The organism is Streptomyces sp. NPDC060031 (genome assembly GCF_042736805.1).
Lineage (GTDB): Bacteria > Actinomycetota > Actinomycetes > Streptomycetales > Streptomycetaceae > Streptomyces.
This window is the reverse complement of record NZ_JBHWVM010000004.1, coordinates 1-55,383: the sequence shown is the minus strand read 5'-3', so window position 1 is coordinate 55,383 and position 55,383 is coordinate 1. Positions and strand designations below refer to the sequence as shown.

57 protein-coding genes and 1 pseudogene (1 of these 58 only partly in view) are annotated in these 55,383 nt (G+C 71.3%); 39 read left to right on the top strand and 19 right to left on the bottom strand.

Annotation, left to right across the window (positions count from 1 at the left end):
* Nucleotides 1–296, bottom strand: partial view of a TetR/AcrR family transcriptional regulator gene (locus ACFWB8_RS02725; protein ID WP_385221456.1) — the beginning only. The gene continues 298 nt to the left of window position 1, outside the view; 296 of the gene's 594 nt are visible here — the first part of the coding sequence; its start codon is at nt 294–296; its stop codon lies beyond the left edge, outside the window.
* Between ACFWB8_RS02725 and ACFWB8_RS02720 the strand changes: the two genes are divergently transcribed.
* The gene (locus tag ACFWB8_RS02720; RefSeq protein ID WP_385221453.1) at nt 282–815 is read left to right on the top strand and encodes an oligopeptide/dipeptide ABC transporter ATP-binding protein; all 534 of its coding nucleotides are present in this window, start codon (nt 282–284) and stop codon (nt 813–815) included. The two genes, ACFWB8_RS02725 and ACFWB8_RS02720, sit on opposite strands and share 15 nt — an antisense overlap.
* A 60-nt stretch (nt 816–875) precedes the next feature.
* Complete coding sequence (locus ACFWB8_RS02715) at nt 876–1,091, top strand: ATP-binding cassette domain-containing protein (RefSeq protein ID WP_385221450.1); 216 nt, start codon at nt 876–878, stop codon at nt 1,089–1,091.
* A 454-nt stretch (nt 1,092–1,545) separates the two neighbouring features.
* On the opposite strand, the gene ACFWB8_RS02710 is transcribed toward ACFWB8_RS02715, so the two are convergent.
* From ACFWB8_RS02710 to ACFWB8_RS02700, 3 genes are all read right to left on the bottom strand, one after another.
* Nucleotides 1,546–3,003 carry a catalase gene (locus tag ACFWB8_RS02710; RefSeq protein ID WP_385221648.1) on the bottom strand — a complete coding sequence of 486 codons (1,458 nt, stop codon included), beginning with the start codon at nt 3,001–3,003 and terminating at the stop codon, nt 1,546–1,548.
* Nucleotides 3,004–3,245: 242 nt separating this feature from the next.
* Complete coding sequence (locus ACFWB8_RS02705) at nt 3,246–4,145, bottom strand: 2-hydroxy-3-oxopropionate reductase (protein WP_385221447.1); 900 nt, start codon at nt 4,143–4,145, stop codon at nt 3,246–3,248.
* A gap of 75 nt (nt 4,146–4,220) precedes the next feature.
* A complete protein-coding gene (locus ACFWB8_RS02700; protein WP_385221444.1) occupies nt 4,221–5,054 on the bottom strand; it encodes a TIM barrel protein in 834 nt (277 codons plus the stop codon).
* 126 nt (nt 5,055–5,180) lie between these two features.
* Between ACFWB8_RS02700 and ACFWB8_RS02695 the strand changes: the two genes are divergently transcribed.
* The 7 genes from ACFWB8_RS02695 to ACFWB8_RS02665 all read left to right on the top strand — a co-directional run bounded on the left by ACFWB8_RS02695 (nt 5,181) and on the right by ACFWB8_RS02665 (nt 11,082).
* Entirely contained in the window at nt 5,181–5,447 is a 267-nt protein-coding gene (locus ACFWB8_RS02695) for a thiamine-binding protein (protein ID WP_385221442.1), read from the top strand.
* Nucleotides 5,444–5,827 carry a helix-turn-helix domain-containing protein gene (locus tag ACFWB8_RS02690; protein WP_385221439.1) on the top strand — a complete coding sequence of 128 codons (384 nt, stop codon included), beginning with the start codon at nt 5,444–5,446 and terminating at the stop codon, nt 5,825–5,827. Before ACFWB8_RS02695 ends, ACFWB8_RS02690 begins: the two co-directional genes overlap by 4 nt.
* Before the next feature lie 153 nt (nt 5,828–5,980).
* Nucleotides 5,981–6,502, top strand: a complete 522-nt coding sequence (gene uraD / locus ACFWB8_RS02685) for a 2-oxo-4-hydroxy-4-carboxy-5-ureidoimidazoline decarboxylase (protein ID WP_385221437.1) — start codon at nt 5,981–5,983, stop codon at nt 6,500–6,502.
* A 2-nt stretch (nt 6,503–6,504) separates the two neighbouring features.
* Complete coding sequence (gene uraH, locus ACFWB8_RS02680) at nt 6,505–6,894, top strand: hydroxyisourate hydrolase (protein ID WP_385221434.1); 390 nt, start codon at nt 6,505–6,507, stop codon at nt 6,892–6,894.
* Nucleotide 6,895: 1 nt separating this feature from the next.
* Nucleotides 6,896–7,819 (top strand): factor-independent urate hydroxylase, encoded by a 924-nt coding sequence (pucL, locus tag ACFWB8_RS02675; protein WP_385221431.1) that lies wholly within the window; start codon nt 6,896–6,898, stop codon nt 7,817–7,819.
* Nucleotides 7,820–8,009: 190 nt separating this feature from the next.
* Nucleotides 8,010–9,413 (top strand): 8-oxoguanine deaminase, encoded by a 1,404-nt coding sequence (locus ACFWB8_RS02670; protein WP_385221429.1) that lies wholly within the window; start codon nt 8,010–8,012, stop codon nt 9,411–9,413.
* A gap of 268 nt (nt 9,414–9,681) precedes the next feature.
* On the top strand, nt 9,682–11,082 hold the full coding sequence (locus ACFWB8_RS02665) for a nucleobase:cation symporter-2 family protein (RefSeq protein WP_385221426.1): 1,401 nt from the start codon (nt 9,682–9,684) through the stop codon (nt 11,080–11,082).
* 108 nt (nt 11,083–11,190) lie between these two features.
* Here ACFWB8_RS02665 and ACFWB8_RS02660 read toward each other — a convergent pair whose 3' ends face one another.
* The 5 genes from ACFWB8_RS02660 to ACFWB8_RS02640 all read right to left on the bottom strand — a co-directional run bounded on the left by ACFWB8_RS02660 (nt 11,191) and on the right by ACFWB8_RS02640 (nt 16,696).
* Entirely contained in the window at nt 11,191–11,796 is a 606-nt protein-coding gene (locus tag ACFWB8_RS02660) for a 3'-5' exoribonuclease domain-containing protein (RefSeq protein ID WP_385221423.1), read from the bottom strand.
* 109 nt (nt 11,797–11,905) lie between these two features.
* A complete protein-coding gene (locus tag ACFWB8_RS02655) occupies nt 11,906–12,454 on the bottom strand; it encodes a GNAT family N-acetyltransferase (RefSeq protein WP_385221420.1) in 549 nt (182 codons plus the stop codon).
* 190 nt (nt 12,455–12,644) lie between these two features.
* The gene (locus ACFWB8_RS02650; RefSeq protein WP_385221417.1) at nt 12,645–13,835 is read right to left on the bottom strand and encodes a GDSL-type esterase/lipase family protein; all 1,191 of its coding nucleotides are present in this window, start codon (nt 13,833–13,835) and stop codon (nt 12,645–12,647) included.
* A 325-nt stretch (nt 13,836–14,160) separates the two neighbouring features.
* Nucleotides 14,161–15,780, bottom strand: a complete 1,620-nt coding sequence (gene aceB, locus ACFWB8_RS02645; RefSeq protein WP_385221414.1) for a malate synthase A — start codon at nt 15,778–15,780, stop codon at nt 14,161–14,163.
* A 274-nt stretch (nt 15,781–16,054) separates the two neighbouring features.
* Entirely contained in the window at nt 16,055–16,696 is a 642-nt protein-coding gene (locus tag ACFWB8_RS02640) for an NTP transferase domain-containing protein (RefSeq protein ID WP_385221411.1), read from the bottom strand.
* Nucleotides 16,697–16,933: 237 nt separating this feature from the next.
* Between ACFWB8_RS02640 and ACFWB8_RS02635 the strand changes: the two genes are divergently transcribed.
* Nucleotides 16,934–18,421, top strand: coding sequence for a PLP-dependent aminotransferase family protein (locus ACFWB8_RS02635; RefSeq protein ID WP_385221409.1), 1,488 nt, complete (start codon nt 16,934–16,936; stop codon nt 18,419–18,421).
* 41 nt (nt 18,422–18,462) lie between these two features.
* Here ACFWB8_RS02635 and ACFWB8_RS02630 read toward each other — a convergent pair whose 3' ends face one another.
* From ACFWB8_RS02630 to ACFWB8_RS02620, 3 genes are all read right to left on the bottom strand, one after another.
* Complete coding sequence (locus ACFWB8_RS02630; protein ID WP_385221406.1) at nt 18,463–18,597, bottom strand: peptidoglycan-binding protein; 135 nt, start codon at nt 18,595–18,597, stop codon at nt 18,463–18,465.
* A gap of 65 nt (nt 18,598–18,662) precedes the next feature.
* Entirely contained in the window at nt 18,663–19,292 is a 630-nt protein-coding gene (locus ACFWB8_RS02625; protein ID WP_385221403.1) for a response regulator, read from the bottom strand.
* Nucleotides 19,292–20,434: a sensor histidine kinase gene (locus ACFWB8_RS02620; protein ID WP_385221645.1), complete on the bottom strand. Its 1,143-nt coding sequence runs from the start codon at nt 20,432–20,434 to the stop codon at nt 19,292–19,294. The genes ACFWB8_RS02625 and ACFWB8_RS02620 overlap by 1 nt, the downstream gene beginning before the upstream one ends.
* Before the next feature lie 248 nt (nt 20,435–20,682).
* Between ACFWB8_RS02620 and ACFWB8_RS02615 the strand changes: the two genes are divergently transcribed.
* Complete coding sequence (locus tag ACFWB8_RS02615; protein ID WP_385221400.1) at nt 20,683–21,777, top strand: ABC transporter permease; 1,095 nt, start codon at nt 20,683–20,685, stop codon at nt 21,775–21,777.
* Nucleotides 21,774–22,457 (top strand): ABC transporter ATP-binding protein, encoded by a 684-nt coding sequence (locus tag ACFWB8_RS02610; protein ID WP_385221398.1) that lies wholly within the window; start codon nt 21,774–21,776, stop codon nt 22,455–22,457. Before ACFWB8_RS02615 ends, ACFWB8_RS02610 begins: the two co-directional genes overlap by 4 nt.
* A gap of 70 nt (nt 22,458–22,527) precedes the next feature.
* Here ACFWB8_RS02610 and ACFWB8_RS02605 read toward each other — a convergent pair whose 3' ends face one another.
* Nucleotides 22,528–23,331, bottom strand: a complete 804-nt coding sequence (locus ACFWB8_RS02605) for an IclR family transcriptional regulator (protein ID WP_385221396.1) — start codon at nt 23,329–23,331, stop codon at nt 22,528–22,530.
* A gap of 335 nt (nt 23,332–23,666) precedes the next feature.
* Here ACFWB8_RS02605 and allB point away from each other — a divergent pair, with 335 nt between their 5' ends.
* Nucleotides 23,667–25,001, top strand: coding sequence for an allantoinase AllB (gene allB / locus ACFWB8_RS02600; protein WP_385221643.1), 1,335 nt, complete (start codon nt 23,667–23,669; stop codon nt 24,999–25,001).
* Nucleotides 25,002–25,003: 2 nt separating this feature from the next.
* On the top strand, nt 25,004–26,116 hold the full coding sequence (alc, locus tag ACFWB8_RS02595) for an allantoicase (protein WP_385221393.1): 1,113 nt from the start codon (nt 25,004–25,006) through the stop codon (nt 26,114–26,116).
* A gap of 79 nt (nt 26,117–26,195) precedes the next feature.
* Here alc and ACFWB8_RS02590 read toward each other — a convergent pair whose 3' ends face one another.
* Nucleotides 26,196–26,927, bottom strand: coding sequence for an SDR family oxidoreductase (locus ACFWB8_RS02590; RefSeq protein WP_385221390.1), 732 nt, complete (start codon nt 26,925–26,927; stop codon nt 26,196–26,198).
* A gap of 164 nt (nt 26,928–27,091) precedes the next feature.
* Between ACFWB8_RS02590 and ACFWB8_RS02585 the strand changes: the two genes are divergently transcribed.
* Together ACFWB8_RS02585 and ACFWB8_RS02580 are read left to right on the top strand one after the other, a co-directional pair.
* Nucleotides 27,092–27,706 (top strand): dihydrofolate reductase family protein, encoded by a 615-nt coding sequence (locus ACFWB8_RS02585; protein ID WP_385221387.1) that lies wholly within the window; start codon nt 27,092–27,094, stop codon nt 27,704–27,706.
* A gap of 127 nt (nt 27,707–27,833) precedes the next feature.
* Entirely contained in the window at nt 27,834–28,754 is a 921-nt protein-coding gene (locus tag ACFWB8_RS02580) for a DMT family transporter (RefSeq protein ID WP_385221384.1), read from the top strand.
* Nucleotides 28,755–28,844: 90 nt separating this feature from the next.
* Here the strand turns inward: ACFWB8_RS02580 and ACFWB8_RS02575 are convergent, their stop codons facing one another.
* Nucleotides 28,845–29,873 (bottom strand): Gfo/Idh/MocA family oxidoreductase, encoded by a 1,029-nt coding sequence (locus ACFWB8_RS02575; RefSeq protein WP_385221381.1) that lies wholly within the window; start codon nt 29,871–29,873, stop codon nt 28,845–28,847.
* 236 nt (nt 29,874–30,109) lie between these two features.
* Here ACFWB8_RS02575 and ACFWB8_RS02570 point away from each other — a divergent pair, with 236 nt between their 5' ends.
* From ACFWB8_RS02570 to ACFWB8_RS02515, 12 genes are all read left to right on the top strand, one after another.
* The gene (locus ACFWB8_RS02570; protein WP_385221378.1) at nt 30,110–31,090 is read left to right on the top strand and encodes a sugar ABC transporter substrate-binding protein; all 981 of its coding nucleotides are present in this window, start codon (nt 30,110–30,112) and stop codon (nt 31,088–31,090) included.
* Nucleotides 31,087–32,118 carry an ABC transporter permease gene (locus ACFWB8_RS02565; protein WP_385221375.1) on the top strand — a complete coding sequence of 344 codons (1,032 nt, stop codon included), beginning with the start codon at nt 31,087–31,089 and terminating at the stop codon, nt 32,116–32,118. Before ACFWB8_RS02570 ends, ACFWB8_RS02565 begins: the two co-directional genes overlap by 4 nt.
* Nucleotides 32,088–32,960 carry an ATP-binding cassette domain-containing protein gene (locus tag ACFWB8_RS02560; RefSeq protein ID WP_385221372.1) on the top strand — a complete coding sequence of 291 codons (873 nt, stop codon included), beginning with the start codon at nt 32,088–32,090 and terminating at the stop codon, nt 32,958–32,960. Before ACFWB8_RS02565 ends, ACFWB8_RS02560 begins: the two co-directional genes overlap by 31 nt.
* A 16-nt stretch (nt 32,961–32,976) precedes the next feature.
* On the top strand, nt 32,977–34,143 hold the full coding sequence (locus ACFWB8_RS02555) for an ROK family glucokinase (RefSeq protein WP_385221370.1): 1,167 nt from the start codon (nt 32,977–32,979) through the stop codon (nt 34,141–34,143).
* The gene (locus tag ACFWB8_RS02550; protein WP_385221368.1) at nt 34,140–34,733 is read left to right on the top strand and encodes a hypothetical protein; all 594 of its coding nucleotides are present in this window, start codon (nt 34,140–34,142) and stop codon (nt 34,731–34,733) included. The genes ACFWB8_RS02555 and ACFWB8_RS02550 overlap by 4 nt, the downstream gene beginning before the upstream one ends.
* A gap of 52 nt (nt 34,734–34,785) precedes the next feature.
* Nucleotides 34,786–35,418 (top strand): MBL fold metallo-hydrolase, encoded by a 633-nt coding sequence (locus ACFWB8_RS02545; RefSeq protein WP_385221365.1) that lies wholly within the window; start codon nt 34,786–34,788, stop codon nt 35,416–35,418.
* A gap of 30 nt (nt 35,419–35,448) precedes the next feature.
* Entirely contained in the window at nt 35,449–36,237 is a 789-nt protein-coding gene (locus ACFWB8_RS02540; RefSeq protein ID WP_385221362.1) for an exodeoxyribonuclease III, read from the top strand.
* Nucleotides 36,238–36,312: 75 nt separating this feature from the next.
* Nucleotides 36,313–36,753: a DUF6278 family protein gene (locus tag ACFWB8_RS02535; RefSeq protein ID WP_385221359.1), complete on the top strand. Its 441-nt coding sequence runs from the start codon at nt 36,313–36,315 to the stop codon at nt 36,751–36,753.
* Nucleotides 36,754–36,876: 123 nt separating this feature from the next.
* Nucleotides 36,877–37,620, top strand: coding sequence for an amino acid ABC transporter ATP-binding protein (locus ACFWB8_RS02530; RefSeq protein WP_385221356.1), 744 nt, complete (start codon nt 36,877–36,879; stop codon nt 37,618–37,620).
* Nucleotides 37,621–37,633: 13 nt separating this feature from the next.
* A complete protein-coding gene (locus ACFWB8_RS02525) occupies nt 37,634–38,554 on the top strand; it encodes a glutamate ABC transporter substrate-binding protein (protein ID WP_385221353.1) in 921 nt (306 codons plus the stop codon).
* A gap of 17 nt (nt 38,555–38,571) precedes the next feature.
* Nucleotides 38,572–39,216: an amino acid ABC transporter permease gene (locus ACFWB8_RS02520; RefSeq protein WP_385221351.1), complete on the top strand. Its 645-nt coding sequence runs from the start codon at nt 38,572–38,574 to the stop codon at nt 39,214–39,216.
* Nucleotides 39,213–40,097: an amino acid ABC transporter permease gene (locus ACFWB8_RS02515; protein ID WP_385221348.1), complete on the top strand. Its 885-nt coding sequence runs from the start codon at nt 39,213–39,215 to the stop codon at nt 40,095–40,097. The genes ACFWB8_RS02520 and ACFWB8_RS02515 overlap by 4 nt, the downstream gene beginning before the upstream one ends.
* A gap of 45 nt (nt 40,098–40,142) precedes the next feature.
* Here ACFWB8_RS02515 and ACFWB8_RS02510 read toward each other — a convergent pair whose 3' ends face one another.
* Both ACFWB8_RS02510 and ACFWB8_RS02505 read right to left on the bottom strand, forming a co-directional pair.
* On the bottom strand, nt 40,143–41,732 hold the full coding sequence (locus ACFWB8_RS02510; RefSeq protein WP_385221345.1) for a CocE/NonD family hydrolase: 1,590 nt from the start codon (nt 41,730–41,732) through the stop codon (nt 40,143–40,145).
* A gap of 153 nt (nt 41,733–41,885) precedes the next feature.
* Nucleotides 41,886–43,121 (bottom strand): Ig-like domain-containing protein, encoded by a 1,236-nt coding sequence (locus ACFWB8_RS02505; RefSeq protein ID WP_385221343.1) that lies wholly within the window; start codon nt 43,119–43,121, stop codon nt 41,886–41,888.
* A gap of 214 nt (nt 43,122–43,335) precedes the next feature.
* Here ACFWB8_RS02505 and ACFWB8_RS02500 point away from each other — a divergent pair, with 214 nt between their 5' ends.
* The 6 genes from ACFWB8_RS02500 to ACFWB8_RS02475 all read left to right on the top strand — a co-directional run bounded on the left by ACFWB8_RS02500 (nt 43,336) and on the right by ACFWB8_RS02475 (nt 50,252).
* Nucleotides 43,336–44,499 (top strand): lipid II:glycine glycyltransferase FemX, encoded by a 1,164-nt coding sequence (locus tag ACFWB8_RS02500; protein ID WP_385221340.1) that lies wholly within the window; start codon nt 43,336–43,338, stop codon nt 44,497–44,499.
* Nucleotides 44,500–44,591: 92 nt separating this feature from the next.
* Nucleotides 44,592–46,232, top strand: a complete 1,641-nt coding sequence (gene murJ, locus ACFWB8_RS02495; RefSeq protein ID WP_385221337.1) for a murein biosynthesis integral membrane protein MurJ — start codon at nt 44,592–44,594, stop codon at nt 46,230–46,232.
* 22 nt (nt 46,233–46,254) lie between these two features.
* Entirely contained in the window at nt 46,255–46,938 is a 684-nt protein-coding gene (locus tag ACFWB8_RS02490; protein WP_385221335.1) for a response regulator, read from the top strand.
* 20 nt (nt 46,939–46,958) lie between these two features.
* The gene (locus ACFWB8_RS02485; protein ID WP_385221641.1) at nt 46,959–48,413 is read left to right on the top strand and encodes an ATP-binding protein; all 1,455 of its coding nucleotides are present in this window, start codon (nt 46,959–46,961) and stop codon (nt 48,411–48,413) included.
* Complete coding sequence (locus ACFWB8_RS02480; RefSeq protein ID WP_385221332.1) at nt 48,410–48,919, top strand: GerMN domain-containing protein; 510 nt, start codon at nt 48,410–48,412, stop codon at nt 48,917–48,919. Before ACFWB8_RS02485 ends, ACFWB8_RS02480 begins: the two co-directional genes overlap by 4 nt.
* Nucleotides 48,920–48,962: 43 nt before the next feature.
* Nucleotides 48,963–50,252, top strand: a complete 1,290-nt coding sequence (locus tag ACFWB8_RS02475; protein ID WP_385221329.1) for a cytochrome P450 — start codon at nt 48,963–48,965, stop codon at nt 50,250–50,252.
* On the opposite strand, the gene ACFWB8_RS02470 is transcribed toward ACFWB8_RS02475, so the two are convergent.
* Nucleotides 50,212–50,937: a hypothetical protein gene (locus ACFWB8_RS02470; RefSeq protein WP_385221325.1), complete on the bottom strand. Its 726-nt coding sequence runs from the start codon at nt 50,935–50,937 to the stop codon at nt 50,212–50,214. The two genes, ACFWB8_RS02475 and ACFWB8_RS02470, sit on opposite strands and share 41 nt — an antisense overlap.
* A gap of 101 nt (nt 50,938–51,038) precedes the next feature.
* Between ACFWB8_RS02470 and ggt the strand changes: the two genes are divergently transcribed.
* Complete coding sequence (ggt, locus tag ACFWB8_RS02465; protein WP_385221322.1) at nt 51,039–52,838, top strand: gamma-glutamyltransferase; 1,800 nt, start codon at nt 51,039–51,041, stop codon at nt 52,836–52,838.
* 12 nt (nt 52,839–52,850) lie between these two features.
* Here ggt and map read toward each other — a convergent pair whose 3' ends face one another.
* Nucleotides 52,851–53,618: a type I methionyl aminopeptidase gene (gene map, locus ACFWB8_RS02460; RefSeq protein ID WP_385221319.1), complete on the bottom strand. Its 768-nt coding sequence runs from the start codon at nt 53,616–53,618 to the stop codon at nt 52,851–52,853.
* Between the two features lie 65 nt (nt 53,619–53,683).
* On the opposite strand from map, the gene ACFWB8_RS02455 reads away from it, so the two are divergent.
* The 4 genes and pseudogenes from ACFWB8_RS02455 to ACFWB8_RS02440 form a co-directional block, all read left to right on the top strand.
* A complete protein-coding gene (locus ACFWB8_RS02455; RefSeq protein WP_385221316.1) occupies nt 53,684–53,935 on the top strand; it encodes a helix-turn-helix domain-containing protein in 252 nt (83 codons plus the stop codon).
* 113 nt (nt 53,936–54,048) lie between these two features.
* Nucleotides 54,049–54,228, top strand: coding sequence for a hypothetical protein (locus ACFWB8_RS02450; protein ID WP_385221313.1), 180 nt, complete (start codon nt 54,049–54,051; stop codon nt 54,226–54,228).
* Nucleotides 54,229–54,325: 97 nt separating this feature from the next.
* Complete coding sequence (locus tag ACFWB8_RS02445) at nt 54,326–54,718, top strand: PPOX class F420-dependent oxidoreductase (RefSeq protein WP_385221310.1); 393 nt, start codon at nt 54,326–54,328, stop codon at nt 54,716–54,718.
* 99 nt (nt 54,719–54,817) lie between these two features.
* Nucleotides 54,818–55,383: pseudogene (locus tag ACFWB8_RS02440) on the top strand (hypothetical protein); the annotation flags it as partial.

Here is a 55,383-nt window from a genome sequence, read left to right as displayed (position 1 = left end):
ATGCTGTTCTCGCGGACCCGGTCGGTGTCCTGGAGTTCGCTCAGCAGCAGCTGGAGCAGGACGTCGCGGGCGTCCTCGGTGCCGGAGACGGCCTCGTCGGTGTAGCCGGTGGCGCGGTCGCTGATGAAGGCGAGGGTGCGCCGGATCAGGCCGGCGCGGTCCTTGAAGTGGTAGTAGAGCAGGGCGGTGGAGACCTCGGCTTCGGCGGCCACCACCTCGACCCGAAGCCCTCTGACGCCGTTGCGCGCGATGACGCGTACCGCTGCTTCCAAGATCAACGTTTGACGATCGGCCACGCCGGCTCGCACCTTTCGGTCGGACACTCCTTGACTGATCTTTCGGTCAGGTCGCACGATAGCTCCCACCCGCCACCTGACTGGATTTTCAGTCGATCGGGGGCTCCACCTCACCCTCCCGGGCCTGCCCCGCCCGGTCCCCGACGGGGTCGGCGTCGGCGCCGGCGAGACGGTCGCCCTCGTGGGGGAGTCGGGCTCCGCCACCTCCCGCGCCGCCCTCGGCCTGCTGCCGCCCGGCGCGCCGGCCCGCGGAACCCCGCCGCGCCGCTGCCCGGCCCCCCGGCTGCTGCTCGCCGACGAGCCCACCCCGGCACCCGCGCCCTCCTGGCCGCGACCCCGCGCCCGCAGGCCCCGCCCGGCCCCCTGCCCGCCATGCCGGGACGTCCTGCGGACCTGCGCGCGGTCCTCGCCGGATGCGCCTTCACCCCGCGCTGCGCCCGGGCCACCGAGCTGTGCGGCGCCGAGGTCCCGGCCCCGCACGCGGGCGTGGCCTGCCACCACCCGGAGGCCCTGCTGTGACCCCGGTACTGGAAGTACCGGGCCTGCGCCGTACCTGCGGCGCCACGCGCGGTGGACGACGTGTCCTACGCCGTCCCGGCGGGCGGATCGCTGGGCATCGTCGGCGAATCCGGCTCCGGCAAGACCACCACGGCCCGTGTCGTGACCGGCCTGGAGTGGGCGGACGCGGGCGAGGTCCGGGTACGGGTACGGGTACGGGTACGGGGAACCCTGCGCGAGCCCGCGGCAGGCGGCCGCGCGGCCGGGCTGCGCAGGGCGCGGGAGTACGGGCGGTGACCGACCCGCTGGTGGTCATGGGCTCCGGCCGGATCGTGGAACAGGGCCCGACGGCCCGGGTGCTGGCCGCTCCGGAGCACGAGTGCACGCGGCTGCTCCTGGACTCCGTACCGCGGCCCGGCCGGACACGCAAAGCGCCGAGTCACGGGACCGTCCGTGACTCGGCGCTCTGGTTTGTTACCGCCCGACGGAGCGAGGCTGGCGCGACAGGACGTTCGCACCGCCGGGCGGAGCCGGGAGTCGGCTGGGACCGTGGCGGGCGGCGACGAGAACTCCGGCTTCGTCTCCCTCAGGTCAAGAGACGGGCCTCGGAACCCATTACCACCGCACTGGCTCGCACGCTCGCCACGGTCCTCGTCCTGCCCTCACCGCATACCACCCCTCATCCGGGTAAGCAGCTCGGGCTGGTACCCGGAGCCTGACCTCCCGTCAGACCCCCGGTACGATGGTGGGCTCAGGCGTCGCGCAGGGCGCGGACGGCCTCCTCGACGCGCTTGCCGTAGTCGGCGTCGGCGGCGTGGAAGTGAGCCAGGTTCTTCTCGATGACGTCCTCGAGGGTGACCTGAGACAGGCCGCCGGCGATGTTCGCCACCAGACGCTGCTTCTCGGCCTCCGACATCAGGCGGTAGAGCTCACCGGCCTGGAAGAAGTCGTCGTCCTTGGTGTGGGCCGGGGCCTCGTGGGTGCCCGTGTAGCCGGAGACGGCCTTCGGGGCACCGAGCGCCAGACCGGTCTCGGCCGGACCCTGGTACGAGTTGGGCTCGTAGTTCTTGTCGTGGCGCGAGCCGTTGCGCAGCGCCATGACGCCGTCGCGGCCGTAGTTGTCGGCCTTGGCCGCCTTCGGGGCGTTGACCGGCAGCAGGGTGTGGTTCACACCGAGGCGGTAGCGCTGGGCGTCGGCGTACGCGAAGAGGCGGCCCTGGAGCATCTTGTCCGGCGAGGCGGTGATGCCCGGGACGAAGTTGTTCGGGGAGAAGGCGGACTGCTCGACCTCGGCGAAGACGTTGTCCGGGTTGCGGTCGAGGACCAGACGGCCCACGCGCTGCAGCGGGTAGTCGCTGTGGGGCCACACCTTGGTGAGGTCGAACGGGTTGAAGCGGTAGTCCGCGGCCTCGGCGGCGGGCATGATCTGGACGTAGAGGGTCCAGCTCGGGTTCACACCGCGTTCGATGGCCTGGAGCAGGTCGGTCTGGTGCGAGTTGGCGTCCTTGCCGACGAGCTCGGCGGCCTGCTCGCCGGACAGGCAGCGGATGCCCTGGTTCGTCTTGAAGTGGTACTTGACGAAGAAGGCCTCGCCCTGGGCGTTGGTCCACTGGTACGTGTGGGAGCCGTAACCGTTCATGTGACGGTACGACGCCGGGATGCCGCGGTCACCCATCAGCCAGGTGATCTGGTGCGTCGCCTCGGGGGTGTGCGCCCAGAAGTCCCAGACGTTGTCCGGCTCCTGCTTGCCCGTGAAGGGGTCGCGCTTCTGGGAGTGGATGAAGTCGGGGAACTTGATCGGGTCCTTGATGAAGAACACCGGGGTGTTGTTGCCGACGAGGTCGTAGTTGCCCTCTTCGGTGTAGAACTTCAGCGCGAAGCCGCGCGGGTCGCGGACCGCGTCCGCGCCACCCAGCGAGTCGGCCACGGTGGAGAACCGCAGGAAGGTCTCGGTCTTCTTGCCGACCGTGTTCAGGAACGCGGCGCTGGTGTACGCGGTGACGTCGTCGGTCACCTCGAAGTGGCCGTACGCGGCCGAACCGCGGGCGTGCACCACGCGCTCCGGGATGCGCTCACGGTTGAAGCGGGCAAGCTTCTCAAGGAGCTGCTGGTCCTGGACCAGCAGCGGGCCACCGACGCCGGCGGTGGCGGAGTTCTGGTTGTCGGCGACCGGGGCGCCGGACTCGGTCGTCAGCGTGCGCTTCGACATGGTGACCTTCCGTACGGGTAACTGCCGACGGAAAGTGCCTTCCGTCATGCGGAACAGCCTAATTTCGGCAGGAACTAAACGTCAACAGTTTGTTGAACACAGAATGTTGAACGAAGAATGGGGAGAGGTGATCCGGACGGTGCCGGCGCTTGGGCGCGACAGGACAGGTGTCAGCACCGGCACCATCCGGAAACTCGGGCCCCCGTGAGGGGGAGGTGCGGCCCGGCATGCGGGCCGCCGGCTCAGATCCGGGCGCCGGAGAGGCGCTCGACCGCGCGGAGCAGGGCGGAGTGGTCCAGGCCGCCGTCACCCTGGGCGCGCAGCGAGGCGACCAGCTGGGCGACGACCGCGCCGACCGGAAGGGCAGCACCGACGTTGCGGGCGGCGTCGGTGACGATGCCCATGTCCTTGTGGTGCAGGTCGATCCGGAAACCGGGCTTGAAGTCGCGGTTCAGGAAATTGTCCTTCTTGCGGGTCAGGACCGTGGAGCCGGCCAGACCGCCATTGAGGACGTCCAGCGCGGCCTGGAGGTTCACGCCCGACTTCTCGAGGAAGACGACGGCTTCGGCGCACGCCTGGATGTTGACCGCGACGATGAGCTGGTTGGCGGCCTTCACCGTCTGGCCCGAGCCGTGCGGACCGCACAGGACGATGGTCTTGCCGAGGGTCTCGAGCACCGGCAGGGCCTCGTCGAAGTCGGCCTGCTCGCCACCCACCATGATCGACAGGACGGCCTCGATGGCGCCGGCCTCGCCGCCGGACACCGGGGCGTCGATGACGCGGATGCCCTTGGCGGCAGCGTTCTTCGCGAGGTCGATCGAGGTCTGCGGGGTGATCGACGACATGTCGATGACCAGCGCGCCGGACTTCGCGTTCTCGAGGATGCCGTTCTCACCGTAGGAGATGGCCTCGACCTGCGGGGAGGCGGGCACCATCGTGATGACGATGTCGGCGTCCTTGACAGCCTCGGCGATCGAGCCGGCCGCGGTGCCGCCGGCGGCGGCCAGGCGCTCCAGCTTGTCCTGCTCCAGGGTGAAGCCGGTGACCGGGTAGCCGGCCTTCAGGAGGTTCTCGGCCATGGGGGAGCCCATGATGCCGAGCCCGATCCAGGCGATCGACGGGAGCGCAGTGGGGTTGCTCATGATGAGGGTCCTTCTCTTCATGCTTTGTAAGAAAAGTTTGTGAGGTGCCTGGCTGATCGCCTGGACTTTGTCCGCCTACTTCGTGGCGCGGGCCTCGGCCGGCAGCCACTCGAAGGAGGCGGCGGCGTCTGCGGCCTTGTACTCCAGGCCTACGTAGCCGGCGTACCCGGCCTTCTTCAGCTGGTCGAGCAGCTCTTCGAGGGGCAGCTCGCCGGTGCCGGGGGCACCTCGTCCGGGCTTGTCCGCGATCTGGACGTGACCGGTCTTGGCGGCATACTTTTCGATGACCTCGGAGAGGTCCTCATCGTTCATCGCCAGGTGGTACAGGTCGAGCAGGAACTTGGCGTTCCCGAGGCCGGTGGCCTCGTTGACCTTGTCCACGACCTCGATGCCGGCCGGGGCGCTCACCAGCGGGTAGAGCGGCGACTCGGGCTTGTTGAGGGTCTCGATCAGGAGGATCGCGCCGACGCGGTCCGCGGCCCGAGCCGCCACGACCAGGTTCTTCAGCGCGAGCTCGTCCTGGACGGCCGGGTCCACACCCTCGACGCGGTTGCCGTAGAGGGCGTTCAGCGCCTTGCAGCCGACAGAGGCCGCGAAGTCGGCGGCCACGTTGATGTTGGCGTTGAAGCGGTCCGACTCGTCGCCGGGGACCGATACCGCACCGCGGTCCGGGCCCGGCAGCTGCCCGGCGTAGAAGTTCAGTCCCACCAGCTGGGTGCCGGCGTCCTCAAGAGCCTTCTTGAGGGCGTCGAGCTCCGCCTGGGCGGGGGTGGGGGTCTCGATCCAGGGCCACCACAGCTCGACCGCGTCGAAGCCCGCCGCGGCGGCAGCCGCGGGACGCTCCAGAAGCGGGAGTTCCGTGAAGAGGATCGAAAGGTTCACATCGAAGCGCTGGTCCGTGTATCCCATGAGGGGTGTGCGCTCCTTCCGTATTGCGGAAGTTAGTTTCTGCTTGATGGAAGACTGCAAGCAGGGCGACGCACTTGTCAAGTGCCGACTCCCGAAAAATCGTGACTGCGCGGTAGCTTGACCAGCGTGCGATTGAGAGTGGAGTTCACGACCGAGCCCTTCGATCTCGAAGAGGCCCCCGCCCATGCAGTGGCCGCTCGCGAGGTCATTCAGAAGGCGCAACTGGACGCGGTGGACGTCGGCCCGTTCGGCAACACCGCCGAAGGTGAGACCGATGCGGTCCTCGGCGCGGTGTCCGCGCTGCTGCAGGGCGCCCTGGAGGCCGGCGCGACGCGCGTCTCGCTCCAGGTCAATGTGATCGGGGAGGACATGATCGGGGAGGACGCCTCGTGACCGAGCCCCGCGACCACCCCTTCGTCGCCGCGGTCAAGCCGCTGGTGGACGCGATGGGCGGCGAGCTGATGGACCCGGCCCTGGCGCAGCCCGACGACGTCGTGCTCGCCTGGGAGGGCCAGGACCTGCTGGCCGTGCGCCTGCCCCAGCTCTCGGACTCGTTGGACCACATCCTGGCCGCGCTGGAGCGGCGGCACGGCGTACCGCTGTCACAGCTCGACCGGAAGTCCAAGCAGGACGTGGTGCGGATACTCGAGGCGCGTGGCGCCTTCTCCGTGCGGCACGGTGTGGAAACGGTCGCGGGAGCCCTGGGTGTAAGCCGTTTCACGGTCTACAACTACTTGAACAGGGAAAACCCCAACAAACGCAACCAAGAGTGATATTTTCTGACCCACTGTGACGAGCCGCCGCCCAATTCATCCGGGCGGCGGCTTTTGTGTACGGGAAGTTTCAACAAAGTGTTGACGCCGTGTTGCCGAGGGCGTTAGCTATGCGCAGCCCGTCAAAGCAACAACAGGCCACGGAGGCCTACCGTGACTTCGAGTCCGACCCCGGGTCTCACCCGGTTCAACGCCTTGGACGACGGCGCGGCCGCGGCCGAGCTCCACGAGGTGTGCGCCAGCTCGGCATGGGGGAGCAAACTGCTCGCCCGGCGCCCCTTCGCCAGCGCCGAAGCCCTGTTCTCGGCCAACGAGACCGCCATGGCGGAGCTCACCGCCGAGGACCTGGGCGAGGCGATGGGAGGCCACGCGCCGATCGGCCGGCCGAAGCCGGGAGACCCGACCTCCGCCCGCGAGCAGCGCGGCATGGCCGGTGCCTCGCAGGAGCTCAAGAACGAGCTCCTCGAACTGAACCTGGCGTACCAGGAGAAGTTCGGCCACGTCTTCCTCATCTGCGCCACCGGTGCGACCGGCGCGTTCATGCGGGACGCGGTCAAGGTCCGGATCGACAACTCGCCGGAGCAGGAGCGGGAAACCGCCCGCGGCGAGCTCGTCAAGATCAACAAGATCCGCCTGACCCGCCTCGTGGAACTCGCAGAAGAAGAAGGAGCGTGAGCATGAGCACCGAGACCACCGCGTCGGTGTCCACGCACATCCTGGACACCAGCATCGGCAAGCCCGCCGAGGGCGTCGCCATCTCCCTGTCGGCCCGTACGGGTCTCGGCGGCGAGTGGGCGGCACTGGGCGGCTCCGCCACCGATGCGGACGGGCGCTGCAAGGACCTGCCGGCGCTGCCGGAGGGCACCACCCACGTACGTCTCGACTTCGAGACCGAGACGTACTTCGCCAAGAAGCAAGCCGAGGCGCAGCAGGACGCCCCCCGCGTAAGGGACAGCGGTGCGTTTTTCCCGGAGGTCACCATCACCTTTGCGGTGAACCCGGGCGAGCACTACCACGTACCGCTGCTGCTCAACCCGTTCGGCTACTCCGTTTACCGAGGGAGCTAGCATGGCCACGATTCTGGGCCAGAACCAGTACGGCAAAGCAGAGAACCGCGTCGTCAAGATCACGCGGGACGGCGACACCCACCACATCAAGGACCTGAACGTCTCGGTCGCCCTCTCCGGCGACATGGACGACGTCCACTACTCCGGCTCGAACGCCAACGTCCTGCCGACGGACACCACCAAGAACACGGTGTACGCCTTCGCCAAGGAACACGGCATCGAGTCCGCCGAGCAGTTCGGCATCCACCTGGCGCGCTGGTTCGTGAACAGCCAGGAGCCGATCCAGAAGGCGCGCATCCGGATCGAGGAGTACTCCTGGGACCGGATCGCCACCTCGGACGCCAACTCGAAGTTCATCGGCTCCGACGAGGTGAACCACTCCTTCGTCCGCCAGGGCATGGAGACCCGCGTCACCCAGATCACGTACGACGGCACGAACTGGGAGGTCATCTCCGGCCTCAAGGACCTGGTCGTCATGAACTCCACGAACTCCGAGTTCTGGGGTTACGTGAAGGACAAGTACACGACGCTGAAGGAGGCCTACGACCGCATCCTGGCCACCCAGGTGTCGGCTCGCTGGCGCTTCAACTGGTCGGACGACGAGCAGCGGATGCCCAACTGGGAGAAGTCCTACGCCGAGACCCGCAAGCACATGCTGCAGGCCTTCGCGGAAACCTACTCCCTGTCGCTGCAGCAGACCCTGTACCAGATGGGTTCGCGCATCATCAACCACCGTTCGGAGATCGACGAGGTCCGCTTCTCGCTCCCGAACAAGCACCACTTCCTCGTCGACCTCGAGCCCTTCGGCCTCAAGAACGACAACGAGGTCTACTTCGCCGCGGACCGCCCGTACGGTCTGATCGAGGCGACGGTCCTGCGCGACGGCGTCGACGCCCGTATCCCCGTGGACATGACCAACCTCTGATGCGGCACGTGCGTCCCGGGGCTCCGCAGTGGCCCCGGGGCGGCGCGACACCCTTCAACTTCCTGAATCGGCACCCGGACGCAACACACGGGGCGGCAGTACTGTCAGCTGTCAAGGCCCCCGGCTCCGGCACTCAAATCCCCAGGGCTCTGCCGTGCCCGCACCGCCACTGAAAGCACGAGGAAGTCCCATGGCAGCATCGGCAGCCCATGACAGCGCCGTAGAGCGCATCGTCATCGAGAACTGTGCGATTGCGACCGTCGACGCGAACGACACCGAGTACGCCTCGGGCTACGTGGTCGTCGCCGGCAACAAGATCGAGTCGATCGGTGCGGGCGGGGCCCCCGAGAAGCTCGACAATGTGGTCCGCCGCATCGACGGCACGGGTCACCTCGTCACCCCGGGCCTGGTCAACACCCACCACCACTTCTACCAGTGGATCACCCGTGGTCTGGCCACCGACCACAACCTCTTCAACTGGCTCGTCGCGCTGTACCCGACCTGGGCGCGCATCGACGAGCAGATGACGTACACGGCCGCCCAGGGTTCCCTGGCGATGATGGCCAAGGGCGGCGTCACCACCGCCATGGACCACCACTACGTCTTCCCCAAGGGCTCCGGCGACCTCTCCGGCTCGATCATCCGCGCCGCGTCCGAGATGGGCGTACGGTTCACCCTCGCCCGCGGCTCGATGGACCGCAGCGAGAAGGACGGCGGCCTGCCGCCGGACCACGCCGTCGAGACCCTCGAGGGTGCGCTCGCCGACACCGAGGCGACCGTCAAGAAGCACCACGACTACTCCTTCGACGCGATGACCCAGGTCGCCGTCGCGCCGTGCTCCCCCTTCTCGGTCTCCACCGAGCTGCTCAAGCAGGGTGCCGAGCTGGCCCGCCGCCTGGGTGTGCGCATGCACACCCACGGCTCCGAGACCGTCGAGGAAGAGCAGTTCTGCAAGGAACTGTTCGGCATGGGCCCGACCGACTACTTCGAGTCGACCGGCTGGCTCGGCGAGGACGTGTGGATGGCGCACAGCGTCCACATGAACGACTCCGACATCGCCGCGTTCGCCCGCACCAAGACCGGTGTCGCGCACTGCCCGTCCTCCAACGCCCGTCTGGCCGCCGGCATCGCCCGCGTCCCGGACATGCTCGCCGCCGGTGTGCCGGTCGGCCTCGGCGTGGACGGCACCGCCTCCAACGAGTCCGGTGAGCTGCACACCGAGCTGCGCAACGCGCTGCTGATCAACCGTCTGAACCCGGTCCACCGCGAGCGCGCCCTGAACGCGCGCCAGGCCCTGCGCCTGGGTACGTACGGTGGTGCCCAGGTCCTCGGCCGCGCCGACAACATCGGCTCGCTCGAGGTCGGCAAGTGCGCCGACCTGGTGATGTGGAACCTGAGCACGCTGGCTCACTCCTCCATCGCCGACCCGGTCACCGCGCTCGTCTTCGGTGCGGCCGCCCCGGTGACCCTGTCGCTGGTCAACGGCAAGCAGATCGTCGAGAACAACCGACTCCTCTTCGCCGACGAGGACGCCATCGCCGTGTCCACGCGGGAAGAGGCCCAGCGCCTCGCGCGGATCTCCGCGCAGGCCTGATCCCACGGAGTCCGGCCGGGGGGGACGGCCCCCGGCCGGAGGCCGCGGACCCGAGCGGGGTCCGCGGCAGCCGTTCCCGGGTAGCGCCTGAGGAAGACCGAGGGCGCCCCCGGGGGCGGTGACTCGTGCCACCGGCTTGACCAGCGCGGAACCGACTCGGGCGAATCGTTTCTGCCATAACTGAAAACAGGCTCGACTCGCACAGCTTTCGCACCACCTCCATGACACCCACGTCCCTGCCGACGTGTTTAACCGACCGGAGGAAGCCGTGGCAGCAACGCCCAGGTTTCGCAAAGACGCAGTCGCAGTACCGCAGGTCTCCGGGGAGAAACACCCTGTCGACGAGACCTTGCCGCCGCTGAAGATGGTCACCAGTGGACTTCAGCACGTGGCCGCCATGTACGCGGGTGTCGTGGCCCCGCCGATGATCGTCGGCCCCGCCGTCGGACTCTCCGCCACCGAGACGGCCTTCCTGATGGGGGCCTCGCTCTTCACCGCAGGGCTCGCCACCCTCCTCCAGACCCTCGGGTTCTGGAAGATCGGCGCCAAACTCCCCTTCGTCAACGGCGTTTCCTTCGCCGGTGTGACCCCGATGATCGCGATCGGCAAGGGGGAGGGGGCGGACGCCGTCCCCGTCATCTTCGGCGCGATCATCGTGGCCGGAGCGATCGGCTTCTTCGCCGCCCCCTACTTCGGCAAACTCGTCCGCTTCTTCCCGCCGGTCGTCACCGGCACGGTCATCACGCTGATCGGCGTATCCCTCCTGCCGGTGGCCTTCAACTGGTCGCAGGGCGGCAACCGTACCGCCACCGACTACGGCTCGATGAAGAACATCGGCATGGCCGCGCTCACCCTGGTGATCGTCCTGCTGATGCGCAAGTTCCTGACCGGCTTCCTGCAGCAGATCTCCATCCTGCTCGGCCTGGTCGCGGGCACGCTCATCGCGATACCCCTGGACATGGTCAGCTTCGACGCCGTGCGCGACGCCTCCGTGGTCGGCTTCCCGACCCCGTTCCACTTCGGCGCCCCGCAGTTCCAGGTCGCCGCCATCGTCTCGATGTGCATCGTCATGCTCGTCTGCATGACCGAGTCCACCGCCGACATCCTGGCACTGGGCAAGATCGTCGGCCGTCCGGCGGACGCGAAGACCATCGAGGGCGGCCTGCGCGCCGACACCCTCGGCAGTGCGCTCAGCCCGCTGTTCAACGGCTTCATGTGCAGCGCCTTCGCCCAGAACATCGGGCTCGTGGCGATGACCAAGGTCCGCAGCCGCTTCGTCGTCGCCGCCGGCGGAGGCATCCTGATCCTGCTGGGCCTGTGCCCCATGGCCGCCTCCGTCATCGGCGTGGTCCCGCTGCCGGTCCTCGGCGGCGCGGGCATCGTCCTCTTCGGCTCGGTCGCGGCCAGCGGTATCCAGACGCTGGCCGGAGCGGCCATGGAGAAGGGGGAGAACGCCCTGATCGTCGCCGCCTCCGTCGGCATCGGCCTGATCCCGATCGCGGCGCCGGGCTTCTACCACGCCTTCCCGAAGGACCTGCTGGTCGTCCTCGACTCCGGCATCAGCACCGGCTGCGTGGTGGCCATCGTGCTGAACCTGGCCTTCAACCACCTCGGCGCAGGCAAGAGCGGAGCCCCCGCCGTCGGCCCGGACCCGGTACCGGTGCACTGACCGCGCTCCCGGCCGCGGCCGCGGTCCCACGGCGGTGCGCACGCCACCCACTGCGGGTGTGGCGTGCGCACCGCCGCATCCGTGTCCTGCCGGGGGACCGTCAACGGGTCACTCCGCCGTGCCGCCCGGGGGAGTCCAGAGCATCAGGTTGCTCATCAGGTCGGCCTGCTCGATCGCGTCGTCCAGCGCGTGGTGGGTGTGCGGGCGGCGGGAGAGCAGTTCGCGGGGCATCCGGCCCTTGACGGCCGCGCGCAACGGGACGCCGGCCTTGGTCGCGTACAGGGTCTTCATGTCCAGACAGCCGGAGTGGCCGAACGGGCTGTCGCCGCCGAACCGCATCAAGTACCAGTACAGGAAGGTCCAGTCGAAGGACGCAGGGTATCCGCACATCACCGGCTGGGCCCCGGCGGACACCTCGCGCACCCACGCGCGGAACTCCGCCATCGCCGCCGCCGGTTCGGCGCCCTCGCTCGCCAGCCGGTCCCGGTCGAGCCCGCTCACGGCCAGCGCCGCGGGCACGTACTCCGCGCTGATCGGCCGCAACTCCCGGTAGAAGGTGTCCCGTTCGGGATCGGCGGCCGTATACGAAGCGCCGTCCTGCCGCCCGGCGACGGCGGCCCCGAAACTGATCATCGAGTACGGCCCGGGGATGGGCCCGTCGGCTTCGATGTCGACGGAGATGTAGAGGCTGGGACGTGCGGTACGGGCTGCCATGCGCCAGAGCATGACAGGCGGGTGCCGGGTCGTTCACCGGGATTTACGGACGGGCGCACACGGTAGCCGGGCTTCCACGGCCCGCGGGCACTGAAGGAAGCGGCCCGGCTCAACCGGACGGCGTGACCGGGGACCGCACGCCGAACCACTGCTCGGCTCCGTACTCCTCGAACCGCTCCACCTCGGTGAACCCCAGCTTTTGCGCGAGGCGTAGCGCGCGGTGGTTGGCGGTCTGGGTGCAGAGCACCACCGGCTCGCCGGGGAGTGCGTCGGCGAACCAGGCGAGTGCCGCTGCGCACGCCTCGGCGGCGTACCCGCGTCCCCACGCTTCCGGCAGGAACATGTAACCGAGTTCGGCCTCCCCGGCATCTGGAAGGACGTGACCCGGACGCTCGGCACCACGTCGGTCGAGCGAGACCGTGCCAATCATCGCTCCGTCGACATCGACGACGAAAACGCCAGGGCGGCGCCCGGGTACTTCCGGCACCGCGCGTTCGAGCTCCTCTCGCGGTCGAGGGCCGCCGAGGTGGGTGCGCACCTCCGACGATGCGAACAGCTCGATGAACGCCGCACGGTCTCGGGCTGCGGATGGGCGGAGCACGAGCCGCTCGGTCTCCATCGGGGCAGGTGGCCAGGCGACGGGCCCAAGCTCAGTCATGGCGGGCAACCTATCGCACGCCCGTGAAAGCGATCCGAAAGACAGGGCCCGGTGCCGTGGCCGCAGGGAGGCCAAGAACGACACCGGACGTGGGCGGCCGTGTCTTGCGGTGGCGAGGCGGCACCGGACCGCTTCCGGCATCCGGTGTCGCCTCGGCGGCACGACTCGGTCGCGCCGCCGAGGATCTCGGCTAGGTGGTGGGGGTCAGGAACATGCCCGTCTGGTCCCCGCCCGCGGTGTTCTTGCAGCTGAAGCCGGAGTTCGCCGGCTGGGCGACGACCAGGGAGAGGCAGCGTCCGGCGGCCAGCTGACCGAAGTGGTTCGGGTGCATGGACTCCTGGATCAGCCCCTGCGTCTCGCTGCTGTCGATCCAGCGCGCCCACTCGCTCGTCTTCGCCGACGCGGGCGCCGAGGTGGTCACCTGCTTGCTCGCCTTGGCGCACACCTCGCGGCCCTGGAGCATGTCCCGCAGGTCCAGGAACTGGACGCCCTTGTCCGCCGCAACCCCCTTGATGCGGTTGGCGAGTTGCGGCACCAGCGAGTCCCGCGCCCAGTCGGAGTCGCGGTTCCAGAAGGGGCACCCGCCGGTGTTCAGGCGGCTCCAGTCGCTCTGCGTGTAGCGGTTCTCCGCCCCGCGCGGGATCGGCGAGGGGTAGGACTGCAGCACGATCCGGTACGAGGAGTCGGTGTAGCCGGCGCCGCGCATGACGGCCCGTACCTCGTCCACGGACTTGCCGACCTGGCCCATCACGGCGTCGATCTTCTGGTCCACCGCCTCCTGCTGGTCGTCGTAGCAGTAGGAGTTCCAGATGATGAAGTCGTACGCGCAGTCCTTGATGATGTCGGCGAAGCCGAGGTCGTTGCCGCCGATGGACAGTGCGATGACCTTGACGTTGTTGCTCGCGGCCACGGCGGCGAGCTGGTCGGCCTGCGGGGCTTCGCCCTTGTAGGCCACGCCGCCGTTGGAGGCGCGGAAGACGTTCTGCGAAGTCGCCCCGGAGCAGGCCAGGTTGACGGCGACGTCCGCGATGGCCCCGGCGCTCTTGACCTCGGCGGAGTCCGAGCGGTGGCACCCGCCGGCGGTGGTCCCGTACACCTTGCCGGGATCGTAGGTGCTGCCGCTCACCCACGCCCGGTCGGTGCCGGTCCGGTTGCCGGTGTTGGTGAGGCTGTTGCCCTTCCAGCGTCCGGCCTCGCCGGAGATGTAGCTGTCTCCCATGGACACCACGGCCGTGGGCCCGGTCCCGGGACTGGCGCCGGCCGTGCCGGCCCCGCCGGCCAGCAGCGCGCCGACGGCGAGAGGCAAGACCATCCCGGCCCCGGCCAGTCGTCGCACTCGACTGCGGGTCCGGCTGGTGCTGTCGTTGCGGAATCCGATCACTGCGGAACTCCTGCGGTTGGCCATGCCGAAGCCAGGAACAACTCCGCTGCATGGCTGGGGAAGTGGGGGTACCTCCGGCCGGTGGCAACCGGAAAGGTGACATGCCGCCGCTTGTTACCGCTAGGTACAGGCAAGTTACGAACAAGTAACAACCGACTGGTCGTTCGGTCCACCGGTCCGCGAGGCGCGAGTGATCTTGGCGGCCGCGACCATGACGGGGCTATCGCGCCGCGGGACAAAACAGCTCCGCCCCCGGGGCCCTTGGGGCCGCGGGGGCGGAGCTGGTGGGATTCGGCTGCTGTGCGATTCAGCCGAAGGCGGGCTGTCAGCCGGTGAGCTGGTCGTACGCGGGCAGGGTGAGGAAGTCCGCGTAGTCCGCGTCCAGGGAGACCTGGAGGAGGAGGTCGTGGGCCTGCTGCCACTTCCCGGCCGCGAAGGCCTCCTCGCCGATCTCCTCGCGGATGGACACCAGTTCCTCGGCGGCGACCTTGCGGGCCAGGTCCGCGGTGGCCGTCAGGCCGTTCTCGAAGACGACTCCGGCGTTGATCCACTGCCAGATCTGCGAGCGCGAGATCTCCGCGGTGGCCGCGTCCTCCATCAGGCCGAAGATGGCGACGGCGCCGAGGCCCCGCAGCCAGGCCTCGATGTAGCGGGTGCCGACCTGGACGGCGTTGCGCAGGCCCTCGTAGGTGGGCTTGGCGTCCAGGGAGTCGATCGCGATCAGGTCGCCGGGGGCCACGGCGACGTCCTCGCGCAGGCGGTCCTTCTGGTTCGGCTTGTCGCCGAGGACCGCGTCGAAGGAGGCCATCGCGATCGGCACCAGGTCGGGGTGTGCGACCCAGGAGCCGTCGAAGCCGTCGCCCGCCTCGCGGTCCTTGTCGGCCTTGACCTTCTCGAACGCGACCTTGTTGACCTCGGCGTCCTTGCGGGACGGGATGAAGGCCGCCATGCCGCCGATGGCGTGCGCGCCGCGCTTGTGGCAGGTCTTGACGAGCAGTTCGGTGTACGCCCGCATGAAGGGGGCCGTCATCGTCACCGCGTTGCGGTCCGGCAGGACGAACTTCTCGCCGCCGTCGCGGAAGTTCTTGACGATGGAGAAGAGGTAGTCCCAGCGGCCCGCGTTCAGGCCCGCCGCGTGGTCGCGCAGCTCGTAGAGGATCTCGTCCATCTCGTACGCGGCGGTGATCGTCTCGATCAGGACCGTCGCCCGGACGGTGCCCTGCGGGATGCCGACGTAGTCCTGGGCGAAGACGAAGATCTCGTTCCACAGGCGCGCCTCGAGGTGGGACTCGGTCTTCGGCAGGTAGAAGTACGGGCCCTTGCCGAGGTCGATCAGGCGCTGGGCGTTGTGGAAGAAGTACAGGCCGAAGTCCACGAACGCGCCGGGCACGGAGCGGCCGTCGATCTGCAGGTGGCGCTCCTCGAGGTGCCAGCCGCGCGGCCGCATCACGACGGTCGCGAGCTCCCCGGCGGGCTTGAGGGCGTACGACTTGCCCGTGCGGGAGTCGGTGAAGTCGATGCGGCGCTCGTAGGCGTCGATCAGGTTGAGCTGGCCGAGGATCACATTCTCCCAGGTGGGAGCCGAGGCGTCCTCGAAGTCGGCGAGCCAGACCTTGGCGCCCGAGTTCAGGGCGTTGATGGTCATCTTGCGGTCCGTCGGACCGGTGATCTCCACGCGGCGGTCGTTCAGCGCGGCCGGCGCCGGCGCCACCTTCCAGTCGCCCTCGCGGACCTGTGCGGTGTCCGGGAGGAAGTCGAGGTGGGAGGTGCGGGCGATCTCGGCGCGTCGCTCGGCCCGGCGGGCGAGGAGCTCGTCGCGGCGGGGGGTGAACCGCTGGTGGAGCTCGGCCACGAAGGCGAGGGCCGCTTCGGTGAGGACTTCGTCCTGCCGGGGCAGGGGCTCGGCGTCGACGATGGCCAGCGGGGACGGCGCTGGTGCGGACATATCTGTCACTCCTTCAGCGGCGGTGCCTGGCGGCCGCGGGGGAATGCTCGCGCGAGACGGCACGCAGTGCCGTCGGGTGTGGAGAGTTCCGGGATACGGTCGCGGGCGCCGTCTTGGGGTTCAGGGCGCTTCTGACCAGTGGATAGTAATTTCCTCATGGTGGAAGTTCAATGGTTTGTTGATGTCGAGATTCTCCGAGTCGACAGATTACGGCGGGTGGTGGCCCTCGGTGCCACCACCGTTACGCCCCGCTCAGGCCGGGCCCGAGGCCCGCTCAAGCCAGACGTGCCAGGTCGGACGGCGTGTCGATGTCGAAAGCCTCCGCGACGTCCCCGCACTCGACCAGCGTGAGCTCGGAGGCGTGCGCGCTCAAGTGCACCCGTGCGCCCTTGTCGCCCGTGGCCGTCGCCGCGATGTCCGCCCAGCGGTCCGCCCCGAACAGCACCGGATGCCCGCGCTCCCCGTCGTACGCCGCCGCCACCAGGCTCGCCGGGGAGCGGTACGCCCCCAGGACCCGGGCCACCGCGGCCGGCCCGATGCCCGGCTGGTCCACCAGCGACACCAGGGCCGCGCGGGCGCCCGTACCGGCCAGCGAGGCGAGGCCGACCCGCAGGGAGGAGCCCATGCCCTCCGCCCAGTCCGGGTTGTCGGTCACCACGCACCCGCTCAGGTCCGCGCGCTCGCGCACCTCGGCCGCCGAGGCGCCGAGCACGACGTGCACCGGGTCGCAGCCGGCCTCCCGCAGCACCCGTATGGCGTTCTCCACCAGCGGGCGGCCGCGATAGGGGAGCAGCGCCTTGGGCCGCCCGCCGAGCCGGCGGCCGCCGCCGGCCGCCAGGAGCAGACCCGCGATCACGAGTGGAGCGGTGGAAGCGGTGGAAGCGGTGGAAGCGGTGGCAGGGGTGTGGGCTGACATGTCACCGATTCTCGCCCCTGCCTGAAGGATCGCGGGCGCCGTTCGAGCACCTTGCGTACGGAGGCCAGCGCGGCCCGGATCCGCAGCGGCTCGCAGATCCGGTTCTCGGCGGCAGCCAGCAGGGCGCGTTCGTCGCGGTCGGTCAACATCTCGGCGTCTCCTTGCCAATCGGGGGCCAATGCAGCGAGTCTGAACCCGGATTGGCCTGGCAGGCAGAGCCAATCGGGGGAGGTTGGCATGGCAAACGGGCGAGTGGTCCAGACGGCGGACAGGACGATCGGCAGCCGCCAGCTCGCGGCGCTGCTCCCGGCCGAGGTGTTGGCCCGCCCCGGCTACCGCGGCATCGCCGACGCCGTGCGGACCCTGATCCTGGACGGCCGGATCGCCCTGCACGTACGGCTCCCCGCGGAACGGGAGCTGGCGGAGGCGGTCGGAGCCAGCCGGGCCACCGTCACCGGCGCCTACGACCTGCTGCGCGAGAGCGGCTACGTCCGCAGCCGGCGCGGCTCCGGCACCTGGACCGAGCTCCCCGAAGGCCATCACCCTGTCGGAGCCCACCTCGTCCTGGGCGCCGGCGGCCACAGCGCCGACGGTGACCCCGGCATCGACCTCGCCATCGCCGCGATGGGAGCCCCGGAGGGCAGCCTCGCCGAGGCCTTCGCCTGGGCCGCGCCCCGCCTGCCCCGGCTCGCCCGGACCCCCGGCTACCACCCCTTCGGCCTGCCCGACCTGCGCGCGGCCGTCGCCGACCGGTTCACCCGGCGCGGGCTGCCCACGCGCCCCGAGCAGATACTCGTCACCGCCGGAGCCCAGCAGGCCTTCGCGCTGGTCGTCAGCCTGCTCTGCCGGGCCGGGGACCGGGTCGTCACCGAGAACCCCACCTATGCCAACGCCCTCGACGCCCTGCGCCACGCGCGGCTGCGCACCGGGTCCATCGCCGTCTCCGACGCGGGCTGGGACATGGAGATCGCCGAGTCCACGCTGCGCCAGACCGTGCCGAGGCTGGCCTACACGATCCCCGACTTCCACAACCCGACGGGCGCGCTGATGCCGCCGGAGCAGCGGCTGAGGCTGCTCTCGGCGACCCGGGCCACCGGGACCTGGCTGGTGGTCGACGAGACCATCGCCGACATCGCGCTGGACGTCCCCGCGCCCGCGCCCATGGCCTCGCTCGCCCCGCGCGGCGGCGCGGACCACGTGATCACCATCGGCTCGCTCAGCAAGACCCACTGGGGCGGCCTGCGGGTGGGCTGGGTCCGGGCCACCGCGAAGATGATCACCGAGTTGACGGCCGTACGGGTCTCGGCCGACATGACCGGCTCGGTGCTCGACCAGCTGGTCGCGCTCCCGCTCATGGACGCCATGGACCGGTCCCTGCCGGCCCGGCTCGCGCAGCTGCGGATCCGGCGCGAGGCCCTGGTGCGGTCGCTCGAGCGGCACACCCCGGAGTGGTCCTGGAAGCTGCCGCCGGGCGGCCTCTCGCTCTGGGTCGACCTCGGCGAGCCGGTCAGCTCCGCCCTGTCCGAGCGGGCCGCGGCCGGCGGTGTGCACATCGGCCGCGGGGCACGCTTCGGGGTGGACCCGGGGACCTTCGAGCACCGGCTGCGGATCCCGTTCACCCTGCCCGCCGACCGGCTGGACGAGGGCGTACGCCGCCTCGCGCAGGCCTTCCACGACGGCGTACCGCTCTCTCCGGCGGTGGAACGGCCGCACTGGGTGGCCTGAGCCGAGCCGAGCGGTGCGGCGGGAGCGCCGGGCCGCCCGGGTCAGCTGTGCCGCAGCTCGCCCCAGGTCGCGGCGTCCACCGCGCCGGTGCGGGGGAGCCCCCGTATCCCCGGGAAGCGGCGCGTGGCCGACGCGGCGTCACGGCCGAAGACGCCCTCGGGCTCCTCCTCCGTCATCTGCAGCCTGCCGACGCCGGGACGGCCGCGAGGGCGGTCCCGGTCCTGCCGACGAGGAGTGCGGATCACGGGGTGCGGATGAGGCGGCGGGTGGCGGCCGCGGCCACCGCCGAGGTGCGGGAGTCGACGCCGAGCTTGGCGTAGATGTGGACCAGATGGGACTTGACCGTGGCCTGGCTCAGGAACAGCTTCTTGGAGATCTGCTGGTTCGACAGGCCGTCCGCGACCAGCTGCAACACCTCCAGCTCCCGCTTCGTCAGCGCCTCCGCGGGCGTCCGCATCCGGTCCATCAGGCGCAGCGCCACCGCCGGGGCCAGCGCCGACTGGCCCGCGGCCGCCGTGCGGACGGCCGCGGCCAGCTCCTCCGGCGGGGCGTCCTTGAGCAGGTAGCCCGAGGCGCCCGCCTCCACCGCGGCCAGGATGTCCGCGTCCGTGTCGTACGTGGTCAGGATCAGCACCCGGGGGGGCCGCTCCGAGGCGGTGATCAGGCGGGTGGCCGCCGAACCGTGCATCCCGGAACCGAACTGCAGGTCCATCAGGACCACGTCGACCGGTTCGGAGGCGGCCAGTTCCACCGCCCGCTCCGCGGTGGCCGCCTCGGCGACCACCGCGAAGTCCGGTTCCGTGTCCAGTACCGCGCGCAGCCCGGCCCGAACCACCGGGTGGTCGTCGGCGAGCAGCAGCCGGATCGTCATCAGGGGGCCTCCACGGGCAGCGGCAGGGTGACGGCCACGGCGGTGCCCTGGCCGGGGGCGGACTCGACGGTGAACAGCCCGCCCAGCGTCTGGGCCCGCGAACGCATCGCCGGCAGCCCGAAGCCGCCGCCGTCGCCGGACGGCGCCGACCCGGGGTCGAAGCCGGTCCCGTCGTCCACGATGTCCAGGGTGACCGAGGTGTCCATGAAGGTCAGGGTGATCTCGGCGCGCCCCGCCCGCGCGTGGCGCACCACATTGGCCAGCGCCGACTGCGCGATCCGCAGCAGGGCCACCTCGTACGGGGTGGGCAGCACCCGCGGCGGGCCGCTCAGGCAGAAGCGCACCCGCGGCCCGGGCGCCGCCGCGCACAGCCGCTCCAGGGCGGCGGCGAGCGACCCGTGCTCCAGATCGGGCGGGGTGAGGGCCCGTACGAAACGGCGTGCCTCGGCGAGGTTCTCCTGGGCGGCTTCCCGGGCCCGGCCGATGTGCTCCAACGCGGGAGCCCCGGGCGGCAGCGCCCGCTCGGCCGCCCGCAGCAGGAGCTGGATGGAGGACAGGCCCTGGGCCAGGGTGTCGTGGATCTCCCGGGCCAAGCGCTCGCGCTCCGCCAGGATCCCGGCGCCCCGCTCGGCCGCCGCCAGCTCGGCCCGCGTCGTGATGAGCTCCTCGATCAGCTCGCGCCGCCGCTCGCTCTCCCGGTACAGCGCCTGGTAGCCCAGTACGGTCGCCACCGCCACGGCGCCGCCGAGCAGCGGCCCGAGGAAGGCCCCGGGCGTTACGGCGCTGGTGTGCGCGAGGAAGCCGCCGATGGCCGCGCAGGCCGTCGCGGCGACGGCGGCGACCCCCCAGCGCAGCCGCAGCAGGTGCAGCTCCAGGAAGTACAGCGGGAAGGCGATCCACAGCGCGTCGGGGGAGACCACCAGGAGCGCGGCCCAGGCCGCGCCGAGCCCGGCGAGCCACACCGCCCCGGCGCGCGGCGAGCCGTGCACCGCGGGGGCCAGTACCCCGGCCAGGTACACGGCGGCCAGCAGCGCGCACACGGCGACCACCCACCCGTACCGGGGTGCTGAGTCGGCGACGGCCCGGGCGGCGGCCAGCGCGAGCAGCCCGAACAGCAGCGCGTGCAGGCACAGCCGCAGCATGCGCGAGACGGGCGTCAGCGGACGGGAGGCGGGGCGCGAGCCGGCGGGCGGGGCGGCGGGCGGGGCGGCGCGCGAGTCGGCGGGCGGGGCGAGGGGCGAGTGTGGTGCAACCATGGCCCGACCAGCCTAAGTGCGTCACCACCGCCCCCGGTCAACCGAAAGTTCGATGTCCGCGTGCGCCTTTCGATACCAGGATCGCTACCGTGGCGCGATGCCTCGGGTCCATGCGGACGGCCAGGGTGGGGAACATGTTCGTCGCATGGAGAGATCTACGGTTCGCCAAGGGCCGCTTCGCCCTCATGGGCTCGGTTGTACTGCTGATCACGCTGCTGGTCGGCCTGCTGTCCGGGCTCACCTCCGGCCTGGCCCGGGAGAACATCTCGGCCATCACCGGCCTGCCCGCCACCCACCTCGCCTTCGCCGCGCCCACCGGGGACCAGGAGGTGTCCTTCACCAACTCCCAGGTGTCCGAGAAGGCCTGGCAGTCCTGGCGGCAGGAGCCCGGGGTGCGGTCCGCGGAACCGCTCGGCATCCGTACGACCAACGCCCTCTCGGGGGAGCGCACCGCGGCCGTCTCCGTCTTCGGCGTGGACCCCGCGGGGAAGCTCGGTCCGCGGGGCGCCGGCCTCGCCCCGGGCGCGGTCGTCCTCACCGAGAAGGCCGCCAAGGAGCTCGGCGGCCTCACCGCCGGCGCCAAGCTCAAGACCGGCACGCTCGAACTGACCGTGGCCGCCGTCTCCGGCACCGCCGCCTACAGCCACACCCCGGTCGTCTGGATGGACCTGGGCGACTGGCAGCGCATGGGCAACTCCGCCAACCCCGGTACCTCCGTCGACACCCTCGCCACCGTCGTCGCCGTCTCCGGCAGCGGCATGGACCTCGGCGCCGCGGACGAGGCCGCGGGCACCAAGGCGCAGACGGTGGACGAGGCGCTCGGCGCCATCGGGTCCTACCAGGCGGAGAACGGCTCGCTGCAACTGATGCGGGGCTTCCTCTTCGCCATCTCCGCCCTGGTCATAGGGGCCTTCTTCACGGTGTGGACGATCCAGCGCAGCGGGGACATCGCCGTCCTGAAGGCACTCGGTGCCTCGACCGGCTACCTCCTCAAGGACGCCCTCGGCCAGGCCGTGGTCATGCTGACGATCGGCACCGGTGTCGGTACCGGGCTCGCGGCCGCCGTCGGCGCCCTGATCAGCGGCGGCGACGTGCCCTTCGTCCTCGACGCCGCCACCGTGCTGGTGCCCGCCGCGATCATGATCGCGCTCGGTGCGCTGGGCGCGGCCCTGTCCATCCGGCGCATCACCGCCGTAGACCCGCTGACCGCCCTCGGGAGCGTCCGATGACCCTGCTCGTCCACGACGTCACGCTCACCTACCCGGACGGCGACGGCCGGCTGACCGCGCTCGACTCCGTGTGCCTGGAGGTGCCCGCGGGCACGCTGACGGCGGTGATCGGGCCCTCCGGGTCCGGAAAGTCCAGCCTGTTGGCGGTCGCCTCCACCCTGGTCACCCCGGACGCCGGGCGGGTGGTCGTCGCGGGGCGGGACACCGCGCGGCTCGACGCCGCCGAGAAGTCGGCCCTGCGCCGCGAGAAGATCGGCATCGTCTTCCAGCAGCCGAACCTGCTGGCCTCCCTCACGGCCGCCGAGCAGCTGCAGGTGATGGCGCACCTCTCCGGCCGCCCCGCGGGCGCCCTGCGCCGCCGGGCCCTGGAACTGCTGGACTCGGTGGGTCTGGCCGACAAGGCCGACAGGCGCCCCCACCAGCTCTCCGGCGGGCAGCGCCAGCGCGTCAACATCGCCCGCGCCCTGATGAACGAGCCGGCGGTGCTGCTGGTCGACGAACCCACCAGCGCCCTCGACCACGAGCGGGGCGCGGCGGTGCTCGACCTGCTCGTCAACCTCACCCGGGACCGGTCCACGGCCACGGTCCTGGTCACGCACGACCACGCCCACCTCGACCGCATGGACCGGACGGTGACCATGACGGACGGCCGCCTGACCGAGGCCGTCACGACGGCCTGACGTACGCGGAAGGCCCCGGCACCCCCTGGGGGGGGCACCGGGGCTTTCCGCGTACGTGCGTCGGGGGGCCCTACGCCGGGTTCTGGCTCTGCAGGGCCACCGACAGCTCGGCCGCGATGCCCTGGAGGATCGGCACGATGGAGTCGGTCAGGGCCTCGGTCACCCGGCCCGCCGGGCCCGAGATGGAGATCGCGGCGGCGGTCGGCGAGTTCGGCACCGACACGGCGAGGCAGCGAACCCCTATCTCCTGCTCGTTGTCGTCGACCGCGTAGCCGGCCTTGCGGACCTGTTCCAGGGCCTCCAGGAAGCCCTCGGGCGTGGTGATGGTCTTCTCTGTCGCGGCCGGCATCCCGGTGCGCGCGAGCAGGGCCCGTACCTCCTCCGCGGGGGTGTAGGCGAGCAGGGCCTTGCCCACACCGGTGGAGTGCGGCAGCACGCGGCGGCCGACCTCGGTGAACATGCGCATGGAGTGCTTGGACGGCACCTGGGCGACGTAGACGATCTCGTCCCCGTCGAGCAGGGCCATGTTCGCCGTCTCGCCGGTCTCCTCGACCAGGCGGGCCAGGTAGGGGCGGGCCCAGGTGCCCAGCAGGCGCGACGCGGACTCGCCGAGGCGGATCAGCCGGGGGCCGAGGGCGTAGCGCCGGTTGGGCTGCTGGCGGACGTAGCCGCACGCCACGAGGGTGCGCATCAGCCGGTGGATGGTCGGCAGCGGCAGGCCGCTGGCCGCGGAGAGCTCGCTGAGTCCGACCTCGCCCCCGGCATCGGCCATGCGTTCGAGCAGATCGAAGGCGCGCTCAAGGGACTGGACGCCACCGCTGGCGGCGGTGGGCTTATCGGAAGCGTCGGTGGTGCTGGCGCTGGACGTCGGCACGGGCGCGGTCCTTTCGGTGCTGGCAGGCAAGCAAGCAGCCTACCGGTCGGTCGGCGTCGGCCCTAGAGCCGGGGACCGCCGTCTGGGCCGGTCAGAGGCGGTATGTCCGGCAGCGGACGGCCCCGGGAACTTGGCCGTCCGGCAGTCGGCGGTGGTAGCTACATTCTGTAGAGCGAAATCTTAATTCCATTCTGTGGAAACATCCAATTGCGAGGAAGGTGCGTCGGCGGTCCGTCCGGGCACTCTTGACTGGCCCCGGATCCAGGGGAAGACTCCGTCAACAGAACGTTGAATTTCGCTCTGTGGAAGTAGATGGGGAGGTTCCGGTGTCCGACCTGGCCGTGGAACTGGTACTGCGCTCGACGCGCGTCATCACCCCCGAGGGGACGCGCGCCGCTTCGGTGGCCGTCACCGGCGGGAAGATCGCGGCCGTGCTGCCGTACGAGGCCGAGGTGCCGGCCGGGGCCCGGCTGGAGGACCTCGGGGACGACGTGCTCCTCCCCGGCCTCGTCGACACCCACGTCCACGTGAACGACCCGGGCCGCACCGAGTGGGAAGGCTTCTGGACGGCCACCCGCGCCGCCGCGGCCGGAGGCATCACCACGATCCTCGACATGCCGCTCAACTCCCTGCCGCCGACCACCACGACCGACAACCTGCGCGTCAAGCAGGAGGTCGCCCGCGCCAAGGCGCACGTGGACATCGGTTTCTGGGGCGGCGCCCTGCCGGACAACGTCAAGGACCTGCGCCCGCTGCACGACGCCGGCGTCTTCGGCTTCAAGTGCTTCCTGTCGCCCTCGGGCGTGGAGGAGTTCCCCGAGCTCGACCAGGACCAACTGGCCGCCTCCCTCGCGGAGATCACCGGCTTCGGCGGCCTGATGATCGTGCACGCCGAGGACCCGCACCACCTGGAGTCGGCCCCGCAGAACCCGGGCCCCAAGTACGCGGACTTCCTCGCCTCCCGCCCCAAGGACGCGGAGAACACCGCGATCCAGAACCTGATCGACCAGGCCAGGCGGCTGCACGCCCGCGTGCACGTCCTGCACCTGTCGTCCTGCGACGCGCTGCCCCTGATCGCCGCGGCCAAGGCCGAGGGCGTCAAGATCACCGTCGAGTCCTGCCCGCACTTCCTCACCCTGACCGCCGAGGAAGTCCCGGACGGCGCGACCGAGTTCAAGTGCTGCCCGCCCATCCGCGAGGCCGCCAACCAGGACCTGCTCTGGGACGCCCTCGCCGACGGCACCATCGACTGCATCGTCTCCGACCACTCGCCCTCCACCGCGGACCTGAAGACCGGCGACTTCGCCACCGCCTGGGGCGGCATCTCCTCCCTCCAGCTGGGCCTCCCGGCGATCTGGACCGAGGCGAAGGAGCGCGGACGCTCCCTCGAAGAGGTCGTCCGCTGGATGTCCGCCGCCCCGGCCGCGCTCGCCGGCCTGGCGCAGAAGGGCGCGATCGAGGCCGGCCGCGACGCCGACTTCGCCGTCCTGGCCCCCGAAGAGACCTTCACCGTGGACCCCGCGGAGCTGCACCACCGCAACCAGGTCACGGCGTACGCGGGCAAGACCCTGCACGGCGTCGTGAAGTCCACCTGGCTGCGCGGCACGCAGATCGCCGACCACGGCACCCCGACCGAGCCCACGGGCCGACTTCTCGAAAGGCAGAACTGACAGTGGCGATTGAATCCTTCACCGGCAACGCGAACCCGTACGGGGGCGGCGACCCGTACGCGGACTACCGCACCGCGGACTTCCCGTTCACCCAGTACGCGAACCTCGCCGCCCGCGAGCTGGGCGCCGGTGTCATCGCCGCCAACGACGAGTTCTTCGCCGAGCGCGAGAACCTGCTCATCGCCGAGGCCGCGCACTTCGACCCCGAGCACTTCGGCCACAAGGGCAAGGTCATGGACGGCTGGGAGACCCGCAGACGCCGCGGCACCAGCGCCACGCAGCCCTGGCCGACCCCCGAGGACCACGACTACGCCCTGATCCGGCTCGGCGCCCCCGGGGTCATCCGCGGCATCGTCGTCGACACGGCCCACTTCCGCGGCAACATGCCGCAGGCCGTGTCGGTCCAGGGCGCCTCGGTCGTGGGCTCCCCGACCGCGCAGGAGCTCCTCTCCGACGACGTGAAGTGGACGACCCTCGTCGAGCGCACCCCCGTCGGCGGCCACGCGGCCAACGGCTTCGAGGTCGACGTCGAGCAGCGCTTCACGCACCTGCGCCTGAACCAGCACCCGGACGGCGGCGTCGCCCGCCTGCGCGTCTACGGAGAGGTCCGCCCCGACCCCGAGTGGCTCGCCGCGCTCGGCACCTTCGACGTCGTCGCCCTGGAGAACGGCGGCTCGGTCGAGGACGCGTCCAACCGCTTCTACTCCCCGCCGACCAACACCATCAACCCGGGCCGCTCCCGCAAGATGGACGACGGCTGGGAGACCGCCCGCCGCCGTGACAACGGCAACGACTGGATCCGCTACCAGCTCGTCGCCGAGTCCGAGATCCGCACCGTCGAGATCGACACCGCCTACCTCAAGGGCAACTCGGCAGGCTGGGCCGCGCTGTCCGTCAAGACCGGCGAGGAGGGCGACTGGACGGAGTTCCTGCCGCGCACCCGCCTGCAGCCCGACACCAACCACCGCTTCGTGCTGGACGCCCCGGCGGTCGGCACGCACGTGCGGATCGACATCTTCCCGGACGGCGGCTTCTCCCGCCTGCGGCTGTACGGCTCCCTGACGGAGCAGGGCGCGGCCGCGCTGACGGCCCGCCACCAGGAGCTGGGCGGCTGACGCCACCCCCCTCCGACGAGACCGCGCGGCCGCCCGGGGGCCGACACCCCCGGGCGGCCGGGCGGGCACCGTTGCGGTACTAGGCCGCGTGCCCGCCGTCCACCGCGAACTCCGCGCCCGTGACGTACGCGGCTCCCTCCCCGGCGAGGAACGCCACCACGGCGGCCACCTCCCGAGGCGCGCCGTACCGGCCCAGCGCCGTCAACGCGCGCTGCGGGTCCGCGTACGGCCCGTCGGCGGGGTTCATGTCGGTGTCCACCGGGCCGGGGTGCACGATGTTGGCCGTGATCCCGCGCTCGCCCAGCTCCCGGGCCAGCGCCTTGGTCAGTCCGATCAGTGCCGCCTTGCTCATCGCGTACAGCGTGCCGCCCGGCCCCGGCACCCGCTGGGTCATGCAGCTGCCGATGGTGATGATCCGGCCGCCGCGCCCCATCCGCCCCGCCGCCGCCTGCGCGGTCAGGAACGCGCCCCGTACGTTGACGGCGAGCACCCGGTCCACGTCCGCGAGGCCGAGCCCGTCGAGCGGGCCGAGCACGCCCACCCCGGCGTTGTTGACCAGTACGTCGAGCCGGCCGAGCGTGCGTACGGTCTCCTCCACCGCCGCCACGGCCTGCGCGGCCTCGCCCGCGTCGGCCCGTACGGCCAGCGCGCGCCGCCCGAGGGCCTCGACCTTGCCGACCACCTCGGCCGCGGCCTGCGCGTCGTTCACGTAGGTGATCGCGACGTCGTACCCGTCCCGCGCCAGCCGCAGCGCGCCGGCCGCGCCGATCCCACGGCTGCCGCCGGTCACCAGTGCCACAGATCCGCTCATGGGCTCCTCCTCGGTTGAATGGTTGCGAGTTCAATGAAATGGGAGTCCGGGGGCGGGTGCTGGCAGGAATCGGACGTGGCGTTTTCGCGCGCCGCACCGATGAGTCCGCGGGGGTCCGGGAGTCTGAATCCGTGCAAGGACGACCGAGCAAGGAGCGCGGAGCCATGGGAAAACTGACCCTCACCACCTTCCTGACCCTCGACGGCGTGATGCAGGGCCCCGGCGGGCCCGACGAGGACACCAGCGGCGGGTTCGAGTACGGCGGCTGGGTCGTGCCGTACGTCGACGAAGGCATGATGGAGTTCGTCACCGAGCTCTTCGGCCGGGCCGGGGCGTTCCTGCTCGGCCGCCGGACGTACGAGATCTTCGCGGGCTACTGGCCGAAGATCACCGACCCTGCCGACCCCGTCGCGAGCCGGCTGAACGGGCTGCCCAAGTACGTCGCTTCGGCCACGCTGAAGGAGCCCGAGTGGGCCGGCACCACCGTGCTCGACGGGGAGCAGCTGCAGGGCGAGGTGATGCGCGTCAAGGACGCGCTGGACGGCGAGCTCCAGGTGCACGGGAGCGGCCTGCTCGCGCAGTGGCTGCTGGCGCGGGACCTGGTCGACGAGCTGAACCTGCTGGTGTACCCGGTGTTCCTGGGAACGGGACGCCGGCTGTTCCCCATCGGCGGCCTGCCGACGGCCTGCGACCTGGTCGCCTCCCGCACCACCCCGAGCGGCGTCGCCGTCCACACCTACCGGCCCACCGGCCGTCCCGCCTTCGGCGCCATCGGCTGACCCGGGACGGCCGGCCCCGTGCCCGCCGGGAAATCCCTCGACCGGTGTGATCATGCTCCGGTAGCGTGGCCGCACCCGTGCGAGCCGCCGACGCCTCCACCCGCTTCCCGCCGCTGGAGGACCCCCGGTGACATCGCCCGCCCTCGCAGGCCCGGCCCCCGCGCTCGCCCCCCGCGGGGGCCTGTTCGCCGATCTGCCCGTCCTGGCCGTGGCCGTCGTATGGGGCGGCAGCTACCTCGCGGCCAAGGGCATCACCACCGCCCACACCGTGGTGGCCGTTCTGGTCCTGCGCTTCGCGCTGGTGCTGCCCGTCCTCGTGGTCGCGGGCCGCCGGCGACTGCGCGCGCTCGCCCCCGCCCAGTTGCGCGGCGCGGGCGTGCTGGGGCTCGTACTCGGCGGGATCTTCCTGCTGGAGACCTACGGGGTCGTCCACACCTCGGCCACCAACGCAGGGCTGATCATCAGCCTGACCATGATCTTCACCCCGCTCGCCGAGGCCGCCGTGCGCCGCACCGCCCCCTCGTCCGCCTTCCTCGGCGCGGCCGCGGTCTCCGTCGCCGGAGTCGTGCTGCTCACCCAGGGCGCTGGATTCACCGCCCCCGGCCTCGGTGACCTGCTCATCCTCGGCGCCGCCCTCGCCCGGACCCTGCACGTCCTGCTGATGGCCCGCATCAAGGCCGTCCAGGACGCCGACTCGCTCTCCCTGACCACCGTCCAGCTCGGCGCCGCCGTGCTGGTCTTCGCCGTGCTCGCCACCCTGCCGGGGACGGGCGCCGCGCCGTGGGAGGCGGCCGCGGACTTCGGGGGCGCCGAGTGGGCCGGGCTCGCGTTCCTCTCCGTCTTCTGCACCCTCTTCGCCTTCTTCGTGCAGATGTGGGCCGTTCGCGCCACCTCGCCCTCCCGGGTCAGCCTGCTGCTGGGAACCGAACCCCTGTGGGCGGCCGCCGCGGGCATCGCGATCGGCGGGGAACACCTCGGTCAGGCCGGCCTCGCGGGAGTCGCCCTGGTGCTCGCCGGTACCGCCTGGGGCCGGCGAGCGGCAGGCTGAAGAGCGGCGGGGCCGCGGACTGAACAGATTGTCGAAAACCGCCGTCACCCGGTGATCGACGGCCCTACTGTGGCCCCCATGCCCGCGCACTTACCGGTCGGGGAGCCCCGGATCCCGCAGATCCGGCAACTCCTCCAGGCGCACCCGGCGCCGCTCCCGCCGCGACAGCTCGCACGCCTCCGCGACGCGGAGCGCGGCGAGCGCCTCCCGGCCGTCGCACGGGTTGGGGCCCTCGCCCCGCACCAGCCGGACGAAGGCCGTCAGCTCCGCCTCGTAGGCCGGGCCGAAGCGCTCCAGGAACCCCGTCCACGGCTTGCTCGCCGGAGGCGGGCCGTGGGGTTCGGTCGACGCGATCGGCGTACGGTCGTCCAGCCCGGCCGAGACCTGGTCCCGCTCCCCGGCCAGCTCCATCCGCACGTCGTAGCCGGCGCCGTTGCAGCGCGTCCCCGTCGCGGTGACGAGCGTGCCGTCGTCCAGACAGAGCACGGCCGCGGCGGTGTCGATGTCGCCCGTCTCGCGGAAGCGGACCGGCCCCGCGTCCGACCCGGCCGCGTACACCTCCACCACCTCGTGGCCGGTCACCCAGCGGACCATGTCGAAGTCGTGCACGAGGCAGTCCCGGTACAGCCCGCCGGAGCCCGCCAGGTACTCGGCGCTCGGCGGCGCCGGATCCGCGGTCATCGTCCGTACGGTGTGCAGCCGCCCCAGCGCGCCCGAGCGGACCAGGTCCCGCGCCGTGCGGTAGCCCGCGTCGAAGCGCCGCATGAACCCCATCTGGAGCGCCCCTCCCGTCGCCTCCACCTCGCGCATCACCGACAGGGTGCGGGCCAGGTCCGGGGCCAACGGCTTCTCGCAGAACACCGGCAGCCCGCCGCGTACCGCCCGTACGACCAGATCCGGGTGCCCGTCGGTGGCGCAGGCCACCACCACCGCGTCGACGCCCCAGGTGAAGATCTGCTCGACCGTGGGCGCGGCGGTGGCCCCGAGCCGGTCGGCGAGGCGCGCCGCCCGCGCGGGGTCGGCGTCGGCGAGCAGGAGCGAGCCCGCCTGCGGCTGGCGGGCCAGCGCCGCCGCGTGGAAGGACCCGATCCGGCCCGTCCCGATGAGCCCGATGCGCATGCACTCAACGTGACCCCGTCCGGGGGAGCTGTCAATCTGCCCGGCTCTGTCCCCCGAAGGCCACGATGGTTCGCGGCGGCCCCGATGGCCCTGCATGGTCCACTGTGACGGATACTGGGCGGCTGGAAACGGAATGCACCGATTTTCTCAAGACCGGATTTCTCAAGACCGGCAAGTGTGGCAGGACAAGGGAAGGCGCGGCAGACGTGGCTAGGGTTCGGACAGGGGTACGCGTCGTGGGCGCCGTGCTCGCGGCGGTACTGGGAGCCTCCCTCGTGGGCTGCAGCAGTACGGGCGGCAAGCGCGCCGAGGAGCGGGCGAAGGCGGCCGAGGCGGGCCGTCCGGCGGTCTCCACGCCGCGCTGGACCTTCGCGATGGTCACCCACGCGGGCGACGGCGACACCTTCTGGGACATCGTGCAGAAGGGCGCCAAGGAAGCCGCGGCGAAGGACAACATCAACTTCGTCTACGCCCACGACGACCAGGCGCAGCAGCAGGCGCAGTTCGTACAGAACGCCATCGACCAGAAGGTCGACGGGCTGATCGTCAGCCTCGCCAAGCCCGAGGCCCTCAAGGACGTCCTCGCCAAGGCCGTCAAGGCCGGCATCCCGGTGGTCACGGTCAACTCCGGATCGGCCCAGTCCGCCGAGTACGGGGCCCTGACCCACATCGGCCAGGACGAGGAGGTCGCCGGCGAGGCGGTCGGCGCCGAGCTGACGAAGCGCGGCAGGAAGCGCGCCGTGTGCGTCCTGCACGAGCAGGGCAACGTCGGGCACGAGCAGCGCTGCGCCGGGGCGAAGAAGGCCTTCGGCGGCACCATGGAGAACCTGTACGTCGAGGGCACCAACATGCCCTCCGTCCAGGCCGCCCTCCAGGCCAAGCTCCAGGCCGACCCGTCCATCGACGCGATCCTCACCCTCGGCGCGCCCTTCGCCCCCACCGCCGTCAAGGCGAAGGACGCCGCGGGCAGCAAGGCCGAGGTCGACACCTTCGACCTCAACGCGTCGGTCGCCCGCGACCTGAAGTCCGGCGCCCTCGGCTTCGCCGTCGACCAGCAGCCCTACCTCCAGGGCTACGAGGCGATCGACCTGCTGTGGCTCTACCGGTACAACGCGGACGTGCTCGGCGGCGGCCGCCCGGTGCTCACCGGACCGCAGATCGTCACCGCCGCCGAGTCCGCCAAGCTGGAGGAGTACATCAAGCGGGGCAGCCGATGACCGCCGCCTCCGCCGTCGACGAACGGCTCGCCCCCACCTCGCTGGCGCGCCGCCTGCTGGGCCGCCCCGAGCTGGGCGCGGTCGTCGGGGCGGCCGCCGTCTTCGTCTTCTTCTCCTTCGCCGCCGACAGCTTCCTGCGGGCCTCCAGCCTGAGCACGGTCCTGTACTCGGCCTCCACCATCGGGATCATGGCGGTCCCGGTGGCCCTGCTGATGATCGGCGGCGAGTTCGACCTGTCCGCCGGCGTCATGGTCACCACCTCGGCGCTGTTCAGCTCGATGTTCAGCTACCAGATGACCGCCAACGTCTGGGTCGGCGTCATGGTGTCCCTGCTGGTCACGCTGGCCATCGGCTTCTTCAACGGGTTCATGCTGACCCGCACCAGACTGCCGAGCTTCATCATCACGCTCGGCACCTTCCTGATGCTGACCGGCCTGAACCTCGGCTTCACCAAGCTGATCAGCGGATCGGTGTCCACCAAGACCATCGCCGACATGGAGGGCTTCTCCTCCGCCCGCGCGCTCTTCGCCTCGCAGTGGACCATCGGCTCGGTCACCCTCAAGGTCACCATCCTGTGGTGGCTGGCCCTGGTGGCCGTGGCCACCTGGATCCTGCTGCGCACCCGCGCCGGGAACTGGATCTTCGCGGTCGGCGGCGGGGCGGACGCGGCCCGTGCGACCGGCGTCCCCGTCGTGAAGACCCGTATCGGCCTGTACATGGGCGTCGCCCTGTGCGCCTGGATCTCCGGCCAGCACATCCTCTTCTCGTTCGACGTGGTCCAGTCCGGCGAGGGCGTCGGCAACGAGTTCCTGTACATCATCGCGGCCGTCATCGGCGGCTGCCTGATGACCGGCGGCTACGGCTCGGCGATCGGCTCGGCCGTCGGCGCCTTCATCTTCGGCATGACCAGCAACGGCATCGTGTACGCCCAGTGGAACCCGGACTGGTTCAAGTTCTTCCTCGGCGCGATGCTCCTGCTGGCCACGCTGCTCAACGCATGGGTCCGCAAGCGGGCGGAGGCGAAGTGACACCGAAAGCTGTGACCCCGACAAGCGTGACCGCGCTGGTGAAGCTGACGGACGTCAGCAAGTACTACGGCAACATCCGGGCCCTCCAGGGCGTCTCCCTGGAGGTCTCAGCGGGCGAGATCACCTGCGTCCTGGGTGACAACGGCGCCGGCAAGTCCACCCTCATCAAGATCATCGCGGGGCTGCACCGGCACGACGCCGGCTCCTTCGAGATCGAGGGGGAGGAGACGGTGCTCGCGAACCCGCGCGCCGCCCTCGACCTCGGCATCGCCACCGTCTACCAGGACCTCGCCGTCGTCCCGCTCATGCCCGTCTGGCGGAACTTCTTCCTCGGCTCCGAGCCCACCAAGGGCCGCGGCCCCCTGCGCCGCCTCGACGTGGAGTTCATGCGCGAGACCACCCGCGCCGAGCTCCTGCGCATGGGCATCGACCTGCGCGACGTGGACCAGCCCATCGGCACCCTGTCCGGCGGCGAGCGCCAGTGCGTGGCCATCGCCCGCGCCGTGTACTTCGGCGCGAAGGTCCTCGTCCTGGACGAGCCGACGGCCGCCCTCGGCGTCAAGCAGTCCGGCGTGGTCCTCAAGTACGTCGCCGCCGCCCGCGACGCGGGCCTCGGCGTGGTCCTGATCACGCACAACCCGCACCACGCCCACCTGGTCGGGGACCGCTTCGTCCTCCTCAAGCGCGGCACCATGGCGGGCAGCCACACCCGCGACTCGATCACCCTGGACGAACTCACCCGGCAGATGGCGGGTGGATCCGAGCTCGACGAACTGAGCCACGAACTGGAGCGAGTGGCAGAATCAGGGCCTGAGGCCGTTTCCGGCACCACCGAACCATGAGGGACGACACGACTCGATGAGCACGTACCGGGACTTCACGCTCGCCCACCGGGGGTCGGCGCGAGGCACCGTCCTGCGGACCATCGGAACCCGTGAGCGCCGGTCGCACCTGACCGCCCCGCGCGTCCCGACCGTCGGCATCGACATCGGCGGCACCAAGGTGATGGCGGGCGTCGTCGACGCCGACGGCATCATCCTGGAGAAGATCCGGGCCGAGACCCCGGACAAGTCCAAGAGCCCCAAGGTCGTCGAGGACACCATCGTCGAGCTGGTCCTCGACCTCTCCGACCGGCACGACGTCCACGCGGTGGGCATCGGCGCGGCCGGCTGGGTCGACGCCGACCGCTCCCGCGTCCTGTTCGCCCCGCACCTGGCCTGGCGCGACGAGCCGCTGCGCGACGCCCTCCAGTCCCGGCTCGCGGTCCCCGTCATGGTGGACAACGATGCCAACACCGCGGCCTGGGCCGAATGGCGCTTCGGCGCCGGCCGCGGCGAGGACCACCTCGTCATGATCACGCTCGGCACCGGCATCGGCGGGGCCATCCTCGAAGGCGGCCAGGTCAAGCGCGGCCGCTACGGGGTGGCCGGCGAGTTCGGCCACATGCAGGTCGTCCCCGGCGGCCACCGCTGCCCCTGCGGCAACCGCGGCTGCTGGGAGCAGTACAGCTCCGGCAACGCCCTGGTCCGCGAGGCCCGCGAACTGGCCGCCGCCGATTCCCCGGTGGCGTACAACATCATCGCCAGGGTCGGCGGCAACGTCCAAGAGATCACCGGGCCGCTCATCACCGAGCTGGCCCGCGAGGGCGACGCGATGTGCGTCGAGCTCCTCCAGGACATCGGCCAGTGGCTCGGCGTCGGCATCGCCAACCTCGCCGCCGCCCTCGACCCGTCGTGCTTCGTCATCGGCGGTGGCGTCAGCGCCGCCGACGACCTGCTGATCGGCCCCGCCCGGGACGCCTTCCGGCGCCACCTCACCGGCCGCGGCTACCGCCCCGAGGCGCGCATCGCCAAGGCCCAGCTCGGCCCCGAGGCCGGCATGGTCGGCGCCGCCGACCTCGCCCGGCTCGTCGCCCGCCGCTTCCGCCGCGCCACGCGCCGGCGCGTCGAGCGGTACGAGCGCTACGCGCAACTGGGCCGGCGCGACATCACCCCCGGCACCCCCGAGGACCAGGAACAGCAGTGAACCCGCCCCCGCCCACCCTGCCCCGTCAGGCCTCCGCACCCGACGACGGCGCCCCGACGCCGCCCGCCGAGGACCGCAAGCACGTCGTCCGGCGCCGCTGGGTCACCGCGATCATCATCCTGCTGCTGGTCGGCGTCCCGGCCGGCTACCTGGCCGTCTCCGCGCAGCAGAGCCGCCAGAGCGGCCGCGACAAGGCGGCCAAGGTCGGCGCCGTCAAAGTGCGCACGGCCTGGCCGTCGAAGGTGCAGCGCAGCATCTACGAGGTCCCCGTCCCGCCCCAGGCCTGGCGGGTCGGGTACCTGGAGACCAACAACTGGCACACCAGCCGGCTGTTCGTGCAGTTCGCCGCCACCCCGGCGCAGCTGGACACCTTCCTGGAGGACATCGGCTCCAGCCGGGCCGAGCTGACCCGCGGGGTCTCGATCTCCCCGCACGACGCGGCGGTGGCGGGCTGGAGCTGGAGCCCGAAGAACTCCTGGTACGGGACCACCCTGGACCCGGCGAACCCCCGGCCCACGCGGGACGTCACGGTCGACCTCACGGACCCGGACAACCCCAAGGTCTACGTGGTCTCCACCGCCATTCCGTAAGCCGCGGCCGGTATTGGCCCGCCCCGGCGGGCTCAGTGGCTAGCCTGGGATCATGAAGCTCACGAAGCGGCTGCACTCCTGTGTCCAGCTGGAGAAGGACGGGCGCGTGCTCGTCATCGACCCGGGCGTGTTCAGCGAATCCGACGCGGGTCTCGGGGCGGACGTCCTGCTGGTCACGCACGAGCACCCCGACCACTTCGACGAGGGCCGGCTGCGGGCCGCCCTCGACGCGAACCCGGCCGCCGCGCTGTGGACGCTGCGCAGCGTCGCCGACCGGCTCGCCCCCGCCTATCCGGGCCGGGTGCACACCGTGGGCCACGGCGACGCCTTCACCGCCGGCGGATTCGAGGTGCAGGTGCACGGCGAACTGCACGCGGTGGTCCACCCGGACATCCCGCGGGTCACCAATGTCGGCTACCTGGTGGACGGTTCGCTCTTCCACCCCGGGGACGCACTGACCGTGCCGGCGGCCCCGGTGGACACGCTGATGATCCCGGTGCACGCCCCCTGGAACAAGGTCTCCGAGGTGATCGACTACGTCCGCGAGGTCAAGCCCCGCCGAGCCATCGACATCCACGACGCCTACCTCTCCGACATCGCCCGGCCCATCTACGACGCCTCGCTGGGCGCCCTCTCCGGCGCCGAGCACAGCCGGCTCACCGCCGGGGACGCCACCGACCTGTGACTGTCGGTGCCGGGCGGTAGGTTGGGACGCATGCGTATCGCCACCTTCAACGTCAACTCGATCACCGCCCGGCTGCCGCGCCTGCTGGCCTGGCTGGAGAGCTCCGGCACCGATGTCCTGTGCGTCCAGGAGACCAAGTGCTCCGCGGAGCAGTTCCCGCACGCCGAGCTGCGCGAGCTGGGCTACACGGCGGCCGTCAATGCGACCGGCCGGTGGAACGGCGTGGCCCTGATCTCCCGGGTGGGCCTGGACGACGTGACGCTCGGGCTGCCCGACGGCCCGGACTACGAGGGCGTCCAGGAGCCCCGTGCCCTCTCCGCCACCTGCGGCGGGGTGCGCCTGTGGTCGGTGTACGTGCCCAACGGCCGCGAGGTCGAGCACGACCACTACGGCTACAAGCTGAACTGGTTCCGCTCCCTCGCCGCCGCCGTCGCCGAGGACGCGTCCGGCCCGCGCCCCTTCGCCGTGCTCGGCGACTTCAACGTGGCCCCGACCGACGAGGACGTCTACGACCCGGCGGTCTTCGCGGGCTCCACCCACGTCACCCCGGCCGAGCGGGCCGCCCTGGAGGCGCTGCGGGCCGCCGGGCTGTCCGATGTCGTACCGCGGCCGCTCAAGTACGACCGCCCGTACACGTACTGGGACTACCGCCAGCTCGCCTTCCCGAAGAACCGGGGCATGCGCATCGACCTGGTCTACGGCAACGCGCCGTTCGCCAAGGCGGTCACCGATGCGTACGTCGACCGCGAGGAGCGCAAGGGCAAGGGCGCGTCCGACCACGCACCGGTCGTCGTGGACCTCGACCTCGACCGCGGCTAGTGCCGTCCTGGCGATCACCGGCGGTGCAGGCGCGCCCTGTGGCCAGCGGGGGATCCTGGTGCCAGTCTGGGCGGTATGAACATCCCTTTCCTGGACAACTGGCTGAACCGACACGAAACGGAACGGGGTGCGGGGCTCGCCGCCGCCCTCGCGGTTGATCCCGCGGGCATCAACGAGCTGTTCGCCGAGTGTGAGCTGCTGCGTGACCAGGCGCGACGGGCCGGGCTCGAACTCGACGGGAGCCCGGCCTCGTTGGAGGCGCTCGACCAGCTGATGCCGCGCTGGCGGCGGGACCCCGAGGTGGTGCCGTGGCTCGGCAACGACGCGGGTTTCTACCTCGGGACCGTGATCATCCGGACCATCCCGGGAACCGCCTGGCAGGTGTGGCCCAACGGTCAGCCGATCATCCGACTGGCCTCGGGGCGGGAGCTGAACGTCGTCGAGTCGGGGGTGTCGTGGGCCATGACGGGATCGCCGGAGCTGAGCCAGGCGTACGCAGAGGCCTCGGAGGGCTGATCCGGCCGGTCTCATCACGCCGTGGGCTTTATGTGGCTTTTAGGGCGTGTCGAGGCGAAGTGCCCTTCCTGGCTGGATAGTTTGCGCTGACCTCGACACACCGACAAGTGGGCAGGGCAGCGCATGGCCGTCGATCCGTTGATCGAGCTGCGGGACGTCAACAAGCACTACGGAGAGTTGCACGTCCTCCAAGACATCAACCTCACCGTCGGCCGCGGGGAGGTGGTGGTGGTCATCGGCCCCTCCGGCTCCGGGAAATCGACCCTGTGCCGGGCCATCAACCGGCTGGAGACCATCGAATCGGGCACCATCCTCCTCGACGGACGCCCGCTGCCCGACGAGGGCAAGGAGCTGGCCGAACTGCGCGCCGAGGTCGGGATGGTCTTCCAGTCCTTCAACCTCTTCGCCCACAAGACCGTCCTCGCCAACATCTCCCTGGCGCAGACCAAGGTCAGGAAGCGCAAGAAGGACGAGGCCGACAAGCGTTCCCGCGAGCTCCTGGACCGGGTCGGCCTCGCCAGCCAGGCCGACAAGTACCCCGCCCAGCTCTCCGGCGGTCAGCAGCAGCGCGTCGCCATCGCCCGAGCCCTCGCCATGAGCCCCAAGGCGCTGCTCTTCGACGAGCCCACCTCCGCGCTCGACCCGGAGATGATCAACGAGGTGCTGGAGGTCATGCAGCAGCTCGCCACCGAGGGCATGACCATGGTCGTGGTCACGCACGAGATGGGCTTCGCCCGCTCCGCGGCCAACCGCGTCGTGTTCATGGCCGACGGAAGGATCGTCGAGGACCGCGCCCCGGAGGCCTTCTTCACCGCCCCCGAGAGCGACCGGGCCAAGGACTTCCTCTCCAAGATCCTCAAGCACTGAGGGGGCCGGCCCGATGACCCGCACACGCAGCTCGCTCCTGCCCGCCTGTGTCCTCGTCCTCGCGCTCCTCGGCGCCGTCACCGGCTGCGGCAAGTCCGGCAGCCCACCGGTCAAGGGTCCGCAGCCCGAGGACCTGCCGGCGTACCGGGTCGACGAGGGCTTCCAGCTGCCCCAATCGCGCACCTGGGAGAAGGCCAGGCGCCGCGGCCACCTCGTGGTCGGCGCCAAGGAGGACCAGCCGTACATGGGGGAGAAGGACCCCGCCAGCGGCCGCTACTCCGGCTTCGACATCGAGATCGCCAAGATGCTGTCGGCCTCGCTCGGCTTCGACCCCAAGACGATCGAGTTCAAGACCATCGCCTCCGCCAACCGCGAGACCGCCCTGCAGAACGGCCAGATCGACTTCTACGTCGGCACCTACACGATCAACGCCAACCGCAAGAAGCAGGTCGGCTTCGCCGGCCCCTACTTCATGGCCGGCCAGTCCCTGCTCGTGCGCAAGGGGGAGAAGGACATCAAGGGCCCCGAGGACCTCGCCGGCAAGAAGGTCTGCTCGGCCGCGGGCTCCACCCCCTACCAGCGGCTCCAGAAGGAGTTCCCCCGGGCCGTCCTGGTCGCGTACGACACCTACTCGATCTGCATCGACAACCTGCTGACCTACCAGGTGGACGCCGTCTCCACCGACGACTCCATCCTCCTCGGCTACGCGGCCAAGGTCCCGGAAGAGCTCAAGGTGGTCGGCAAGCCGTTCTCCGAGGAGCCCTACGGCGTCGGCGTCCCGCGCTCCGACAACGCGCTCCGCTTCGCCCTCGACGACGCCCTCGCGCGAAACGAGAAGGACGGCAACTGGAAGAAGGCCTACGAGGCCACGCTCGGCCTGTCCGGCGAGCCGGCCCCGAAACCGCCCGCCATCGACCGCTACCCGGCGGGCTGAGGGGAGAGCGCACCGCCATGGACGTACTCACCGAGAACTTCTCGCTCTACGCAAAGGGCTTCCTCGGCACCGTCGAGCTGACGGTCTACGCCTCGCTCGTCGCCCTGGTCCTGGGCTTCCTGATGGCTTCCTTCCGCGTGGCGCCCGTCGGCTCCTTCCGCGTCTTCGGCACCGTGTGGGTGACCGTGCTCCGCAACACCCCGCTGACCCTGCTCTTCTTCGCGGTGCTGCTGGGCCTGCCGCGCTTCGGGATCGTGCTGCCCTTCCAGCTCTTCGCCGTGCTCGCGCTCGGCTGCTACACCTCCGCCTTCATCTGCGAGGTGCTGCGCTCGGGCATCAACACCGTTCCCAAGGGCCAGGGCGAGGCGGCCCGCAGCCTCGGCATGACCTTCGGGCAGACCCTGGGCACCGTCGTGCTCCCGCAGGCCTTCCGCTCGGTCATCCCGCCGGTCGGCTCCACCCTGATCGCCCTCGCCAAGAACTCGGCGATCGCCGGCGCCTTCAGCGTCACCGAGCTGCTGGGCACGTACAAGCCGCTCAACGAGCTGGGCTACAGCATCGTCTGGACCTTCATCTGGATCGCTGTCGGGTACCTGATCATCACCCTGTCCATCAGCGCGCTCTTCAACGTGCTGGAGAAGCGCTACGGAGTCGCCCGATGACCGCGCACGCGCTCCAAGGGGACATCGAGTCCACCGCCCTCTACGACCTGCCCGGTCCCCGGGCCAGGCGGCGCCACTTCCTGTACGGGATCGCCTCGACCGTGGTGATCCTCGCACTGGTCGGCTGGCTCCTCTACCTGCTCTTCGACACCGACCAGTTCACCGCCGCCAAGTGGGGCCCCTTCGCGTACGAGGGCATCCAGGAGCTGCTGCTGAGGGGCTTGCGGAACACCCTCAAGGCCTTCGCGTACGCCTCGGTGCTCTCGCTCCTGCTCGGCGCGGTGCTCGCCACGGGCCGGCTGTCGATCCACCGGCCGGTGCGCTGGCTGGCGACGCTGTGCGTGGAGTTCTTCCGGGCCATGCCGGTACTGGTGATGATCTTCTTCATCTTCGTCGCGCTGAAGGTGCAGCCGCTGCCCGCGCTGGTGGCCGGCCTGACCCTGTACAACGGCTCGGTGCTGGCGGAGGTCTTCCGTACGGGCATCAACTCGGTCGAGAAGGGCCAGCGCGAAGCCGCGTACGCCCTGGGCATGCGCAAGGCCCAGGTGATGACCTACGTCCTCGCCCCGCAGGGGGTCCGGGCGATGCTGCCCACCATCATCAGCCAGCTGGTGGTGGCGCTGAAGGACACCTCGCTGGGCTTCCTGATCACCTACGAGGAGTTCCTGCACGCGGGCAAGCTGATCGCCTCGAACCTCGACTACGACCTGCCCTTCATCCCCGTCGTCATGATCATCTCTCCCCTCTACATCGGCATGTGCATGCTGCTCTCCTGGTTCGCCACCTGGGTGGCCCGGCGCCAGCGGCGCAACCCCAAGACCGAGGCGGTCGACGTCGCCCCGGCCGAACCCGGCACGGCGCTGCCGGGCACGCTCCTCTAGGCCGTCTCCGGTTCGAAGAGTCACCCGCCCGGCAGCAGTCGTGGATCACTGCTCGCGCAGCGGCACCGAGACGTAGCTGGGATCGGTGCGCGGCGAGGAGAAGGTCAGCTGCGCGCCGGTCGGGTTGTGCTCGATGTAGAGCGGGTCGACGGTGTCGACGACGAGGGCGAGCCGGTGCCCCTCGGGCACGTCGTAGGCGGTGGAGAAGAGCTCCAGGTCCACTCCGAAGGACTGGCCGGGCGCCTTGTCGTGGAAGGTGTACGGGGCGTTCGTGATCAGTTTGCCGATGCCGAGCGGGCCGACGTCGTAGAGGTACGCGACGAAGGTGCCGTCCGACTTGGTGGGCGTGAGCGTGGTGTGCAGCTTCACCGTGCCGCGCACCCGGCGCTCCTCGTCGTAGCGCTGCGACTGCCAGACGGCGGCGAAGGCGCGGGGGAGGAGGGGGATGGAGGCGACCGGGGGCGCCTGGGCGAACTGGTCGAGGACGCTGGACAGGAAGATGATCCCGCCGTCGGCGCCGGAGTCGACATTGGCGAAGAGGTGCTCGCTGTCGGCGAGCGCGAGTCTTTCGGCGCCGCCGGAGCCGACCGCCTTCCAGTCGGCGTAGCCCTCGTACCCGTCGTTGCTGCGGGACTTGATCTGCACCGGGGCCTCGGCGTCCACGCCGTTGCGCTCGCCCTTGAGGTAGCGGTCGAACCAGCGGTGGGCGTTGGTCCAGGTGTCGTTGGGCAGGCCGAGCAGGCCGGTGCCCTCGGCGGTGGCGTGGTCGCCGGGGCGCAGCTCCAGGCGCTTGGGGCCGGTCAGCTCCTCGAAGAACTTCGCGTACTGGTTGGGAGGGAAGATGGTGTCGCCCCATGCGTTGCCGAGCATGATCGCGGCGCCGTTGGCGTTGATCCGGTCCACCTGCCCGGCGGCCGAGCGCTTCTTGCCCCAGTCGATCATCTGCTGTTCCCGGTCCAGCTTCGAGCCGAGGAAGTCGCCGAGGATCTGCTGGAGTTCCGGGCCGGGCCTGCCGGTGAGGAAGCCGGCGGCGCCGAGCATCCCGGCGGCCTGGAGGTGCTGGGTGCGGCCGGAGTAGATGGACTCGATGAGGTCGGCCCAGCCGCTGAGCGCGACCACTGCCTTGATGCGGGCGTCGTGCGCGGAGGCCAGCAGGCTGATCCCGGCGCCGTACGAGACCCCGCCCAGGCCGATGCGGTCCGCGTCGGCGGGGGTGGTGGCGAGGGCCCAGTCGATCACGGCGGAGACGTCGGCGATGTCCTTGGGTCCGGCGGTCTCGATCTCGCCGCCGGAGAGCCAGAACCCGCGGGAGGTGTAACTGACCACGACGTAGCCGGAGTCGGCGAGCTTCTTGGCCTGGACGATGTATTCGATCTGCGGCAAGCCCCAGCTGGTGGGGAGCACGATCAGCGGGTACCTGCGGCCGGGCTCGGCGCCGGCCGGGGTGAAGACGTTGCCCTTGAGGGTGATGCCGCCGGAGCCGGGGATGTCGTGGAAGCGGAGCTCGGCCGGTGTGGTCGCCGCAGCGGTGGTGACTGCCGTGGGCGCCGCCTGGGCCTGGTGGGGGGCCAGGCCCAGGGCGGCTGCCGCGAGCAGGGCTGCCACGGCTGCTGCGGTGGTGGTGCGGACTACCATCAATCGCTCCTCGCGTGGGCCGGGTCGTCAAAGTGACCCGACGGTAACGGGAGGGGGTTACTGGAAGTAACCCATGGGTAAGTTACGCACTGGTAACGATTTGAACGATAGTCAGTCCCGGTCGGGGCCGGTCGGTCCCGGCCGGTCGCGCGGTCAGCCGTTCTGGGCGCCGGAGCCGCCACCGCCGGTCAGCGCGCTCAACTGCTTCCACTCGTCCCAGGACTTGTTCCACTCGCCGTAGCCGTTGCCGATCGGCGCGTTGCCCTTCGAGCCGCTGCCGACCACCTCGAACGGGTCGCCGACCTGTACCTGCGCGTAGAAGTCCGCGGCGTTGGCGTCGCTCATGCCCACGCAGCCGGAACTGCTGTTGGCACGGCCGAAGTTGCCGGTGTTCCACGGCGCGGCGTGCACGTACATGCCCGACCAGGTCAGGCGCATCGAGTAGTCCACCATCTTGTCGTAGGAGTCGCCGAGGCCCACCGTCTGGGAGTCCATCCGGATGGTGCCCTCCTTCGACATCAGCACCATCTTCCCGGACCAGGAGGCCTTCTGGCCGCCCGGTGTACCCGCGGAAATGGGGATCGTCTTGACCACCTGGCCGTCCTCGGTCACCGACATCTTCTTCGAGTCGAGGCTGACCTCCATCCGACGGTCCTTGCCGATCTTGAACTCGGTGTTGTAGTCACGGGCGAACAGCCCGCCGCCCTGGCCCGAGTCCACACCGTTGAGGTTCATGTCGACCTTCACGTCGGTGCCCGGCTTCCAGTACTCCTTCGGCCGCCAGTCCACCCGGTCCTTGCCGGAGTAGTCCTTGAACCAGCCCCAGGAGCCCTCGGTGTTGTTCGAGGTGGTGACCTTCAGCTGCTTCTCGACCTCGGCCTTGTTCTTCACCGGGTTGTCGAAGACGAGCGAGACCGGCATGCCGATGCCCACCGTGCTGCCCTTGGGCAGGTTGATCGAGACCTTGTTCACCTTGTCGGCGGCGCCGGTCTTGAACTGGGCGGCCGCGCTCTGGCTGTCGGTGTTCTGCGCCTCGACCTTGTAATCGGTGCCCGGAGAGGCATTGCGCTGAGAGGTCCAGGTCTTGCCGTCGGAGGATATCTGCCCCGCCAGCTCCCCGCCCTTGGCGTCCGTCACCTTCACCAGCGCCAGCTTGCCGTCGGCGATCGACACCTTCACCGGCTCGCCCGCCTTGACCTGATCACCCGTGAGGTTCACGGATATCGCCATGTCGGACTTCTTCTTCAGCTCCGACTTGGCGTCGCCCGCCGCGGTGCCCGAATCGCCGCCGCCGCAGGCGGTCAGAGCGGCGGCCAGAAGTGCGGTGCCCGCCACCAGGACATGACGGCTCCGACGGCGCGGCAGGGCGGTACGGCGTGTGCGGCTCAACGAAAACCCCTCCAAGTAACGATCGTTCGCACATGTAGATGCGGACGGTACGACTCTAGGTTCCGAAATCCGGGGAAAAGATCGGCCTTTCGGTTGTGACGTGGACCGCAGCGAAACGGTCATCGTCCGGTCACAATCGCCGCGCACACCGGTCATGGACGGCTGTGAGAGTCCTGTGCATCCCCCTGCCGGACGTACAGGAAGGTCGATCAGCGTGTGCGCACTGCTCGTGACCCCCGCCCCCCAGCACCAGGACCAGGAGCTGAAGGTGCGTTCCCTGTCCGTCCCGGAATACCAGGATTTCCTGTCACGGCACGGGCGGGCGAGTTTCCTCCAGTACCCGTCATGGGCCCGCGTAAAGGACCTTTGGCGCTCCGAAAGAGTCGGATGGCACTCCCCGGACGGTGAAATGGCCGGGGGCGCGCTCGTTCTCTACCGCCAATTCCCGGGCACCCGCAAATACTTCGCCTACCTCCCCGAAGGGCCCGTGGTCGACTGGGCCGACCCGCACATCGACCAGTGGCTGACCCCGCTCATGCGCCACCTGAAGTCCGCCGGGGCCTTCGCCGTGCGCATCGGCCCCACCCCCGCCTACCGGCGCTGGGACGCGGCCGCCGTCAAGGCCGGCACCGGACCGGGCCGCCAGCTGTCCGACGTACTGGCCACCGAGGTCGACCCCGTGGGCGCCGCCCTCGCCGACCGGCTGCGCACCCGCGGCTGGAAGCGGTGCGGCGGTGAGGACGACGGCGACGCCCAGCCCCGCCACGTCTTCCGCGTACCACTGGCCGGCCGCACCCTCGAGGACCTGTGGTCCGGCCTGAACCAGGAGTGGCGGCGCAATGTGCGCAAGGCCACAAAGGCGGGCGTCGAGACGGTCGTCGCCACCGCCGCCGACCTGCCCGAGTTCTACCGGCTGCTGCGCATCACCGAGGAGCGCGACGGCTTCCGGCTCGGCCGCTCGCTGCTGTACTACCAGAAGCAGTACGAGGCCCTCAACGCCGAGGAGCCCGGCCGGATGCGGCTCTACCTGGGCGTGCACCAGGGCGAGATCCTCGCCGCCCACACCATGATCGTGGCCGGGAGCCGGGTCTGGTACCAGACCGGCGCCTCCGCCGACCACCGCCGCGACGTCCGGCCCAGCAACGCCCTGCAGTGGCGGATGATGTGCGACGCCCACGCACTCGGCGCCGACGAATACGACATGCGCGGGGTACCCTCCACCCTCGACCCCGGCGAACGTTCCTTCGGGCTGCTGCGCTGGAAGCTCGGCACCGGCGGACAGGTCGTCGAAACGCTCGGCGAGTGGGAGACCCCGATGGACGGATACACCAACACGGCGCTCTACAAGGCATTCCAGGCGTACCTGGCCCGCCGGTGACCACGACCGACCCCAGACCGGCCGAGGCAGGTACGCCGGGCCCGCCGGCCGCACAGGGCGCAGCACCAGGCGCAGCACCGAAGAAGACCTCGGTGCTGCGCAGTGGCGCGCTCATGGCGGCCGGCTCGATCGTCTCCCGCGCCACCGGCTTCGTCCGCTCCGCCGTCGTCGTCGCGGCGCTGGGCACCGGACTGCTCGGCGACAGCTACGCCGTCGCCAACACCGTCCCGAACATCCTGTACATGCTGCTCATCGGCGGCGCGCTCAACGCCGTCTTCGTGCCCGAGCTGGTCAAGGCCGCCCGGGAACACAGGGACGGCGGGGCCGCCTACACCGACCGGCTGCTGACCGCCTGCACCGCGGCGCTCGTCGTGCTGACCGCCGTCGCCGTGCTGGCCGCGCCGCTGATCGTCGCCGCGTACACGCCCTACACCGGGACCCAGGCGAGCACGACCGTCGCGCTGGCCCGCTACTGCCTCCCGCAGATCCTCTTCTACGGCCTGTTCACCCTGCTCGGGCAGGTGCTGAACGCCCGCGGCCGGTTCGGCGCGATGATGTGGACCCCGGTCCTCAACAACTTCGTGATCATTGGTGTCTTCGGGCTCTTCCTCTACCTCTCCCACGATGCGGCGGACGGCCTGACGGCCGGCGAGGCCCGCCTCCTCGGCCTCGGCACCACCGCCGGCATCGTCATCCAGGCCCTCGCCCTGATCCCCTCGCTGCGCGCCGCCCGCTTCCGCTGGCGCCCCCGCTTCGACTGGCGCGGCAGCGGCCTCGGCCGCCCGCTGCGCAACGCGGGGTGGCTGGTGATGCTCGTGCTCACCAACCAGTTCGCCTACTGGGTCGTCACCCGGCTCTCCACCGCCACCGGACGGCACGCCGACCTGGCGGGCGTCGCGGGCGGCGCCGGCTACACGGCATACAGCAACGCCTACCAGCTGTGGATCGTCCCGCAGGGCATCATCACCGTCTCCCTGGTCACCGCCCTGATGCCGAGGATGAGCGCGGCCGCCGCGGACGGGGAGCCCGGCGCGCTGCGCAGGGACATCTCGTACGCGCTGCGCTCCAGCGCGGCCCTCGTCGTCCCCGCCGCCGCGCTCTTCGCCGCCCTCGCCCCCTGGGTGATGGGCAGCGTCTTCGAGTACGGGCGCACCGGCGCCGCCGACATCGAGGTCATGGCGGGCATGCTGACCGCCTTCGCGCCCGGCCTGATCGCCTTCTCCGCGCAGTACGTGCTCTCCCGCGGCTTCTACGCGCTGTCCGACACCCGCACCCCCTTCTTCCTGAACCTGGTCATCGCCGGCCTCAACGCCGCGCTCTCGGCCGCCGCGTACGTCCTGCTGCCCCCGCGCTGGGCGGTCACCGGCATGGCCGGGGCGTACTCCGTCGCGCTGTTCGCGGGCGCCGCCGTGACCGCGTACACCCTCGCCCGGCGGCTCGGCCCGCGCCCGGGGACCCGTATCGAACGCCGGGCCACCGCCCTGCGCACCCACGTCCGGCTGCTGATCGCCTGCGTGCCTGCGGCGGCCGTCGGGTACGCTGCGGCGCGCGCCGCCGACGGATGGGGGGACTTCGCCGCCGTCGGGGCGGGAACCATCGTGATCGCCGCCGGCGTCGTCCTTCTCGCCGGGCCGCTGCGCCTGACGGAGATTACCGATCTGCTGGATTCCCTGCGGCGGAAGGCGGGCCGGGGGCCCGCCGAAGACCGGCGTCAAGCGGGAGGAAAGCCATGAAGCACCTTGGGATACTGAGCGGATGCCACGCGTACTGCTGATCGAGGACGACCCTTCCATCCGGGAAGGGGTGGGTCTGGGCCTGCGCCGCCGCGGCCACGAGGTGAGCGCCGCCGAGACCGGCGAGGCGGGACTGGCCCTGATGGGCGCCTTCCACCCCGAGCTGGTCCTGCTCGACCTGATGCTGCCGGGCATGAACGGGGTCCAGGTCTGCCGCCGGATACGCGAGACCAGCCAGGTCCCGATCATCATGCTGACCGCGCGCGGCGACGACTTCGACATAGTCGTCGGCCTGGAGGCCGGCGCCGACGACTACATCGTCAAGCCCGCCCGCACCGAGGTCATCGAGGCCCGGATCAAGGCCGTGCTGCGCCGCCTCACCGACACCTCGGGCAGCCGCCCCGAGGTCGAGTCGCACGGCGAACTCGTCATCGACCGCGCCGGGCTCACCGTCGCCAAGAACGGCGAGCGCATCGCCCTCGCCCCCAGCGAGATCAAGCTCCTGCTGCACCTGTCGGCCTCGCCCGAGCAGGTCTTCTCCCGCCAGCAGCTCCTGGAGTACGTGTGGGAGCACAGTTACCACGCCGACGCCCGGCTCGTGGACGCCTGTGTCCGCCGGCTGCGCCACAAGGTCGAGGACCCCGACGCCGCCCCGCGCTACATCCAGACCGTGCGCGGCTTCGGCTACCGCTTCGGTCCGCTGTAAGGGGCCGGGCGGTGAGACGCATGACACCCCTGGGGCTGCGGACCCGGCTGATCGCGGCCTTCCTGCTGGTCGCCGCGATCAGCGCGGTGACCACGGCCGCCCTCACCTACCAGCAGGCACGCACCGCGATCCTCAAGCAGAGCCAGGACACCGCCGTCAGCACCCTGCGCGACCAGGTCGAACAGCAGGCCATCCACCTGCCCCTGGACCAGCAGGAGCTGAAGCGCATCGTCGTCGACCTCGCCAAGCGCGGCAAACCGCACCCGTGGAACGTCTTCGCCGAGTACGGCACCCTGCGGGTCTCCTCCAACTTCTCCCAGCCCACCTCCACCGTGATCACCGACGACCTCCGCGAGAAGGTGCGCAAGAACCAGCACGGCGCCTTCCAGCGCGTAGAGGACCGCGTCGGCACCCCGTACCTCACCGTCGGCGTCGCGGCCGTCTTCACCCACGCGGGGGTGAGCGAGCCCACCGGGGCCCTCTTCTTCGCCAGCATGCCCCTGATCGAGGAGAACCGGACCGTCCAGGCCATGGTCGACGCCGCCCAACAGGGCGCCGTGCCCGGCCTGGCGATCGCCGTCATCCCGGCCCTGCTGGCCGCGCGCAGCGTGCTGCGCCCGGTACGGGACATGCGCCGGGCCGCCCAGCGGCTGGGCCGCGGCCGCCTCGACACCCGCATCGAGGTCAAGGGCTCCGACGAACTCGCCGGACTCGCCCGCACCTTCAACGAGACGGCCCGCGCCCTCGAACAGTCGGTCAGCGAGCTCCGGGAGGCGGAGGCCCGGGCCCGCCGCTTCGCCTCAGACGTCTCCCACGAACTGCGCACCCCGCTCGCCGGAATGCTCGCCGTCACCGAGGTGCTCGACGAGGACGCCGAGTGCCTCGACCTCGACCCCGACACCGCCAAGGCCCTGCGCCTGATCAGCGCCGAGACGGGCAAGCTCGCCGTACTCGTCGAGGACCTCATGGAGATCTCCCGCTTCGACGCCCGCGCCGCCGAACTGAACCTCGACGAGGTGGACATCGCCGAGGCCGTGGGCAAGACCCTGGAACGCCGGCACTGGGACGACGACCGCGTCGTCACCGACCTGCCGCACGGGGTCCGCGCCCGGCTCGACCCGCGCCGCTTCGACGTGGTCCTCGCCAACCTCGTCGGCAACGCCCTGCGGCACGGCAGCGCCCCGGTGCGGATCACCGTACGGACCGGACCGCACCCGGCCGGCGAGCGGCTGATCGTCGAGGTCGCCGACAGCGGGCCCGGTATCGCCCCCGAGGCGCTGCCGCACATCTTCGACCGCTTCTTCAAGGCCGACGCGGCCCGCACCCGCTCCGCGGGCAGCGGCCTCGGGCTCGCCATCACCCTGGAGAACGTACGCCTGCACGGCGGCACCCTGCGCGCCGCGGGCGGCCCCGCCCAGGGCGCCGCCGGGGGAGCGGTCTTCACCGTCGACATGCCCTTGGAGGCCCGCGCATGACCCGGGCGAAGACGGTGACCACCGCCGCGGCAGCCGCTCTGGCCGGCGTGCTGCTGGCCGGGTGCGGGATCAAGTCCACCGGGGTGATCGACAGCGGCGATGCCGCGCAGGTGCAGGTACCGGGCGCCGCCAGCGGTCCCGTCCTCTACTTCGTCTCCGCGGACGGCGACCGGCTGGTCCCGTACCCGCTACTGGCGGGGGTGGACTCCTCCCAGCTCGTGAAGGCGCTGCTGGTCGGCCCCAGCAGCACGGCACGCGAGTCGGGAATCACCACCGCGCTGCCCTCGCCGGGCGACCTGAACCCGGATGCGCTGGTGATCGAGTACTCGCCGACCGACGGGGTGACGGTCAGGCTGCCCTTCGCCGTGGGCCGCCTGTCCGAGCTGGCCCGCCGCCAAGTGGTGTGCACCCTGGCCTTCGCCATCGTCCCGGGCACCGTCAGCCCCGTCACCGTGACGGGCACCGACACCAGCCTCGGCCCCGCCCAGTGCGACCTCAAGGGCTGAAGGTGCTCTTGCCGCCGGGGCCCGGCACCGTCACGGTGGCCCCATGGACCACGCCGCGGACGTCCCTGACGTCTCCGATGCCCCCGACGTCTTCGACCCCCGGCTCTACGCCGAGGGTGTCCCCCACGCGCGCTACCGTCTGCTGCGCGACACCCGCCCTGTGGCCTGGCAGGCGGAGCCGGAGGTCCTGGGCTGGCCCGCCGGCCCCGGTTTCTGGGCCGTCACCCGCCACGCCGACGTCGTACGGGTCCTGCGCGACCACCAGACGTACTCCTCCTGGCTCGGCGCCACCCAGATCCGCGACCCCGACCCCGCCGACCTGCCGTTCCTGCGGCGCACCATGCTCAACCAGGACCCCGGCGGGGCCGGCGCGGACCACGGGCGGCTGCGCCGGCTCGTCTCCCGCGCCTTCACCCCGGCGCGCGTGGACGCCTTCGCGGGCCGAATCCGCGAGCGGGCCCGTACGCTGCTGCGCGCCGCCCGCGACGGGGCCGGGGACGGGACCTGCGACCTGGTGCGCGCCGTCACCGACGAGTACGCGCTGCTGAACCTCACCGACCTGCTGGGCATCCCGGCCGCCGACCGGGGGCTGCTGCTGGACTGGACCGTGCGGGTCATCGGCTATCAGGACCCCGAGGACGCGCCGGCGCCGCCGGCCGGCCCCGACGGCAAGCCCTTGAACCCGCGTTCACCGGCGCTGCTGGGCGAGATGTTCGGGTACGCCCGGGAGCTGGCCGCGCACAAGCGCGCCCGTCCCGGCGAGGACGTGATGACCGCCCTGGCGCTGGCCCCGCTGGAGCCGGCCGAGCTGGAGATGTTCTTCTTCCTGCTCACCGTCGCCGGCAACGACACCGTACGCAGCGCCGCGCCCGGGGGCCTGCTCGCGCTGGCCCGCGCCCCGGACGCGTACCGTCAGCTCGCCGGCGGCCGGGTCCCGGTGGAGCGGGCCGTGGAGGAACTCCTGCGCGTCCACCCGCCGGTGCTCAGCTTCCGCCGCACGGCTGCCGCCGACACCGAGCTGGCCGGGCAGCGGATCCGGGCCGGGGACAAGGTGGTGGTCTTCCACGCCTCCGCCAACCACGACGAGCGCGTCTTCTCCGACCCCGGACACCTGGACCTGGGCCGCGCGCCCAACCCGCACGTCTCCTTCGGCGACGGCCCGCACGTCTGCCTCGGCGCCCACTTCGCCCGGCTCCAGCTGCGCACCCTCTACGAGGAGTGGCGCACCACCATGCCGGCGCCCGAACTGACGGGGGATCCGCGCCGGTTGGTCTCGAACTTCATCAACGGGATCACGCGTCTGCCGGTACGGGTGTCCGGGCCGCCCGCGTGACGTCCGCGACCAGTTCCGTCACGTCCGGGCCGTAGGCATCGGAGTTGATCACCTTGAGCACGACGCAGAAGGAGTCGTTCGCGTACGTGCGGGCGAGGCGCACGTGATGGCGGGCCAGGTAACGCGCCGCGGCCTGGTTGCTGTTGGCGGTCTGGCCCGACAGCAGGAACACCGGGCGGGTCCGCGGGCCCGCCGTCAGCCGGGCCAGCAGCACGTACTCGACCGTGCCCTTCTGCCAGCGGTACGTCTCCCCGCCGACGTTGATCGACCCGCGGTCCGGGCCGGACTCGGTCGAGAGGTCCACCCGCACCCCCGGGAGCATGGACATCAGGTGCGCCGTCGTACGGGCGTTGGAGACGGGCCCGCCGACGCAGAACTCGGCGCGCTCGCCGAAGCCCTGGCGGGCCGCGTCGTGCGTGACGATCTGTACGTTCGCCCCGCAGTCCTTGATCAGTGAAGATATCTCCAGCAGCGCGAAGGCGTCGTTGCGGTGCAGCGACGAATCGGTTCCGCCCATCTGCCGGTTGACCACGAACAGGCAGTCAGAGCCGTTCGGAAGCCCGAAGAAGGCCTGTTTGCGGCGCAGCGCGCGGCGCCAGAGGTAGGTCCGCGCGAACCACCCGAATCCACCGCTGATGGCCGTCGCCACCACCCCGAGCACGATGTTGCGCACGTCGTCGTCCATGCGGCGGATGGTAGCCGTCGGGCGGCTTTCCTGACGCGGGGGGTGCGGTGAAGTTACGCTGCGCTTCCCAGGCCTGACCGGCCGTCGACTGGAGGAACCGGATGCGTGGTCCCGCCGCACGTCAGTTAGCGCTCGTCGCCCTCGCCGGGGCGCTCGTCTCCACCGGAGCCGCAGCCCCGCCCCCGGCCGCGACCGCCCCGGCCAAGGCGCCGGTCGCCGTCGGCTACGGCGGAGCCGTCGCCAGTGTCGACGCCGACGCCAGCGCGGCCGGCGTCGCCGTCCTGCGCTCGGGCGGCAACGCGGTGGACGCCGCCGTCGCGACGGCCGCCGCGCTCGGGGTCACCGAGCCCTACTCCGCCGGGATCGGCGGAGGCGGCTACTTCGTCTACTACGACGCCAAGTCCCGCCGGGTGCAGACCATCGACGGCCGGGAGACCGCCCCCGCGACGGCCACCGCCACCCTCTTCCAGGAGAACGGCGTCCCCATCCCGTTCGCCGAGGGGCAGACCAGCGGCCGCTCCGTCGGCGTTCCCGGCACCCCGGCCACCTGGCAGAGCGCCCTCGACTCCTGGGGCACCCGCCCGCTGGGCGCGCTCCTCAAGCCCGCCGAGAAACTGGCCCGTGACGGCTTCACCGTCGACACCACCTTCCGGGCCCAGACGCAGCTCAACGAGGACCGGTTCAAGGACTTCCCGGCCACGGCGGAGCTGTTCCTGCCGGGCGGCGCCCTGCCGGTCGTCGGCTCGACCTTCAAGAACCCCGACCTGGCCGCCACTTACGCCGAGCTCGGACGCAAGGGCCCCGCCGCGATCTACCGCGGACCGATCGCCGGTGAGATCGTCGGCGCCGTCCGCAAGCCCCCGGTGAACCCCGCCGCCACCCGCATCGTGCGGCCCGGCGACCTGACCGCCGCGGACCTGCGCGCGTACGAGACCAAGCGGCAGGCACCGACCCGGGTGGGCTACCGGGGCCTGGACGTGTACAGCATGGCGCCGTCCTCCTCGGGGGGCACCACCGTCGGGGAGGCGCTGAACATCCTGGAGCGCACCGACCTCTCGAAGCTGTCCGAGACGCAGTACCTGCACCGCTTCATCGAGGCCTCGCGGATCTCCTTCGCCGACCGCGGACGCTGGGTCGGCGACCCGGCCGCCGAATCCGTCCCGACCCGGGAACTGCTCTCGCAGCGGTACGCCGACACGCGCGGCTGCCTCATCGACCCGGCCCGCGCCCTGACCAGCCCGCTGGCGCCCGGGAACCCGCGCGACCCGGCGCCCTGCGCGAACACGGGGCAGGTGGCCCCGACCACGTACGAAGGGGAGAACACCACGCACCTGACGGTGGCCGACCGCTGGGGCAACGTGGTCTCGTACACCCTGACCATCGAGTCCACCGGCGGCAGCGCGATCACCGTCCCGGGGCGCGGCTTCCTGCTCAACAACGAACTGACCGACTTCTCCTTCGCCCCGGCCGCGCCCGGCGTCCCGGACCCGAACCTGCCCGGCCCCGGCAAGAGGCCGCGCTCGTCCATGTCCCCGACCATCGTGCTGGAGGACGGGCGTCCGGTCCTGGCGGTGGGCTCCCCGGGCGGCGCGACCATCATCACCACCGTGCTCCAGACCCTGCTGGGGCACCTGGACCGGGGCCTGCCGCTGGCCGACGCCATCGCCGCGCCGCGGGCCAGCCAGCGCAACCAGACCACGACGGAGCTGGAGCCGGGCCTGTGGAACAGCCCGCTGCGCACCGAACTGGAGGCCCTGGGCCAGGGCTTCCGCCCGAACCCGGAGATCGGCGCGGCCACCGGCGTGCAACGCCTCCCGGACGGGCGCTGGCTCGCCGCCGCCGAACCCACCCGTCGCGGCGGCGGCTCGGCGATGGTGGTCCACCCCCACGGCAAACCGTGACCGGCCCGCTCTTCAGGGGGCGGTGAGGATGCGCGGGCCCGTGGGGGTGATGGCCACCGTGTGCTCGGCGTGGGCGGCGCGGGTGCCGTCCGTGGTGCGCAGGGTCCAGCCGTCGGCGTCGCAGGTGTAGTCGTCCGTGCCGCCCGCGATCAGCATCGGCTCGATCGCCAGGACCATGCCGGGGCGCAGCTTCATGCCGCGCCCCGGCGGGCCCTCGTTGGGGACGCCCGGGTCCTCGTGCATGGTGCGGCCGACGCCGTGGCCGCCGAAGCCGTCCGGGATGCCGTAGCCGGAGGCGCGGCAGACGCTGCCGATGGCGTGGGCGATGTCGCCGATGCGGTTGCCGGGCACGGCCGCGGCGATACCGGCCGCGAGGGCGGCCTCGGCGGTCTCGATCAGCCGCAGATCGGCCGGGCGGGCCCGGCCGACGGTGAAGCTGACGGCGGCGTCGCCGACCCAGCCCCCGAGCTTCGCCCCGAAGTCGACGCTGACCAGGTCGCCGTCGCGCAGCCGGTAGCCGTCGGGGATGCCGTGCACGATCGCGTCGTTGACCGAGGCGCAGATCACCGCGGGGAAGGGCACCGGCGCGAACCGCGGCCGGTAGCCGAGGAAGGGGGAGGACGCCCCGGCCTCGCGCAGCACCGCGCGGGCCGCCCCGTCCAGTTCCAGCAGGCTGACCCCGACCCGCGCCTGCTCCCGTACGGCGGCCAGCGCGTGGGCGACCACCCGGCCGGCGGCGCGCATCTCGTCGATCGACTGTTCCGTCTTCAGTTCCACCATGCCAATAACTATACCGGTATAACTTTACCGGGATAGTTATTGGGGTCCCGAGGTAGGATGGCGGCATGGTCCGCACCCCCCTGACCCCCCAAGAGCGCGAGCGCGGCGAGCGGCTCGGCGCCCTGCTCCGCGAGGCCCGCGGCGGCCGCAGCATGGTCGAGGTCGCGGCCAGCGCCGGGCTCTCCGCCGAGACCCTGCGCAAGATCGAGACCGGTCGGGCCCCGACCCCGGCCTTCTTCACCGTCGCCGCCCTCGCCGGAGCCCTCGGACTCTCGCTGGACGACGTCATGCGCCGCTGCGCCTTCGTGCCGGCCTGAGGGGCCTGCCGAGGGCCGCCAGGGCGGGCCCAGGCCTGCCGTTCGGGCGGGCCCGCAGGCCGAACGGCCCAATGAGCGGTGGGAGCGGCGGGGCGCGGGGCAAGCGTGAAGGCGTGTCAGACAAGAACGCATCGAAGCGACTCTGTCTCGGGATCCTCGGCGCACTCCTCGCGGGCGGCCTGCTGCTCGCGTCCTGCGCCGCCCCCGAAGGGCGGGCCCGTGCCAAGACCCCGGCCGACGTGGTCTTCCGTCACCCCCGTGAGCGGATGCCCGCGGCGGGCAAGGAGCCGTAGGGCCCGGCCCGCCGAGCGCTCCTGAAGAGCCGGTACGCCTCCCTCGACCACACACCGCGCACCCGCCGACGTGAGGCCACCGCCTAGGCTCGGCGGCATGACGCTTGAGGAGCTCGGCAAGGCGCGGTACGTCAGTCTCACCACCTTCCGCAAGGACGGCACACCGGTGGCCACACCGGTGTGGGCCGCGGCGGAGGGCGGTGAGCTGTACCTGTGGACGCGCAGCGATTCGTGGAAGGTCAAGCGGATCCGCAACAACGGGCGGGTCACCGTCGCCCCCTGCGATGCGCGGGGGCGGCTGGTGGAGGGGGCGCCGGTGGAGGCGGGGGAGGCCCGGCTGCTGGACGAGGCGGGGCTGCGCCGGGTGCGGCGGCTCTTGCTGCGCAAGTACACCTGGCAGTTCTGGTTGGTGGACGTCCCGGCCACGGTGGTCCGGCTGGGGAAGCGACCGCACACCGCGATCGGCGTCGTGCTCGCCGTCAAGCTTTGAGATTCCCGTAGCCCGCCCGTAACACGGATGGGATCGAATGCGGGCATGGAGACGGCGACCTCGCTGGTGATCGGTCAACTCGCTGGCTATATGCAGGGATTGACGCAGAGACTGGATCCCGGGACGGGCTGGTACGGGGAATTCCTGCGCCGGGACCCGGAGGGGATGCGGGCCTGCCTGGACGGGGCCGCGATGCCGCCGTGGGACGTGCTGGAGTCGCTGCTCGGGGATCTGGCGGCCGTGCGGGGCGCGGAGTTCGCGCAGCGGGAGGCGCGGCACGCGGCCCGGCTGCGCGCCGCCGCCGTCGTGGTGTGGGACCGGCTGCCGGGCGGGGTCGAAGAGCTGCGGACCCTGCTCGACGCGGCCGCCGCGCAGCGGGCCGCCTCGGAGACGGCCTTACGCGTCCTGTCGGCGGAGCTCGCGGAGACGGCCGACCCGGAGCAGGCCGACGCGGTGGCCCGGGAGCTGTCCTGGACCCGGGACGACGCCCTGCGCGCGGCCGCCCGCCACCAGGACCTCTCGGCCCGCCTGGCCACGGCCCAGGCGGCGCCCCCCACCGCCGGCCCCCTGCCGGGCGTCCCGCGCCAACGGCCCGGGCGGCCAGGGGCGGCGGCCCCGAGCCCGACGGACCCGGCGGCGGCCCCGGCGGCGGCCCCGAGCCCGAA

Bases quoted from the DNA above. Each gene is read 5' to 3' on its own strand.
- ACFWB8_RS02630 (WP_385221406.1), bottom strand. From the start codon at position 18,597: ATGACGGAGGAGGAGCCCGAGGGCGTCTTCGGCCGTGACGCCGCGTCG.
- aceB (WP_385221414.1), bottom strand. From the start codon at position 15,780: ATGTCCGCACCAGCGCCGTCCCCGCTGGCCATCGTCGACGCCGAGCCC.
- ACFWB8_RS02515 (WP_385221348.1), top strand. From the start codon at position 39,213: ATGACCGCGCACGCGCTCCAAGGGGACATCGAGTCCACCGCCCTCTAC.
- ACFWB8_RS02545 (WP_385221365.1), top strand. From the start codon at position 34,786: ATGAAGCTCACGAAGCGGCTGCACTCCTGTGTCCAGCTGGAGAAGGAC.
- ACFWB8_RS02540 (WP_385221362.1), top strand. From the start codon at position 35,449: ATGCGTATCGCCACCTTCAACGTCAACTCGATCACCGCCCGGCTGCCG.
- ACFWB8_RS02625 (WP_385221403.1), bottom strand. From the start codon at position 19,292: ATGACGATCCGGCTGCTGCTCGCCGACGACCACCCGGTGGTTCGGGCC.
- ACFWB8_RS02710 (WP_385221648.1), bottom strand. From the start codon at position 3,003: ATGTCGAAGCGCACGCTGACGACCGAGTCCGGCGCCCCGGTCGCCGAC.
- ACFWB8_RS02510 (WP_385221345.1), bottom strand. From the start codon at position 41,732: ATGGTAGTCCGCACCACCACCGCAGCAGCCGTGGCAGCCCTGCTCGCG.
- ACFWB8_RS02640 (WP_385221411.1), bottom strand. From the start codon at position 16,696: ATGTCAGCCCACACCCCTGCCACCGCTTCCACCGCTTCCACCGCTTCC.
- ACFWB8_RS02620 (WP_385221645.1), bottom strand. From the start codon at position 20,434: ATGCTGCGGCTGTGCCTGCACGCGCTGCTGTTCGGGCTGCTCGCGCTG.
- ACFWB8_RS02520 (WP_385221351.1), top strand. From the start codon at position 38,572: ATGGACGTACTCACCGAGAACTTCTCGCTCTACGCAAAGGGCTTCCTC.
- ACFWB8_RS02670 (WP_385221429.1), top strand. From the start codon at position 8,010: ATGGCAGCATCGGCAGCCCATGACAGCGCCGTAGAGCGCATCGTCATC.
- ACFWB8_RS02590 (WP_385221390.1), bottom strand. From the start codon at position 26,927: ATGAGCGGATCTGTGGCACTGGTGACCGGCGGCAGCCGTGGGATCGGC.
- ACFWB8_RS02655 (WP_385221420.1), bottom strand. From the start codon at position 12,454: ATGACTGAGCTTGGGCCCGTCGCCTGGCCACCTGCCCCGATGGAGACC.
- ACFWB8_RS02490 (WP_385221335.1), top strand. From the start codon at position 46,255: ATGCCACGCGTACTGCTGATCGAGGACGACCCTTCCATCCGGGAAGGG.
- ACFWB8_RS02470 (WP_385221325.1), bottom strand. From the start codon at position 50,937: ATGGACGACGACGTGCGCAACATCGTGCTCGGGGTGGTGGCGACGGCC.
- ACFWB8_RS02575 (WP_385221381.1), bottom strand. From the start codon at position 29,873: ATGCGCATCGGGCTCATCGGGACGGGCCGGATCGGGTCCTTCCACGCG.
- ACFWB8_RS02585 (WP_385221387.1), top strand. From the start codon at position 27,092: ATGGGAAAACTGACCCTCACCACCTTCCTGACCCTCGACGGCGTGATG.
- ACFWB8_RS02635 (WP_385221409.1), top strand. From the start codon at position 16,934: ATGGCAAACGGGCGAGTGGTCCAGACGGCGGACAGGACGATCGGCAGC.
- ACFWB8_RS02560 (WP_385221372.1), top strand. From the start codon at position 32,088: ATGGGTCCGCAAGCGGGCGGAGGCGAAGTGACACCGAAAGCTGTGACC.
- ACFWB8_RS02565 (WP_385221375.1), top strand. From the start codon at position 31,087: ATGACCGCCGCCTCCGCCGTCGACGAACGGCTCGCCCCCACCTCGCTG.
- pucL (WP_385221431.1), top strand. From the start codon at position 6,896: ATGGCCACGATTCTGGGCCAGAACCAGTACGGCAAAGCAGAGAACCGC.
- ACFWB8_RS02445 (WP_385221310.1), top strand. From the start codon at position 54,326: ATGACGCTTGAGGAGCTCGGCAAGGCGCGGTACGTCAGTCTCACCACC.
- ACFWB8_RS02530 (WP_385221356.1), top strand. From the start codon at position 36,877: ATGGCCGTCGATCCGTTGATCGAGCTGCGGGACGTCAACAAGCACTAC.
- ACFWB8_RS02535 (WP_385221359.1), top strand. From the start codon at position 36,313: ATGAACATCCCTTTCCTGGACAACTGGCTGAACCGACACGAAACGGAA.
- ggt (WP_385221322.1), top strand. From the start codon at position 51,039: ATGCGTGGTCCCGCCGCACGTCAGTTAGCGCTCGTCGCCCTCGCCGGG.
- uraH (WP_385221434.1), top strand. From the start codon at position 6,505: ATGAGCACCGAGACCACCGCGTCGGTGTCCACGCACATCCTGGACACC.
- ACFWB8_RS02555 (WP_385221370.1), top strand. From the start codon at position 32,977: ATGAGCACGTACCGGGACTTCACGCTCGCCCACCGGGGGTCGGCGCGA.
- ACFWB8_RS02700 (WP_385221444.1), bottom strand. From the start codon at position 5,054: ATGGGATACACGGACCAGCGCTTCGATGTGAACCTTTCGATCCTCTTC.
- ACFWB8_RS02485 (WP_385221641.1), top strand. From the start codon at position 46,959: ATGACACCCCTGGGGCTGCGGACCCGGCTGATCGCGGCCTTCCTGCTG.
- ACFWB8_RS02610 (WP_385221398.1), top strand. From the start codon at position 21,774: ATGACCCTGCTCGTCCACGACGTCACGCTCACCTACCCGGACGGCGAC.
- ACFWB8_RS02660 (WP_385221423.1), bottom strand. From the start codon at position 11,796: ATGGCAGCCCGTACCGCACGTCCCAGCCTCTACATCTCCGTCGACATC.
- ACFWB8_RS02455 (WP_385221316.1), top strand. From the start codon at position 53,684: ATGGTCCGCACCCCCCTGACCCCCCAAGAGCGCGAGCGCGGCGAGCGG.
- ACFWB8_RS02525 (WP_385221353.1), top strand. From the start codon at position 37,634: ATGACCCGCACACGCAGCTCGCTCCTGCCCGCCTGTGTCCTCGTCCTC.
- ACFWB8_RS02615 (WP_385221400.1), top strand. From the start codon at position 20,683: ATGTTCGTCGCATGGAGAGATCTACGGTTCGCCAAGGGCCGCTTCGCC.
- ACFWB8_RS02475 (WP_385221329.1), top strand. From the start codon at position 48,963: ATGGACCACGCCGCGGACGTCCCTGACGTCTCCGATGCCCCCGACGTC.
- ACFWB8_RS02705 (WP_385221447.1), bottom strand. From the start codon at position 4,145: ATGAGCAACCCCACTGCGCTCCCGTCGATCGCCTGGATCGGGCTCGGC.
- ACFWB8_RS02480 (WP_385221332.1), top strand. From the start codon at position 48,410: ATGACCCGGGCGAAGACGGTGACCACCGCCGCGGCAGCCGCTCTGGCC.
- map (WP_385221319.1), bottom strand. From the start codon at position 53,618: ATGGTGGAACTGAAGACGGAACAGTCGATCGACGAGATGCGCGCCGCC.